At 70.4% G+C, this 55883-nt stretch carries 59 protein-coding genes and 1 tRNA gene (1 of these 60 running past the window's edge); 30 read left to right on the top strand and 30 right to left on the bottom strand.

Annotated features, from left to right (window positions below; all coding sequences use genetic code 11):
* Nucleotides 1-1198, bottom strand: partial view of a glycosyltransferase family 39 protein gene (locus R4I43_RS00300; protein WP_324263428.1) — the 5' portion only. The gene continues 308 nt to the left of window position 1, outside the view; only the first 1198 of its 1506 coding nucleotides appear in the window; it begins with the start codon at nucleotides 1196-1198; the stop codon falls past the left edge of the window.
* A gap of 194 nt (nucleotides 1199-1392) precedes the next feature.
* On the opposite strand from R4I43_RS00300, the gene R4I43_RS00295 reads away from it, so the two are divergent.
* The 4 genes from R4I43_RS00295 to R4I43_RS00280 all read left to right on the top strand — a co-directional run bounded on the left by R4I43_RS00295 (nucleotide 1393) and on the right by R4I43_RS00280 (nucleotide 5721).
* Nucleotides 1393-2640, top strand: a complete 1248-nt coding sequence (locus tag R4I43_RS00295; RefSeq protein ID WP_324263427.1) for a sensor histidine kinase — start codon at nucleotides 1393-1395, stop codon at nucleotides 2638-2640.
* Entirely contained in the window at nucleotides 2633-3292 is a 660-nt protein-coding gene (locus R4I43_RS00290) for a response regulator transcription factor (protein WP_324263426.1), read from the top strand. Before R4I43_RS00295 ends, R4I43_RS00290 begins: the two co-directional genes overlap by 8 nt.
* A gap of 548 nt (nucleotides 3293-3840) precedes the next feature.
* Nucleotides 3841-4629: a S1 family peptidase gene (locus R4I43_RS00285; protein WP_324263425.1), complete on the top strand. Its 789-nt coding sequence runs from the start codon at nucleotides 3841-3843 to the stop codon at nucleotides 4627-4629.
* 312 nt (nucleotides 4630-4941) lie between these two features.
* Nucleotides 4942-5721 carry an IclR family transcriptional regulator gene (locus R4I43_RS00280; RefSeq protein WP_324263424.1) on the top strand — a complete coding sequence of 260 codons (780 nt, stop codon included), beginning with the start codon at nucleotides 4942-4944 and terminating at the stop codon, nucleotides 5719-5721.
* A 135-nt stretch (nucleotides 5722-5856) separates the two neighbouring features.
* Here the strand turns inward: R4I43_RS00280 and R4I43_RS00275 are convergent, their stop codons facing one another.
* Nucleotides 5857-6624 carry a dioxygenase family protein gene (locus R4I43_RS00275; protein WP_324263423.1) on the bottom strand — a complete coding sequence of 256 codons (768 nt, stop codon included), beginning with the start codon at nucleotides 6622-6624 and terminating at the stop codon, nucleotides 5857-5859.
* 72 nt (nucleotides 6625-6696) lie between these two features.
* Here R4I43_RS00275 and R4I43_RS00270 point away from each other — a divergent pair, with 72 nt between their 5' ends.
* The 9 genes from R4I43_RS00270 (at nucleotide 6697) to R4I43_RS00230 (ending at nucleotide 15905) form a co-directional block, all read left to right on the top strand.
* On the top strand, nucleotides 6697-7155 hold the full coding sequence (locus R4I43_RS00270; RefSeq protein ID WP_324263422.1) for a MarR family winged helix-turn-helix transcriptional regulator: 459 nt from the start codon (nucleotides 6697-6699) through the stop codon (nucleotides 7153-7155).
* A 70-nt stretch (nucleotides 7156-7225) separates the two neighbouring features.
* Entirely contained in the window at nucleotides 7226-8089 is an 864-nt protein-coding gene (locus tag R4I43_RS00265) for a fumarylacetoacetate hydrolase family protein (RefSeq protein ID WP_324263421.1), read from the top strand.
* A gap of 103 nt (nucleotides 8090-8192) precedes the next feature.
* Nucleotides 8193-10979 carry a penicillin acylase family protein gene (locus R4I43_RS00260; RefSeq protein ID WP_324263420.1) on the top strand — a complete coding sequence of 929 codons (2787 nt, stop codon included), beginning with the start codon at nucleotides 8193-8195 and terminating at the stop codon, nucleotides 10977-10979.
* Nucleotides 10980-11086: 107 nt separating this feature from the next.
* Nucleotides 11087-11296 (top strand): hypothetical protein, encoded by a 210-nt coding sequence (locus tag R4I43_RS00255; RefSeq protein ID WP_324263419.1) that lies wholly within the window; start codon nucleotides 11087-11089, stop codon nucleotides 11294-11296.
* Between the two features lie 108 nt (nucleotides 11297-11404).
* The gene (locus R4I43_RS00250) at nucleotides 11405-12154 is read left to right on the top strand and encodes a hypothetical protein (RefSeq protein WP_324263418.1); all 750 of its coding nucleotides are present in this window, start codon (nucleotides 11405-11407) and stop codon (nucleotides 12152-12154) included.
* On the top strand, nucleotides 12082-13062 hold the full coding sequence (locus tag R4I43_RS00245; protein WP_324263417.1) for a hypothetical protein: 981 nt from the start codon (nucleotides 12082-12084) through the stop codon (nucleotides 13060-13062). Before R4I43_RS00250 ends, R4I43_RS00245 begins: the two co-directional genes overlap by 73 nt.
* Before the next feature lie 104 nt (nucleotides 13063-13166).
* Nucleotides 13167-13967, top strand: coding sequence for a type 1 periplasmic-binding domain-containing protein (locus R4I43_RS00240; protein ID WP_324263416.1), 801 nt, complete (start codon nucleotides 13167-13169; stop codon nucleotides 13965-13967).
* A gap of 23 nt (nucleotides 13968-13990) precedes the next feature.
* Entirely contained in the window at nucleotides 13991-14638 is a 648-nt protein-coding gene (locus tag R4I43_RS00235; RefSeq protein ID WP_324263415.1) for a type 1 periplasmic-binding domain-containing protein, read from the top strand.
* Nucleotides 14639-14660: 22 nt separating this feature from the next.
* Nucleotides 14661-15905, top strand: coding sequence for an amidohydrolase (locus R4I43_RS00230; protein ID WP_324263414.1), 1245 nt, complete (start codon nucleotides 14661-14663; stop codon nucleotides 15903-15905).
* A 136-nt stretch (nucleotides 15906-16041) separates the two neighbouring features.
* Here the strand turns inward: R4I43_RS00230 and R4I43_RS00225 are convergent, their stop codons facing one another.
* The 3 genes from R4I43_RS00225 to R4I43_RS00215 form a co-directional block, all read right to left on the bottom strand.
* A complete protein-coding gene (locus tag R4I43_RS00225) occupies nucleotides 16042-16938 on the bottom strand; it encodes a Vgb family protein (protein ID WP_324263413.1) in 897 nt (298 codons plus the stop codon).
* 130 nt (nucleotides 16939-17068) lie between these two features.
* Entirely contained in the window at nucleotides 17069-17428 is a 360-nt protein-coding gene (locus R4I43_RS00220) for an SbtR family transcriptional regulator (protein ID WP_324263845.1), read from the bottom strand.
* A gap of 16 nt (nucleotides 17429-17444) precedes the next feature.
* Nucleotides 17445-18011 carry a TetR/AcrR family transcriptional regulator gene (locus R4I43_RS00215; RefSeq protein WP_324263412.1) on the bottom strand — a complete coding sequence of 189 codons (567 nt, stop codon included), beginning with the start codon at nucleotides 18009-18011 and terminating at the stop codon, nucleotides 17445-17447.
* A 229-nt stretch (nucleotides 18012-18240) separates the two neighbouring features.
* On the opposite strand from R4I43_RS00215, the gene R4I43_RS00210 reads away from it, so the two are divergent.
* Genes R4I43_RS00210 through R4I43_RS00200 form a run of 3 tightly spaced genes read left to right on the top strand, consistent with a single transcriptional unit; the run spans nucleotide 18241 to nucleotide 21805 of the window.
* The gene (locus R4I43_RS00210) at nucleotides 18241-18684 is read left to right on the top strand and encodes a (2Fe-2S)-binding protein (protein ID WP_324263411.1); all 444 of its coding nucleotides are present in this window, start codon (nucleotides 18241-18243) and stop codon (nucleotides 18682-18684) included.
* Complete coding sequence (locus R4I43_RS00205) at nucleotides 18684-19646, top strand: FAD binding domain-containing protein (RefSeq protein ID WP_324263410.1); 963 nt, start codon at nucleotides 18684-18686, stop codon at nucleotides 19644-19646. The genes R4I43_RS00210 and R4I43_RS00205 overlap by 1 nt, the downstream gene beginning before the upstream one ends.
* Complete coding sequence (locus R4I43_RS00200) at nucleotides 19643-21805, top strand: xanthine dehydrogenase family protein molybdopterin-binding subunit (protein WP_324263409.1); 2163 nt, start codon at nucleotides 19643-19645, stop codon at nucleotides 21803-21805. Before R4I43_RS00205 ends, R4I43_RS00200 begins: the two co-directional genes overlap by 4 nt.
* A gap of 43 nt (nucleotides 21806-21848) precedes the next feature.
* On the opposite strand, the gene R4I43_RS00195 is transcribed toward R4I43_RS00200, so the two are convergent.
* Together R4I43_RS00195 and R4I43_RS00190 are read right to left on the bottom strand one after the other, a co-directional pair.
* Entirely contained in the window at nucleotides 21849-22310 is a 462-nt protein-coding gene (locus tag R4I43_RS00195) for a carboxymuconolactone decarboxylase family protein (RefSeq protein ID WP_324263408.1), read from the bottom strand.
* Nucleotides 22311-22386: 76 nt separating this feature from the next.
* Nucleotides 22387-22869, bottom strand: coding sequence for an RrF2 family transcriptional regulator (locus tag R4I43_RS00190; protein WP_324263407.1), 483 nt, complete (start codon nucleotides 22867-22869; stop codon nucleotides 22387-22389).
* Between the two features lie 42 nt (nucleotides 22870-22911).
* Between R4I43_RS00190 and R4I43_RS00185 the strand changes: the two genes are divergently transcribed.
* The 5 genes from R4I43_RS00185 (at nucleotide 22912) to R4I43_RS00165 (ending at nucleotide 27020) form a co-directional block, all read left to right on the top strand.
* Entirely contained in the window at nucleotides 22912-23529 is a 618-nt protein-coding gene (locus R4I43_RS00185; RefSeq protein ID WP_324263406.1) for an alpha-amylase family protein, read from the top strand.
* The gene (locus tag R4I43_RS00180; protein WP_324263405.1) at nucleotides 23448-24098 is read left to right on the top strand and encodes an alpha-amylase family glycosyl hydrolase; all 651 of its coding nucleotides are present in this window, start codon (nucleotides 23448-23450) and stop codon (nucleotides 24096-24098) included. The genes R4I43_RS00185 and R4I43_RS00180 overlap by 82 nt, the downstream gene beginning before the upstream one ends.
* Before the next feature lie 106 nt (nucleotides 24099-24204).
* Complete coding sequence (locus R4I43_RS00175; protein ID WP_324263404.1) at nucleotides 24205-25830, top strand: alpha-amylase family glycosyl hydrolase; 1626 nt, start codon at nucleotides 24205-24207, stop codon at nucleotides 25828-25830.
* A gap of 107 nt (nucleotides 25831-25937) precedes the next feature.
* Complete coding sequence (locus tag R4I43_RS00170; protein ID WP_324263403.1) at nucleotides 25938-26276, top strand: hypothetical protein; 339 nt, start codon at nucleotides 25938-25940, stop codon at nucleotides 26274-26276.
* A gap of 84 nt (nucleotides 26277-26360) precedes the next feature.
* Nucleotides 26361-27020 carry a poly-gamma-glutamate hydrolase family protein gene (locus R4I43_RS00165; RefSeq protein ID WP_324263402.1) on the top strand — a complete coding sequence of 220 codons (660 nt, stop codon included), beginning with the start codon at nucleotides 26361-26363 and terminating at the stop codon, nucleotides 27018-27020.
* A 3-nt stretch (nucleotides 27021-27023) separates the two neighbouring features.
* Here the strand turns inward: R4I43_RS00165 and R4I43_RS00160 are convergent, their stop codons facing one another.
* The 5 genes from R4I43_RS00160 to R4I43_RS00140 all read right to left on the bottom strand — a co-directional run bounded on the left by R4I43_RS00160 (nucleotide 27024) and on the right by R4I43_RS00140 (nucleotide 31721).
* Complete coding sequence (locus R4I43_RS00160) at nucleotides 27024-27596, bottom strand: dihydrofolate reductase family protein (protein ID WP_324263401.1); 573 nt, start codon at nucleotides 27594-27596, stop codon at nucleotides 27024-27026.
* 113 nt (nucleotides 27597-27709) lie between these two features.
* On the bottom strand, nucleotides 27710-28867 hold the full coding sequence (locus tag R4I43_RS00155) for a sensor histidine kinase (RefSeq protein WP_324263400.1): 1158 nt from the start codon (nucleotides 28865-28867) through the stop codon (nucleotides 27710-27712).
* Nucleotides 28868-28881: 14 nt separating this feature from the next.
* Complete coding sequence (locus R4I43_RS00150) at nucleotides 28882-29610, bottom strand: hypothetical protein (RefSeq protein ID WP_324263399.1); 729 nt, start codon at nucleotides 29608-29610, stop codon at nucleotides 28882-28884.
* The gene (locus R4I43_RS00145) at nucleotides 29607-30512 is read right to left on the bottom strand and encodes an ABC transporter ATP-binding protein (RefSeq protein ID WP_324263398.1); all 906 of its coding nucleotides are present in this window, start codon (nucleotides 30510-30512) and stop codon (nucleotides 29607-29609) included. The genes R4I43_RS00150 and R4I43_RS00145 overlap by 4 nt, the downstream gene beginning before the upstream one ends.
* A 105-nt stretch (nucleotides 30513-30617) precedes the next feature.
* A complete protein-coding gene (locus tag R4I43_RS00140) occupies nucleotides 30618-31721 on the bottom strand; it encodes a sensor histidine kinase (RefSeq protein WP_324263397.1) in 1104 nt (367 codons plus the stop codon).
* A gap of 164 nt (nucleotides 31722-31885) precedes the next feature.
* Between R4I43_RS00140 and R4I43_RS00135 the strand changes: the two genes are divergently transcribed.
* Nucleotides 31886-32137, top strand: coding sequence for a PLD nuclease N-terminal domain-containing protein (locus tag R4I43_RS00135; RefSeq protein WP_324263396.1), 252 nt, complete (start codon nucleotides 31886-31888; stop codon nucleotides 32135-32137).
* Between the two features lie 200 nt (nucleotides 32138-32337).
* Here R4I43_RS00135 and R4I43_RS00130 read toward each other — a convergent pair whose 3' ends face one another.
* From R4I43_RS00130 to R4I43_RS00110, 5 genes are all read right to left on the bottom strand, one after another.
* Entirely contained in the window at nucleotides 32338-32979 is a 642-nt protein-coding gene (locus R4I43_RS00130; RefSeq protein WP_324263395.1) for a response regulator transcription factor, read from the bottom strand.
* Between the two features lie 100 nt (nucleotides 32980-33079).
* Entirely contained in the window at nucleotides 33080-34252 is a 1173-nt protein-coding gene (locus R4I43_RS00125; RefSeq protein ID WP_324263394.1) for an acyl-CoA dehydrogenase family protein, read from the bottom strand.
* A 70-nt stretch (nucleotides 34253-34322) separates the two neighbouring features.
* Entirely contained in the window at nucleotides 34323-35051 is a 729-nt protein-coding gene (locus tag R4I43_RS00120) for a MerR family transcriptional regulator (protein ID WP_324263393.1), read from the bottom strand.
* A gap of 64 nt (nucleotides 35052-35115) precedes the next feature.
* Entirely contained in the window at nucleotides 35116-35634 is a 519-nt protein-coding gene (locus tag R4I43_RS00115) for a stage II sporulation protein M (protein WP_324263392.1), read from the bottom strand.
* 12 nt (nucleotides 35635-35646) lie between these two features.
* On the bottom strand, nucleotides 35647-35781 hold the full coding sequence (locus tag R4I43_RS00110; RefSeq protein WP_324263391.1) for a hypothetical protein: 135 nt from the start codon (nucleotides 35779-35781) through the stop codon (nucleotides 35647-35649).
* Between the two features lie 298 nt (nucleotides 35782-36079).
* Between R4I43_RS00110 and brnA the strand changes: the two genes are divergently transcribed.
* Entirely contained in the window at nucleotides 36080-36316 is a 237-nt protein-coding gene (gene brnA / locus R4I43_RS00105) for a type II toxin-antitoxin system BrnA family antitoxin (protein ID WP_324263390.1), read from the top strand.
* Nucleotides 36317-36456: 140 nt separating this feature from the next.
* Here the strand turns inward: brnA and R4I43_RS00100 are convergent.
* Nucleotides 36457-36533 (bottom strand) — tRNA-Leu (locus R4I43_RS00100).
* A gap of 143 nt (nucleotides 36534-36676) precedes the next feature.
* On the opposite strand from R4I43_RS00100, the gene R4I43_RS00095 reads away from it, so the two are divergent.
* Nucleotides 36677-36898 (top strand): DUF3618 domain-containing protein, encoded by a 222-nt coding sequence (locus R4I43_RS00095; RefSeq protein ID WP_324263389.1) that lies wholly within the window; start codon nucleotides 36677-36679, stop codon nucleotides 36896-36898.
* 52 nt (nucleotides 36899-36950) lie between these two features.
* Here R4I43_RS00095 and R4I43_RS00090 read toward each other — a convergent pair whose 3' ends face one another.
* The 10 genes from R4I43_RS00090 to R4I43_RS00045 form a co-directional block, all read right to left on the bottom strand.
* Complete coding sequence (locus R4I43_RS00090) at nucleotides 36951-37661, bottom strand: MOSC domain-containing protein (RefSeq protein WP_324263388.1); 711 nt, start codon at nucleotides 37659-37661, stop codon at nucleotides 36951-36953.
* A gap of 55 nt (nucleotides 37662-37716) precedes the next feature.
* Nucleotides 37717-38361: a TetR/AcrR family transcriptional regulator gene (locus R4I43_RS00085; RefSeq protein ID WP_324263387.1), complete on the bottom strand. Its 645-nt coding sequence runs from the start codon at nucleotides 38359-38361 to the stop codon at nucleotides 37717-37719.
* A gap of 94 nt (nucleotides 38362-38455) precedes the next feature.
* Nucleotides 38456-38758 (bottom strand): hypothetical protein, encoded by a 303-nt coding sequence (locus R4I43_RS00080; protein WP_324263386.1) that lies wholly within the window; start codon nucleotides 38756-38758, stop codon nucleotides 38456-38458.
* A 103-nt stretch (nucleotides 38759-38861) separates the two neighbouring features.
* Nucleotides 38862-39440 carry a nucleotidyltransferase family protein gene (locus R4I43_RS00075; RefSeq protein ID WP_324263385.1) on the bottom strand — a complete coding sequence of 193 codons (579 nt, stop codon included), beginning with the start codon at nucleotides 39438-39440 and terminating at the stop codon, nucleotides 38862-38864.
* A gap of 80 nt (nucleotides 39441-39520) precedes the next feature.
* Nucleotides 39521-40939 (bottom strand): NCS2 family permease, encoded by a 1419-nt coding sequence (locus tag R4I43_RS00070; protein WP_324263384.1) that lies wholly within the window; start codon nucleotides 40937-40939, stop codon nucleotides 39521-39523.
* Nucleotides 40940-41166: 227 nt separating this feature from the next.
* Nucleotides 41167-41652: a nucleoside deaminase gene (locus tag R4I43_RS00065; RefSeq protein ID WP_324263383.1), complete on the bottom strand. Its 486-nt coding sequence runs from the start codon at nucleotides 41650-41652 to the stop codon at nucleotides 41167-41169.
* 31 nt (nucleotides 41653-41683) lie between these two features.
* Nucleotides 41684-43990 (bottom strand): xanthine dehydrogenase subunit D, encoded by a 2307-nt coding sequence (gene pucD, locus R4I43_RS00060; RefSeq protein ID WP_324263382.1) that lies wholly within the window; start codon nucleotides 43988-43990, stop codon nucleotides 41684-41686.
* Nucleotides 43991-43992: 2 nt separating this feature from the next.
* Nucleotides 43993-45333: an 8-oxoguanine deaminase gene (locus R4I43_RS00055; protein WP_324263381.1), complete on the bottom strand. Its 1341-nt coding sequence runs from the start codon at nucleotides 45331-45333 to the stop codon at nucleotides 43993-43995.
* Nucleotides 45326-45796: a (2Fe-2S)-binding protein gene (locus R4I43_RS00050; RefSeq protein ID WP_324263380.1), complete on the bottom strand. Its 471-nt coding sequence runs from the start codon at nucleotides 45794-45796 to the stop codon at nucleotides 45326-45328. Before R4I43_RS00050 ends, R4I43_RS00055 begins: the two co-directional genes overlap by 8 nt.
* Nucleotides 45787-46650 (bottom strand): FAD binding domain-containing protein, encoded by an 864-nt coding sequence (locus tag R4I43_RS00045; protein WP_324263379.1) that lies wholly within the window; start codon nucleotides 46648-46650, stop codon nucleotides 45787-45789. The genes R4I43_RS00050 and R4I43_RS00045 overlap by 10 nt, the downstream gene beginning before the upstream one ends.
* Nucleotides 46651-46900: 250 nt before the next feature.
* Between R4I43_RS00045 and R4I43_RS00040 the strand changes: the two genes are divergently transcribed.
* The 4 genes from R4I43_RS00040 to R4I43_RS00025 all read left to right on the top strand — a co-directional run bounded on the left by R4I43_RS00040 (nucleotide 46901) and on the right by R4I43_RS00025 (nucleotide 51497).
* The gene (locus R4I43_RS00040) at nucleotides 46901-48400 is read left to right on the top strand and encodes a PucR family transcriptional regulator (protein WP_324263378.1); all 1500 of its coding nucleotides are present in this window, start codon (nucleotides 46901-46903) and stop codon (nucleotides 48398-48400) included.
* Nucleotides 48401-48619: 219 nt separating this feature from the next.
* The gene (locus R4I43_RS00035) at nucleotides 48620-49843 is read left to right on the top strand and encodes a type III PLP-dependent enzyme (RefSeq protein WP_324263377.1); all 1224 of its coding nucleotides are present in this window, start codon (nucleotides 48620-48622) and stop codon (nucleotides 49841-49843) included.
* Between the two features lie 78 nt (nucleotides 49844-49921).
* Nucleotides 49922-50314: an adenosylmethionine decarboxylase gene (speD, locus tag R4I43_RS00030; RefSeq protein ID WP_324263376.1), complete on the top strand. Its 393-nt coding sequence runs from the start codon at nucleotides 49922-49924 to the stop codon at nucleotides 50312-50314.
* Between the two features lie 310 nt (nucleotides 50315-50624).
* Nucleotides 50625-51497 (top strand): spermidine synthase, encoded by an 873-nt coding sequence (locus tag R4I43_RS00025; protein WP_324263375.1) that lies wholly within the window; start codon nucleotides 50625-50627, stop codon nucleotides 51495-51497.
* Between the two features lie 95 nt (nucleotides 51498-51592).
* Here the strand turns inward: R4I43_RS00025 and R4I43_RS00020 are convergent, their stop codons facing one another.
* Nucleotides 51593-52663 carry a hypothetical protein gene (locus tag R4I43_RS00020; protein WP_324263374.1) on the bottom strand — a complete coding sequence of 357 codons (1071 nt, stop codon included), beginning with the start codon at nucleotides 52661-52663 and terminating at the stop codon, nucleotides 51593-51595.
* Between the two features lie 102 nt (nucleotides 52664-52765).
* On the opposite strand from R4I43_RS00020, the gene rbsK reads away from it, so the two are divergent.
* Nucleotides 52766-53662, top strand: coding sequence for a ribokinase (gene rbsK / locus R4I43_RS00015; protein ID WP_324263373.1), 897 nt, complete (start codon nucleotides 52766-52768; stop codon nucleotides 53660-53662).
* Between the two features lie 121 nt (nucleotides 53663-53783).
* On the opposite strand, the gene R4I43_RS00010 is transcribed toward rbsK, so the two are convergent.
* Complete coding sequence (locus R4I43_RS00010) at nucleotides 53784-54128, bottom strand: histone-like nucleoid-structuring protein Lsr2 (RefSeq protein WP_324263372.1); 345 nt, start codon at nucleotides 54126-54128, stop codon at nucleotides 53784-53786.
* 360 nt (nucleotides 54129-54488) lie between these two features.
* Here R4I43_RS00010 and R4I43_RS00005 point away from each other — a divergent pair, with 360 nt between their 5' ends.
* Complete coding sequence (locus R4I43_RS00005; protein ID WP_324263371.1) at nucleotides 54489-54932, top strand: Lsr2 dimerization domain-containing protein; 444 nt, start codon at nucleotides 54489-54491, stop codon at nucleotides 54930-54932.
* The last annotated feature ends 951 nt before the right edge of the window (nucleotides 54933-55883 follow it).

Genomic DNA, 55883 nt, shown 5'->3' with positions numbered 1-55883 from the left:
CGGGCAGCGACAGGTACGCCGTCGAGACCTGCTGCGCGATGCGGTCGCTGATCCGTTCGGCGTCGATCTTGGTGATCGCCGTCGAGAACCCCTGGTTGATCGCCGCGCCCGAGTACACCAGCAGCCCGGCCGCGACGGCCGTGACCGCGTAGACGGGCCAAGCCGCCCACCCCCAGCGGGACGGCTTGGCCAGCCTGCGCCGCTGCAGGCCCACCGTCGCCGCCGCGATGGGCAGGCCGTACATCCCGATCAGGTAGTACGGGCGCCCGGCGGTGGCGACGAAGAAGACCCACAACAGGATCATGGCGACGGCGAACATCCGGTACGGGCGCAGCCACGACTTGCTCAGCAGCAGCCACAGTCCGGCGAGCACGAGCGCGGTGCCGAGCACTCCCGCGTAGAGCACCAGCTGCACGGCCGTTCCGCTGCGGCCACCGGACATTATCGGCGATTCCTCGGCCACGATCGACGACATCGCCAGCTGCGGCCACCCGTGCACCGCTTGCCAGATCAGCGTCGGCGAGGCGATCAGCAGCGCGATCCCGGCGCCGCCCCACAGCTTCGGCCTGGTCAGCACGGCCCGCGGCCCCACCGCCAGGGCGCTGACCAGCAGTGCCGCGCAGAGGAGCACGACCTGGAACTTCAGCTGCAGGTTGATGCCCAGCAGCACGCCGAACACCAGCAGCAACCGGTCGTCGGCCGCGCCCTGTGCGTGCTGCCGCAGCCACCGCACCAGCGGCAGCAGCAGGGCCGTCCACAGCAGCGGCTCGAAGGTGTAGGGCGCCACCCAGTGCCCGATCAGGTTGGTCCACAACCCGGTCGCCCCGGCGAAGGCCGCGATGGTCTGCGCCCGCCGGTCCGCCCCCAGCTCGCGGGCCAGCAGGGCGATCAGCACCACCGCGCCGCCGGTGGCCAGCGCGGCCGGGAGGCGGAGCGCGAACATCGAGTCCGGTGCGATGAGGTCCATCGCCGCTGCGATCAGCGGAGCCAGCGGTGGTTGGTCCACGTAACCCCAGTCCAGGTGGAACCGGCCCGCCGCGAGCATGTAGACCTCGTCGACCCAGTAGTCCCCGAACGCTCCCGCGATCGCGTGCACCGCGGTCAGGGCGCCGGCGATGGCCAGCACCGGCCACGTCGCGAGGTCGTGCTGCGGCCGGGCGGACGTCGTGGTGCGCGCCGTCGGCTGGTCGATGATCATGATTGTCCCCCAGGAATCTCCGTACGCGACCAGTCAACCCGGGACCCAGGGGCGATCACCACGGCGAGAGGTCGTGAACGAGCTGGACGAAAGTTGCGCCCCGCGCGGCCCGGTGCAACTTTCGTCCAGACCTGGACGTCGTGGTGTGGTGGTTCGCTACGCGACCGGGTGGGACGAGCCCTAACGTGGGCCGGGTGACACGACCGCTCTGGCGGCTGCTCTGGAACAACCCGCGAGAGGCCGTCTTCGACATCTGCCTGGTGATCGGGCTGCACGTGTTCGCGCGCGTGATGTCGAACTTCTACCCGACCGACGCGCCGCCCGGGACCTACGACTGGATCGGCGGCCTGTGGTTCAGCGATGTCGTCAACACCGCGCTGGGGGTGGGGCTGCTCGCGCGCCGCCGGTACCCGATGGTGCTGCTGTGGGCGATCACCCTGCTGTCGGTCGCCCAGGCCCTGCTGATCGAATTCGGCCCGGGACCGCTGATCCGGATCAACCTGTCCACCGACCCGTGGTCGCCGGGCGTCACCCCGTGGGTGCTCTACGCCGTGCTCGTCTACGGCCGCGGGCAGCGCTACCTCACCTGGGCGCTGATCGCCGTCGTGACCTTCGTCAGCCTCCGGGTGTGGACCGAACCGAGCAGCGACGCGCTGGTGACCGGAGCCTCCTGGACGATCTTCCCGGTCGTGCTCGGTCTCTACGCCGGTGCGCGCACCCGGCTGGTCGCCGCGCTGCGGGAACGCGCCGAGCGCGCCGAGCGGGAGCGCGAACTGCTGGCCGAGCAGGCCCGCGCCGACGAGCGCGCCCGGCTGGCCGCGGAGATGCACGACGTCGTCACCCACCGCGTCAACCTGATGGTGCTGCAGGCGGGGGCGCTGGGCGTGGTCAGCGACGACCCGGCCGTGCACCGGGCCGCCGAGGAACTGCGCGCCAGCGGCGGCGAAGCCCTCGCCGAGCTGCGCGACCTCGTCGGCGTGCTCCGCCGCAGCGAGGAGGAGCGGCGCGAACCCGGCGCGGGCCCGCCCACCGACATGCCCGACCTGCACGAGCTCATCGCCCAGTCCGAGGCGGTGGGCATGCGCGTGGAGTTCACAATGGACGGAGATCCGGGCCCGGTCACCCCGGCGGTCGGCAGGACCGCCTACCGCGTGGTGCAGGAGGGCCTGACCAACGCGCACAAGCACGCGCCCGGCGCCGACGTGCACCTCCGCGTGCTCTGCAGCGACGACCGGGTGCGCGTCAGCGTCCGCAACGGCGTTCCCTCGGGAGCGGCGCCGGAACTCGCTGGCAGCGGTGGGGGAGTCGGGCTGCTCGGGCTCCAGCAGCGCGTCGAACTCGTCGGTGGCACCTTTCGGTCCGGTGCCGTCGACGGCGGCGGGTTCGAAGTCGAGGCCATACTGCCCGGGTACGTGCCCACCGAGGAGAGCGCCGATGCCTGAGACGATCCGCGTGCTCGTCGTCGACGACGAGCCGATGGTCTGCGCCCACCTGCGCACCATCCTCGGTTCGGCACCGGACATCGAGGTCGTCGACGACGCCCAGGACGGTGCCGCCGCCGTCGAAGCCGTCGTCCGGCACCGGCCGCGCGTCGTGCTCATGGACCTGCGGATGCCCGGCGTGGACGGGCTCACCGCGACCGAGCGGATCTGCCGCATGCCCGATGCCCCCGCGGTGGTCGCGCTGACCACCTTCGACGCCGACAAGTACGTGCTGCGCGCGCTGCGGGCGGGTGCCGTCGGGTTCCTCGTCAAGTCCACCCCGCCGCAAGACCTGATCGGCCTGGTGCGGGTCGCCGCCGACGGGCACACCGTGCTCTCCGAGGACGCCAAGCGCCGGTTGCTGGCGGCCACCGGCGGTGAGCAGACCGCCCGCGAGCGCGCCGTCCGGCTGACCCGAGAGCTCACCGAGCGGGAGATCGAGGTGCTCACCTGCCTCGGGCGCGGCATGTCCAACGCGCAGATCGCTTCCGGCTTGCACCTGTCGGAAGCGACCGTGAAGTCCTACGTTTCCCGGATGTTGGTCAAGCTCGACTGCGAAAACCGGTTGCAGGCCGGTCTGCTCGCCTACGACGCCGGGCTCGTGCCCCGGTGAAGCGCGTCACCGGCGTTGTCGATAGGCCATACGAGTGGATTGGTCCGACAGGTTTAACGATCAATCGAGTGAGGTCCGCCGATTGGCTCTGGAATATTCCACTCAAGATCGGTACACCATAGATGACGCGTTCCAGACGGTTGTCGGGGCCGGGAACGCGTCAGCGCCGTCGGTTCGGGGATCGATGGTGCACCGGTCGGAGGGGTCCGGCCGAAACGAGGGTGCCCTCGGCGCAATCGGGGTGCGCCGAGGGCACCTTTCTTTTGCGGTCCCCGGCGGTGGTCACTTTGCCAGCGGGAAAACGGCTTCGCAGTTTGTCCGACGTTGGTTCTCGCGGTGAGCAATTGTCGCCTCGTTGTTGATTTTTTCATCATCTCTGCCCCCTGTGACCTGCGGCTTATCGGGGAAAAGCGGCAAAATCCTTCTCTTTCGCGGCTGTTCTCGAGTTGGTTAGTGTTCGATCAAGTTTGCTGCGGGGAGCCGGTTGGGGGAAGGCAGGCCTTCGGCTGGGGTTCTCGCGGCAAGACCTTCGGACAAGGAGATTCACGATGGTCGATGCCCCACGTCGCCTCGCCCGGTTCGCCGGTGTTGCCGCGATCGCCGTTGCCGCGCTGACCTCGGCTTCCGTCGCGCAGGCGGCTCCGGCCGACGTCAACCCGTACATCGTCGGCGGCCAGGACGCCGAGATCGCGGACCACCCGTTCACCGTCGCGCTGACCACTCCGGACGGCCAGCAGTTCTGCGGTGGCTCGCTGGTGTCCCCGACCAAGGTCCTCACCGCCGCGCACTGCACCACGGGTCAGCAGGCCGCCGACATCAAGATCGTCAGCGGTCGCACCACCATGAGCTCCACCGAGGGCACGGTTTCCGACGTCACCAACGTCTGGATCCACCCGGAGTACACCGACGCCACCAAGGGCTTCGACGTCTCCGTGCTGACCCTCGGCGCCCCGGTGCAGGAGAAGCCCATCGAGCTCGCCACCGCCGACGACCCGGGCTACGCCCCCGACACCCAGGCCACCATCCTGGGCTGGGGCAACACCTCGGAGGGCGGTCAGCAGGCCGACCACCTGCAGATGGCAAACGTGCCGGTGAACTCCGACGACACCTGCTCCAAGGCGTACCCCGAGTACAGCAACCAGTCGATGGTCTGCGCCGGTCTGCCGGAAGGCGGCGTCGACAGCTGTCAGGGTGACTCGGGCGGCCCGATGGTCGCCGGTGGCCGCCTGATCGGCGTCGTGTCCTGGGGCCAGGGTTGCGCGCAGCCCGGCTTCCCGGGCGTGTACGCCCGCGTCGGCGCCTACAACGACGTGATCACCGAGCAGATCAACTCCTGACGAGCGACCCGGCCGGGGGTGTCATCCCGCTGGCCCCGGCCGGGTCCGCTCCGCTGAGGGGGGAAGGGCGGGGGCGCGGGCGGGCCCGGGCGTCCGGCCAGGACGGCGGCGCCCGCACGCGGCCCGGCCGGGGGCCGCCCCGGTGGGGGGGGCGGGGGGGGGCCGCGCGCCCCCCCGCCCTTCCGTCATGTCCGGCTGCTCCCGATCTCGCCCGTCCCGGTGGAGCCGCGCGGTCGCCGCGCCTTCGCTGTACTGTTCGGTAGGTTCCGCCCGGGGTGGGGAGGGACGACGAGGAGCAGGAGGATTCGAGGGGTGACGGCTGAGGAAGCGGCCAGCTCGCACGGGCACAACCTGGTGAAGTCGGCGGACCGGGCACTGATCATCCTGGAGCTGCTCTCCAGGGGACGGCATCGGCTCAGCGACATCGCCGAGACGCTGCACCTCCCGCTGTCCAGCGTGCACGGCCTGCTCGGCACCCTCGTGCACCGCGGCTTCGCCGAGTTCGACCCGACCACCCGCACCTACGGTCTCGGGCTCAAGGCCTGGACGGTCGGGCAGGGCTACACCGGGCACCGCGACATCGTGGGGCTGGCGCTGCCGCTGATGGAGCGGCTCGCGCAGCAGACCGGCGAGACCGTGCAGCTGTCCCGGCTCGACGGCATCGAGAACGTCTACATCGCCATCGCCGAATCCCCGCAACCGATGAAGCTCGTCTCGGCCGTGGGCATGCGGTTGCCCGCCCACTCCGTCGCGCTCGGCAAGGCGCTGCTGGCCGGTCTGACCGACGACGAGGTCGCCGCCCGCTACGAGGACGTCAAGCTCGAACGCTTCACCGGCAACACGATCACCGAGCTGCCGGAACTGCTGACCCAGCTCGACCAGGTCCGCCGGGACGGCTACGCGACCGACGACGAGGAGTACATCATCGGCTGCCGATGCCTCGCGGTCCCGATCCGCGACCACGCGGGCGAGGTGGTCGCGGGCATGTCGGTCTCGGCTCCGACTCCCCGCTGCGGCCCCAACTGGACCGAGGAGACCAAGGTCCCGCTCGCCGAAGCCGCCGAGGCCATCCACCACCAGCTCCGCCACTGACGAGCCGGGGCCGATTCGAATTTCGCGCGAAGTTCGAGGGCGAAAGTTCGGGCTCCAACTTCGCGCGAAATTCGAATCCACCCAGCACGGAAGGGTGACGGGGCAGCTCGGGCTGGTGACTGGGTGGGGTTCGGGTCAGCCGAACTGGACGGAGCGCTTGGCGAGGCCCCACCAGAAGCCCTCGATCGGAACCCGCTGGTCGTCGAGGTCGTCGCCGGCGGCGCCGAGGGTGACGAACAGGGGCGCGAAGTGCTCGGTGCGGGGGTGGGCGAGGCGACCGGCCGGGGCCTTGTGCTCGAAGTCGAGCAGGGCGTCGACGTCGCCGGAGGACAGCGCCCGGCCGCCCCAGTCGTCGAACTCCACCGACCAGCTCGGCGTGCTGGCGGAGCGCAGCGCCGCGAGGTTGTGGGTGAAGAAGCCGCTGCCCACGATCAGCACGCCCTCGTCGCGCAACGGCTGCAACGACCGGCCGACGCGCATCAGCGCGGTGGGCTCCAGCGTGGGCATCGAGATCTGCAGCACCGGGATGTCGGCGTCGGGGTACATCTCCTTGAGCGGCACGTAGGCGCCGTGGTCGAGGCCGCGGTCCGGCACGTCGACCACCGGCGTCTCGGCGCCGCCGAGCAGCGCGCGCACCCGCTGGGCCAGGGCAGGGGCGCCCGGGGCCGGGTAGCGCACGTCGTAGTACCGGTCGGGGAAGCCCCAGAAGTCGTAGACCAGCGGAACCGTGCTGGTCGCCCCGATGGCCAGCGGCGCTTCCTCCCAGTGCGCGGAGATGATCAGGATCGCCGTGGGACGGGGCAGGTCGGCGGACCAGGCGGCGAGTTCGCCGGGCCAGAGCTCGTCGTCGGCCAGCGGCGGGGCGCCGTGGCTGAGGTAGAGGGCGGGCATGCGCGAGGCCATCGGAAACCTCCTCGTTCGAATTTGAACCAACTGTAGCTCGTAGTTCAAATTCAAACAAGATAGGATGGTGGTGTGACCGAACCGCGCTGGCTCGACGCCGAAGAGATGGCCGCCTGGAACGCCTTCGTGGAGGCGGGGAACCTGGTGAACCGCCGCGTCGAGCAACAGCTCCGCGAGCAGGCGGGCCTATCGCACCCGCAGTACGAGATCCTCGTCCGGCTCTCGGCAGCGCCCGGCGGCGAAGTCCGCATGTCCGAACTCGCCCAGCTCGTGGTGACCTCCAAGAGCGGCCTGACCTACCAGGTCACGCAGTTGGAGAAGGTCGGCCTGGTGAGCCGCCGGACCTGCGACACCGACGACCGGGGCGTGATCGCCTGCCTGACCGACGCCGGCCGCCGCAAGCTCGAGGAGACCGCGCCGGGTCACGTCGAGCTGGTCCGCGAGCACCTCATCGACGTGCTCGACCGCGACCAGCTGCGCGCGCTCACCGACGCGCTGGGCGTGGTCTCCCGGAAGCTGCGCGGGTCTTGACGCCGCCTGTCCGCGCTGATCGGATTTCGCTGGCTTGAACGGTCTTCAAATGGGCGAAGCGGAGTCGGTGATGAGGTTTCTGAGGCTGGGGTCGTTCTCCGAGGAGCGTCCGCACGTGCTCGACGATCAGGAGCGGCTGTTCGACCTGAGTCCGCTGACCGGCGACATCGACGCCGAGTTCCTCTCCGGTGACGGCGTCGCGCGCACCCGCGCGGCGCTCGCGGCCGGTGAGCTGCCCGCGGTCGACGACCCGGCCGACGGCACCGGGATGCGGGTTGGCGCGCCGATCGCGCGGCCGATGGCGGTGCTGTGCATCGGGCAGAACTACGCCGCCCACGCGGCTGAATCCGGTTCGAAGCCGCCGGAAGTGCCGATCCTGTTCTTCAAGCACCCCAACACGGTGGTCGGCCCGCACGACGACGTGCTGATCCCGCGCGGTGCCGAGCAGGTCGACTGGGAGGTCGAGCTCGGCGTGGTGATCGGGCAGCGCGCGAGCTGCCTCGACACCGCCGAGCAGGCCCTGTCGCACGTGGCCGGGTACGTGCTGGCCGACGACGTCTCCGAGCGCGCGTTCCAGAAGGAGCAGTCCGGCGGCCAGTGGTCGAAGGGCAAGTGCGCGCCGACGTTCAACCCGGTCGGCCCGTGGTTCGTGCCCGCCGACGAGATCGCCGACCCGCAGGGGCTGCGGCTGCGCAGCTGGGTCAACGGCGAGCCCCGGCAGGACTCCAGCACCGCGGACATGATCTTCAGCGTGGGCGAGATCGTCCGCCACCTCTCGCAGTACCTGACGCTGGAGCCCGGCGACCTGGTCATCACCGGCACCCCGGAGGGGGTGGCGATGTCCGGTCGCTTCCCGTTCCTGGCGCCGGGGGACGTGGTGGAGATGGAGATCGACGGCCTCGGGCGGCAGCGGAGCGGCGTGAAGTCCGCTTGAGGTTGGGCCGTTCGGATCAACCCCAACGTGAATATCTTTCTATTCCACGTCGGGGTGGCTAGCGTGCCGGTGCCGGAGCAGATCCGCATCGGAAAGGGCTGGCATGGCGCGACGTTCACTCGTCGTCACCCTGGTGGCGACCATCGCTGGAACCCTGTTGGTCGCGCCGGGCGCGAGTGCCCAGCCGCCGGAGGACTACTGCGGGCAGCAGTGCCACGACATCCTCCCGCCAGGTCAGAACGGCAACGCCACCTTCGCCGAGCTGGTCTCGCACATGCTGCTGGGCACCCGCCCGAAGCACTCCGACGACCAGCTCGGCCGGTACGACGCGCTGGCCGGCGGGTACCGGGAGCTGACCACCGGCACCATCCAGGACTTCTTCAACGACCACTCCTTCGGCGTGAAGCCCGAGGACGTCGAGCGGACCTACCGGCCGCGCGCCGACGTCACCGTCATCCGCGACAAGACCGCCGGGGTTCCGCACGTCTACGGCGACACCCGCTCGGGAACCACCTTCGGCGCGGGCTACACCACCGCCGAGGACAAGCTGTTCCTGATGGACGCGCTGCGCCACGCCGGTCGCGGCGAGGTGACCCCGTTCGCCGGCGGCGCCCCCGCCAACCGCGAGCTCGAGCAGAGCTTCTTCTCCGCCGCGCCCTACACCGACGACGAGCTGCAGGACCAGATCGACCGCGTCGCCGCCCAGGGCGAGCGCGGCCGGATCGCCTTGCAGGACGCCAAGTCCTACGTCGACGGCATCAACGCCTACATCCAGCAGGCCCACCAGGGCCGCTACTTCCCGGGCGAGTACGTCGCGACCGGCCACGTCGACCCGGTCACCAACGAGGGCCGCATCGAGCCGTTCGAGCTCACCGACCTGGTGGTGCTCGCCTCGCTGGTCGGTGCCCAGTTCGGCGGTGGCGGCGGGGGAGAGGTGCAGAACGCCGTCGCCCGGATGTCGCTGCACGAGCGGTTCGGGCCGGAGCGCGGTGAGCAGATCTGGCACTCCTTCCGCGCCGAGAACGACCCGGAAGCCATCAGCACCGTCCACGATGGACGAACGTTCCCGTACGGCGGCGCCCCGGCGAACCCGGAGGGCGTCGCCCTGCCGGACCCGGGTTCGGTCGAGGACCAGCAGCTCGTGTTCGACCCGACCGGTTCGGCGACCCAACCCGAGGAGGAGCCCTCGCGCCCGGTCGTGGACCCGCAGGACCCGCTGCGCGGCATGTTCGACGACGGCGTGCTGCCCGCCGACATGGCCGAGCGCCGGGGCATGTCGAACGCGCTGGTCGTTTCCGGCGCGCACACCGAGAGCGGCCACCCGGTGGCCGTGTTCGGGCCGCAGACCGGCTACTTCTCACCGCAGCTACTGACCCTGCAGGAGCTGCAGGGGCCGGGGATCTCCTCGAAGGGCGCCTCGTTCGCGGGCCTGAGCTTCTACACGCTGCTCGGCCGCGGCCAGGACTACTCGTGGAGCGCGACCACCGCCTCGCAGGACATGATCGACACCTACGCCGTCGAGCTGTGCTCGCCGGGAGGCGGCCCGGTCACCCTGGAGTCGAACTCCTACCGCTTCCACGGCCAATGCCTGCCGATGCAGACCGTCGAGCGCAAGAACGCCTGGAAGCCCAACCTCGGCGACGACACCCCCGAGGGCTCCTACAGGCTGGTGTCGTTCCGAACCCGCTACGGGCCGGTGACCCACCGGGCCACGGTGAACGGCAAGCCGGTCGCCTACACCACCGCGCGCTCGACCTTCCTGCACGAGGTGGACTCGATCATCGGCTTCCAGAAGTTCAACGACCCGTCGGCGGTGAAGTCTGCGGCGGACTTCCAGCGCGCCGCGCACGACATCAACTACACGTTCAACTGGTTCTACGCCGACTCCCGCGACACCGCCTACTTCAACTCCGGTGCGAACGTGGTGCGGCAACCCCACGTCGACCCGAGCATGCCGATCACCTCCGACCCGGCCCACGAGTGGCCGGGCTGGGACCCGGAAACAAACACCGCGACCTACCAGACCTTCGCCGAGCACCCGAATTCCACCAACCAGGACTACTACATCAGCTGGAACAACAAGCAGGCCCCGGGAACCGCCGGCGACCGGGCGGAGAAGAACGCGGTGCAGCGCGGCGACCTGCTCGACCGCCGGGTCCGCGAGCAGATCGCCTCGGGTGACCGGTTCAGCCGCGCCGAGCTCGTGCGGGTGATGGCCGACGCCGGCATCACCGACCTGCGCGCCGAACGCGTGCTGCCCGACCTGCTGCGGGTCGTCGGTGAACCCGACGAGCGCACGAAACCGCTGGTCGAGAAGTTGCGCGCGTGGCTGGCCGACGGCGGCAAGCGCACCGAGACCTCGCCGGGCAGCGAGCGCTACGCCCACGCCGAGGCGATCGAGCTGTTCGACGCGTGGTGGCCGCTTCTGGTCCGCGGCGAGTTCGAACCGGCCGTCGGTGCACCCGCCTACCGGGCGATGACGGCGATGATGCAGGTCAACGAGTCCCCGTCGGGCTGGCAGAACGGCGAGCCCGGTCTGCACGTCGGCCAGGGGCACCAGGGCTCGTCGTTCCAGTTCGGCTGGTTCGGCCAGGTGTCCAAGGACATCCGAGCCGTGCTCGGTGAGGACGTCCCCGGCGGCTTCGGCGCGCCGCTCTGCGGCGGCGGTGACCCGGCCGCGTGCCGCCAGGTGCTGCTCGACACCCTCGCGCAGGCCGCGGCGGTCCCGCCGGAGGAGACCTACCCGGGCGACGCCGACTGCGACCCGGGCGACCAGTGGTGCGCGGACTCGATCGTGCAGAACGAGGTCGGCGGGATCGGCCAGGACAAGATCTCCTGGCAGAACCGCCCCACCTACCAGCAGGTCATCGAGTTCCCGGCGCACCGCTGAGCCGTTTGCCGCAGGGCGTTCTCGGCGAAACGGCCCCGCGTGATCTCCCGGCGCCGTAGAATCGACGGCCAATTCGGGCAGCGGTGCCCGAGGCTGAGGGGATGCGGATGACGGAACCCGTGCGGTTAACCGACAGCGCCATGCTCGCCCGACGGCTCCTGTGGAACCGAGCGGTCGACGAACCTTCCAGCGCACATCCCATCATGGTGCTGCTCGGCCCGACGGGCTCGGGCAAAACCCGCGCGTTGCAGTCCATCTCGCAGGACTGCGGGAACGGCGTGGTGCACGCCCAGCCGTTCGACTTCGCCCGCGAGTAGCCGGCCACCACGGTCGAAGCGCTGGCCACGATCTCCGACGACCTCTCCCGGCGCTGGCCCGCCCGGCGCACCGCGAAGTTCACCCGGTTCGCGCTCGGTCTGGTCGCCGTGCAGACCAGCCTCGACCCCTACGACCGGGTCAAGTCCCGGGCCGCGATGAGCGCCGCGCTGCGCGAGTTCGCCGAAAGCCCCCGCGCCAACAACATCGCGGGCCAGGTGGATTCCACCGCCGACGCGGCCGAACCGGTGTTGGACCCGATGCTGGTCGCCGCCGCGAAACTGGTGCTGCCGCGGCTGATCCGCACGATCGGCCGGAGATCGCTGGGCAGCGCCAAGCGCTGGCACGCCGACATCCCGGAGGCGGAGGGCGCCGAGCCGCTGGACGCGCTGATCCAGCTCAGCCGCCGCGCCCGCAACGAGCCGGAGGCCATGACGGCCTGGCTGACCTCGGCCTTCCTGGCCGACGTGCGGGAGAGCCACCCGATCATGGCCCGCCCCGAACTGGGCAGCCCGTGCGCCTGCGAGAACGAGGCGGGCAAGACCCACTCGCACAACTGGGTGGTGCTGCTGGACAACCTCGACAACGCAGGCGGGTACGAGTTCCTCCACGACATCATCGCCGCGCGCGAACGACATCTGCGCCAGCACAACGAGCACGACCCGCTGCTGTTCATCGGCACCAGCGGCCGGTGGAACCCCGAGTGGGAAACGCACTGGCACGCACCGTGGAAGTCCGCTGCCACCAGGTCCGACGAGGTCCTGGCCACTGGCGCAGCAACTCCGAAGTGGACAGACCGCAGGCGGCCGTGCACCCGGTCCTGCTGGAACGACTGGAGATCGAGGAGACCGCGAGCCTGATCGGCCGCAGCCCGTACTTCAGCGAGGCGAAGCTGGCGCAGCGCGCCACCGACGGGCTGCCGAAGGCCGTCGAGGCGGTCGCCGAGATGCTGCCCACCGCCCAGTTGCGGGAGGGCAGGCGCGACATCCTCGAACCGGCCGAGTCGACTCCCGAAGCGTGGCAGCGGCGCCTGACCGACCTGCGCGTCTCCGAGCAGCTGCAGGACGTCGACCTCGCGGAATTCGTCGACGCCGCCCCGTTCGCGACCGCGCCGTGGCTGGTCCCGGCCGAGTCGACCAGCCTCGTCTCGCTGCCGCAGGCAGGTCGCATCCTCACCGAGCCGCGCAGCGCGCTGTGGGTGATCGCCCCGGACCGCGACGGCGGAACCGAGGACCAGTCGCTGCTGCACCCCTGGATCGCCCGCACGCTGCTGTTCGCCCTCAACGCGCGCGGCCAGCAGCACGGCGGCTCCTACGAGACGCAGTTCAAGGCGCTGCTCGAAGACCCGCACACGCAGCGCTCCCTCGCGCGCACCTCCTACTGCCTGCTCGCGCTGGGCCGGTTCGGCGAGGTCGTCGACACCCTGCGCGAGCGCTTCGACGAGATGCCGCACCAGAAGTGGGTCGACCTGTTGACCCTGGTCACCAGCGCCCCGGACGACAAACCGCTGCACCGCGACAACGCCGAGCTCTACGCCGAACTCGTCGAGCAGGACCGGCGGGACGGTCCCGTCGCGCGGGACCAGGCGCGCAACGTGCTCGCCCGGTTGATCGCCGCGCACTGGCTGATCGCGAATCCGCTGGCCGGTCCCGACCGGGAGCGCAAGAACATCGTCGTGCAGAGCTTCCACGAACTCGCCCCGCTGTCACACCGCCCGGACGTCGCGGCCCTCTACGAAGCCGCGCGCCGTGCTGACCAGCTGTTCTGACCCTTCGGATTGGACCGGTCATGCCCCTGCTCCACCGCTCCACCTCGTCCGCTCCGGTGCAGCCCCGATCCTGGCTGCGCCGCCACAAGTTCATCGCCGCCGCAGTGGTCGTCGTGGTGGTCGCCGCCGGGCTCGCGGTGTGGCAGCCCTGGAAACCGTGCGGCAACGGGATGACGACGATCGAACCGTCGCCCCACTGCGTCGGGATCGACGTCGACAACACGTCCTTCGGCGACAGCGATGCCACGCGTGATCTGCGGAAACACATCAACGATCACAACGCGACGGTGGCCGCGCCGGACTTCGTCACGGTAGTGGTGCTGGACAACATGACCCCGAACGCGCGATTCGACAGCATCAGCGCGGACAACGTGAAGCACGGTGTGGCGGGCGCGCTCACCGCCGCCTCGCGGGCCAACAACGAGCCGGTCGCGAAGGCCACATCGCCCCAGGTGAAGCTGAAGTTGGCCAACTACGGCGCCACGAATGACGAGGCGGTGGCCGCCGCACGAGCGATCATCGACGCTCGGGAGCGCGAGCGCATCGTCGCGGTCGTGGGGCTGGGGCAGAGCATGGACCACACCCGGTTGGCAGCGAGCATGTTGTCCGAGGCGGGGCTCGCGGTGGTCAGCGGGATGGCGAGCGCCGACAACATGAATCGGAGCTTCAACGGCAACCCGGCCTACATCGAGCACTTCTACCGGATCACGCCGACCAACATCGACGCGGCCAAGGCCGCTGTGGGCTTCCTGGAAACGCGGCCGGTGGGAAAGCTCCTGCTGGTCCACGACACGAATCAGAGCGACATCTATTCGGGCACGCTCGCTGACGCGTTCAGGGGCGCCTACCGCGAGAAGTTCAACAGGGCCCCCGGCGAGCAGCCCTTCGACTCCCGACCGATCTGAACACGGTCACGCGCGAGAAGTACATGGAGGAGATGTTCGCCGACGTCTTCTCCAGGATCTGTGCCGAGCAACCCGACCAGGTCTACTTCGCCGGCCGAGGGGCCGTCCTGGAGGTGTTCCTGCGGACCATCGCGGCGAACGGCATCTGCGTCAACGATCTCAACCTGGACATCATCACCAGCGATGACGCCAGCAGCCTCCTGAACCGGCCACTGCCCGTGTTCGCACCGAAGCAGGTCAGGGTCTTCTACACCAGCGTCGCCACCAAGGACCAGTGGGACCGCGCCGTCCCGCCCCAGCCGGACAACCAGGCCGAGTACCAGAAGTTCGAGGATGCGTTCAAGCAGTGGGAGCTGGGGGAGGACGCCCTGGTCGACGGCTACGCGATGTCGATGCACGACGCGGTGCTGGTCGCCACCGCTGCCGCACGCGGGTTCGAGACCGCTGCGGAGAACTACCAGCTGGTGGCGGACTGGATCAAGAAGTTCGACTGCGGAGGTGCGTTCTCCGGTGCTACGGGCAAAATCGCCTACAAGACCGATCCCGCGGTCCAGGGCAACCCCGTGGACAAGGCGATGCCGATCTTGCGGCTGGAGCCAGACGGTCGGCCGGTCCAGGAGAGCCTGGTCTGGCCTTCCGGGCAGCCGTTCGGGCCGCAATCATGCGGGTAGGCAGTGAACACCGGAGGGCGCAGTGGACGACGTTTTCAAGCGGCTGGACGACATCCGCGATGACCTGACCGCGCTGTACGAGGACCTCCACGCGCATCCGGAGCTGTCGTTCCAGGAGCATCGGACAGCGGCGGAGGTCGCGCGGCGGCTCGGCGAGCTCGGGTTGGAGGTCACCACCGGCGTCGGCGGCACCGGCGTGGTGGGGGTGCTGCGCAACGGGGACGGGCCGACGGTGCTGCTGCGGGCGGACTTCGACGCGCTGCCGGTGCAGGAGCAGACCGGGCTGGACTACGCCAGCACGCAGCGCGCCACCGCCTCCGACGGCTCGGACGTCCCGGTGATGCACGCCTGCGGGCACGACATGCACGTCACCTGCCTGCTGGGGGCGCTGGACCTGCTGGTCACCGCGCGTTCTCGCTGGTCGGGGACGGTGGTGGCGGTGTTCCAGCCCGCTGAGGAGATCGGGGCCGGGGCTCGGGCGATGCTCGACGACGGGCTGCTGGAGCGCTTCCCGCGACCGGACGTGTGCCTGGGGCAGCACGTGTTCCCGTTCCAGAGCGGGTTCGTGGGCATGATGAGCGGGCCGAGCATGTCGGCCGCCGACGGCCTGAAGATCACCATGTTCGGCCGCGGCGGCCACGGTTCGCAGCCGCAGAACGCCGTGGACCCGGTGGTGATGGCTTCGGCGACGGTGCTGCGGCTGCAGACCGTGGTCTCCCGGGAGGTCGCCGGCGACGACACGGCGGTGGTCACGGTCGGCTCGATCCGGGCGGGCACGAAGGAGAACATCATCCCGGACCAGGCGGAGCTGCTGGTCAACATCCGCTCCTTCGACGAACGCGTCCGCGAGCGGGTCCTCGCCGCCGTCCACCGCATCGTCCGCGCCGAGGCCGTGGCCTCGGGTGCCGAGCGGGAGCCCGAGTTCGAGCAGCTCACCAGCTTCCCGATGCTGGTCAACGATCCGGGAGCGACCACGCGCACCGCCGGTGCCCTGCGCGCCGCGCTGGGGGACGACGCGGTCGTCGACCTCCCGCCCGCGATGGCCAGCGAGGACGTCGGGCTCTTCGGCGCCGAGGCAGGGGTGCCCACCTGCTACTGGTTCTTCGGCGGCACCGATCCCGCCGCCTTCCAGTCCGCCCAGGCGGCGGACGAGGTCGCCCAGCGGATCCCCGCCAACCACTCGCCCCACTTCGCACCGGAGCGCGAACCCACCCTCACCACCGGGGTCAAAGCCCTCACCGCGGCGACCCTCGAATGGCTGGGCTGATCCCGGCGGGCTCGGGTGTCGACGTCCTGTTGAGGGGACGGTTCTTCCCAGGATTGCCCGCGATCAACGTTCATTGTGTCCGGTCGCGGTAGAACGGCCCTCGGCTGAGGCTCGACCGAGCTGCGGCGGTCGCGGACTAGATCTTTGCCCAGGCCAGCGAGCCGGATTCCAGCGCGGTCCAGAGGATTCCGTCCGGGGTGACGGTGAGGCCGTGGGGTTCGGAGTTCCGATGGGGCAGGGCGCAGGTGCTGATGGTCCCGTCCGGGGTGATGCGCCCGACGCGGCCCGCGGCCCACTCGGTGAAGTAGCAGGAGCCGTCGGGCGCCGCGGTGATCGCGTGCGGCCGGGCTGAGCGGTCCGGCAGCGGGTGCTCGACGATGTCCCCCTCCGGGGTGATGCGGCCTATCTGACCTGCACCGATCTCGACGAACCAGAGGGAGTCGGCGTCGGCGGTGATCCCGACCGGTGCCGCGTTCGCCGTGGGGAGCGGGAAGGTGCGCACGGTGCCCCGGGGAGTGATCCGGCCGATCGCGTTGGCCTGGTTGAGCGTGAACCACAGCGCGCCGTCCGGTCCGGTGGTGATCATCGACGGGAACCCGCCCGGCGTCGGGAGGTCGAACTCGGTGATCGTGCCGTCCGCGGTGATCCGCCCGACCCGGTCGGTGTTCATCGCGGTGAACCACAGCGCCGAATCCGGGCCGACCGCGAGCCCGTACGGGTTGGCGCCCGGCACGCCGAACCCGCGCACCGATCCGTCGAAACCGATTCGTCCGATGCGATTTCCCTGGTAGAGGCTGAACCACATCGCCTCGTCGGGCCCGGCGACGATCACGGTCGGCCGCGAGTCGACCGGTCCGACCTGAAAACCCAGGTAATCGCCGTCGGGCCCCAAGCGCCCGACCCGGCCCTGGTGCACCTCCGTGCACCACACCTCGCCGTCCACCCCGGCTGCGACCCCGTAAGGCCCGCACCCGGGCTCCCCGACCGGCACCTCGGCGAACTCCACCCCGGCAGCGTCCCCCTCGAACCCCACCCCAGCAACCGATTTTCCGAGTGCTACGGGACCCGTGCGCAGGGTGACTCGAATTTCGCGCGAAATTCGAGTCACGCGAGGCCGGGTCGAATTTCGCGCGAAATTCGAAAAGGCTCACTCGGTGGGGTGGTCAGGGGCGGAGGGCGTCCAGCATGAGGTCGAGGAGGCGGGTGGTTTGTTCGGGCTGGTCGGGGCTCGTGGCGAGGAAGATGCCGACGATGCCGGTCACGACGTCCTCGGGGAGGACGTCGGAGCGCAGCGAACCCTCGGCGGCGCCGGCCTCGATGACGGCTCGAGCCGCCTCGCCGAGTTCGGCGCGCTTCTCCGACAGCGAGATCGACGACATGACCGCGCGCAGCGCTTCGGCCATCTCGCGCTTGGTGGCGACGTACTCGCAGAACCGGTCCAAGTCCGAACTGGACGCGCTCGCCGGGTGATCGGACGCGCACGCCCTGCCGGTGGGGTCGTTGGCCTCGGTCTTCTTCGGCAGCGCCGGCCGGCTCCGGTCAGGCGCGCATGCCTCGCCAGAGGAGGTCGAGGAGGTCGCTGGTTTCGGTTCGCCAGTCGCGCTTGGGGTCGAGGTAGAGCAGGCCGCCGAGGCCGCGCAGAACAGTTTCCGGGTTGAGGTCCGGGCGGAGGTTGCCCGCTTCGGCGTTGGCGCGCAGCAGCGCGCTCAGCGCCTCGACCAGGGTTTCGTGCGCGTTGACCGGGAGTTCGGCGGGGGAGGACGTCGCGGCGGCCAGCGCCTTGGCCAGGCCGCGCTTGGTCATCATGTAGTGCGCGAGGTGGTCGGTGACCCAGGTGCGGAAGGCCTGTTCGGGCTCGTGCCGCTCCAGCAGCTCCGGGACGACGTCGCCGAGGTGCTCGAGTTCGCGCCGGTAGACGGCGATGATCAGCGATTCCGGGGTCGGGAAGTGCCGGTACACCGTGCCCACGCCGACGCCTGCCTGCTTGGCGATGTGGTTGAACGAGACGCGTTCGGAGCAGGCCAGCGACTGCGCGGCGACCCCGAGGATGGCCTCGTGGTTGCGCCGGGTGTCCGCGCGGCGTGGGTTCACCGAGCCGGTCGTCATCGCGTCCCTCCCCGGTCGGCAACCTGGTCTTCACCCGGAATGTAGTGCACCGCTCGCCGACCCTGGGCAGTCTTGAGGGTGAGAACACTCGTTGCGAAGCGGATAAGAATCCGGTAGCTTCGGTTCCACCTGAACCGGATGAGTATCCGTTCCAGGTTTTTGAGTCTAGCTCCCACCACCACGAGCATTCCGCCCTCCGCCCCTGACGGAAGGGCGGGGAAGAGATTCTGTGGACCTCTCACTGGAAATCAACGGCAGGACGGAAGAGCTCAGCGTCGACCCCGGCGTGACCCTGCTCGACGCGCTCCGCGAGAAGCTCGGCATCACCGGCCCCAAGAAGGGCTGCGACCGGGGTCAGTGCGGCGCCTGCACGGTGCACGTCGACGGCCGGCCCGTCCTGTCCTGCCTCACGCTGGCGGCCACCGTGCAGCAGCCGGTGATCACCGTCGAAGGGCTCGCCGACGGCGAGTCGCTGCACCCGGTGCAGCGGGCGTTCCTCGACCAGGACGCGCTGCAGTGCGGTTTCTGCACGTCCGGCCAGGTCATGTCGGCCGTCGCGGCCGTCGAGCAGGACGTCGAGGACGTCCGCGAGTTCATGTCCGGCAACATCTGCCGCTGCTCGGCCTACCCGAACATCGTCGCGGCAGTGCAACAGGCGAGGCAGGCGGGCTGATGCGCTCCTTCGAACTGACCGCACCCACCACGATCGACGAAGCGGTCGGCGGCACCGGCACGTTCCTGGCCGGCGGCACCACGCTCGTCGACCTGATGAAGCTCGACGTGCTCACCCCGCAGCGGGTGCAGAACATCAACGGCCTGCCGCTGCGCGGGATCGACACCTCCGACGGGCTGCGCATCGGCGCGCTGGAGCGGATGAGCGACGTGGCCGCGAATCCCGGTGTCTACCCGGCGATCTCGCGCGCGCTGCTGCAGAGCGCTTCGCAGCAGCTGCGGAACATGGCCAGCATCGGCGGCAACCTCGTGCAGCGCACGCGTTGCGGGTACTTCCGCGACGTCGACTCGCCCTGCAACCGGCGGGATCCGGGCAGCGGTTGCCCGGCGGTCGAGGGCGCCAACCGGATGCACGCGATCCTCGGCACCAGCGACGCGTGCGTGGCCACCCACGCCAGCGACCTCGCGGTCGCGCTGGTCGCCCTGGACGCCGAGCTCCGGCTGGTCAGCGCCGCCGGTGAGCGCACCGTCAAGCTCGCCGACTTCTACCTGCAGCCGGGCCAGACCCCGGAGGCCGAGCACGACCTGCGCGAGGGCGAGCTGATCGGCGAGGTCGTCGTGCCGAAGCTGGACTGGGCGACCAACTCCACCTACGTCAAGGTCCGCGACCGGCAGTCCTACGAGTTCGCGCTGACCTCGGCCGCCGTGGCGCTCGACGTCCACGACGGCGTGATCGCCGACGCCCGCGTCGCGGTCGGCGGCGTGGCCACGGTGCCGTGGCGGCTCGGCGTCGTCGAGGACGTGCTGAGCGGCAAGCGCGCCACCCAGGAGACCTTCGAAGCCGCCGCGGCGCTCGCCGCTGAAGGCGCGAAGCCGTTGTCCGGCAACGCGTTCAAGGTGTCCCTGCTGAAGCGGACGATCGTCCGCGCCCTGCTCGAAACCACCGGAGGGATGCAGCTGTGACCGCTCGGCTGGACGGCCCGCTGAAAGTCACCGGCCAGGCCAAGTACGGGGCCGACAACAACCTCCCCGGCATGGTCCACGGCTACCTCGTGCTCAGCACGATCGCGCGCGGCGAGATCGAGAGCATGGACGTCACCGCGGCCAAGAGCGCGCCCGGTGTGCTCGGCGTCTACACGCCGTTCGACAACCTGGAACTGGCCACGCCGAGCTCGATGCTGGGCGAGACGTGGGTTCCGCTGCAGAACCGCGAGGTCGCCTACTACGGCCAGCCGATCGGTTTCGTCATCGCCGAGACCTTCGAGCAGGCGCGCGACGCCGCCACCCTGGTGGAGACCGGCTACCGGACCGAACCCGCCAAGACCTCGTTCGAGGACAGCCTGGCCGAGGCGGAGAGGGCGCCGGACCGCGAAGACCTGGAGATCCTCGACGAGGACTCCGGCGTGACCTCCATCGCGGAGGCCTTCGAGGCCAGCCCGGTCGTCGTCGACCAGACCTACTCGACGGCGACCCAGAACCACGCCGCGATGGAGCCGCACTCGGCGGTCGCGGTGTGGGAGGGCGGCGAGCTCACGCTCTACACGCCGAACCAGGGCTCGCACATGGTCGCCGCCGACATGGCCACCGCACTGGGCGTCGACGTCGCGCAGGTCCACGTCGTGAACCCGTACGTGGGCGGCGCTTTCGGCGGCAAGGGCAAGACCTCCACGCCGGCGTTCCTGGCGGCGGCGGCGAGCCGCGCCCTCGGGCGCCCGGTCAAGGCCACCCTGACCCGTGAGCAGGTGTTCACGGTGACCGCCGGCCGCGCCGCCACGCGGCAGCGGGTGGCGCTGGGCGCCGACCGCGACGGCCGGCTGATCGCGGTCCGGCACGACTCGTGGTGCACCACCGACGCGGCCCGCTCGTTTGTAGAGCCGACCTCGCACGGCACCTCGCTGGAGTGGTACGCGACGCCGAACCTCGCGGTGTCGCAGCGGATCGTGCCGCTGAACGTCCCGCCGACGACGTTCATGCGCGCTCCCGGTGAGGCGCCGGGTTCGTTCGCGCTGGAGAGCGCGATCGACGAGCTGGCGGTCGAGCTGGGCATGGACCCGATCGAACTGCGCAAGCGCAACAACTCGACGGCGCCGCCCGGCAAGGACCTGCAGTGGTCGAGCAAGCACCTCGACGAGTGCTTCGACGTCGGCGCGCAGCGCTTCGGCTGGGCCAACCGCAGCCCGCAGGGCCGCACCGAGGGCGATTGGCAGGTCGGCATGGGCGTGGCGGTGGCCATGTTCCCGGCGCTGCGGTTCCCGGCCACGGTCGGCATCGAGCTGCGGGCCGACGAGACCGCGGTCGTCTCCACCAGCGGCGCCGACCCGGGAACCGGTCTGCTGACGGTGATGTCGCACATCGGCGCGGAGTCGCTGGACCTGCCCGAGGAGCGGATCACGCCGCAGCTGGGCGATTCGGCGCTGCCGCCGGGCGGGTTGTCGGGCGGTTCGACCGCGACGGCCAGCGTCGGCACCGCGATCCAGCTCGCGGCCACCGCCGCGGTCGACGAGCTCACCGCGCTGGCTTCCGGGCCGGGAGCGCCGTTCGCGGGCAAGGAGGTCACCTACGCGCACGGCGAGCTGTTCGCCGGCGACGAGTCGATCACCTTCGGCGAGCTGCTGCGGGCGCTGGGGCGCGAGTCGGTGTCGGTGAGCGGGACCTCGGCGCCGGGCGAGGAGCTGACCAAGCACTCCTTCAGCTCGTTCGGCGCGCAGTTCGTCGAGGTCAAGGTGCACAAGTGGACGCGCGAGACCCGGGTGTCGCGGATGCTCGGCGTGTTCGACTGCGGCCGGATCATCAACGAGAAGCTGGCCACCAGCCAGCTGCAGGGCGGCATGATCTGGGGCGTCTCGGCGGCGCTGCACGAGGCGATGGAGGTCGAGGGCAGCGGCCGGCTCGCCAACGGCGACTTCGCGAGCTACCTGCTGCCGGTCAACGCCGACATCCCCGAGGTCGACGTGGAGTTCGTGAAGTACCCGGACACCCTGCACAACTCGGTGGGCGCCAAGGGCCTGGGCGAGATCGGCACGGTCGGCGTGGCCGCCGCGGTCGCCAACGCGGTCAGCAACGCCACCGGGATCCGGGTCCGCCACATCCCGATCACCATCGAGGACATGCTGGTGGACTGAGGTCGTCGCCGGGCGGCCGCGTGGGAGGCCGCCCGGCGATCCCTCATCGGGGCGTGTGGGTACCGGGCACCGTCCGGTTGATCACGCTGATCCGGTTCCAGGCGTTGATGGCCGCGATGAGCATGATCAGCGCGGTCAGCGTCGGCTCGTCGAACTCGGCGCGCGCCCGCTCGTAGACCTCGTCGGGCACGCCGTGCGGGTTGTCGGCCAGCCGGGTGCCCGCTTCGGCCAGGTCGAGGGCCGCCCGCTCGGCGCTGGTGAAGTGCGGCGACTCGCGCCAGGCCGCGACCCCGAACAGCCGCTCGTCGGTCTCGCCCTCCTGCCTGGCGTGCTTGCTGTGCATGTCGACGCAGAAGGCGCAGCCGTTGATCTGGCTCACCCGCAGCTTGACCAGGTGCTGCAATCCGCTCGGGACCCCGCTGCCTGCGAGGTAGATCTCCAGCGATCGCATCGCCTTGTACCCGTCGCCCGCCTTGGCGGGGAGGTCGTCGATCCGTCCCTGCATCGTCATCTCCTCATCTCGGACATTTTCCATCCAGAATTGATTGCTGCGAGAACCCCTGCCGGAGGAGGGGTTTCGATCAGGTGCGGGTGTCGCCGAACCAGCGGCGAACCCGCTCGGGCGCGGCCGGGGAGTGGTCCTCCACCGTGGACGCGATGCCGGCGATGGTCTGCGACGCCAGCTCCCGGCGCCAGGCGAGCTCGGCCTTGCGCATGGAGGTGTGGATCGCGCACGGCGGGCCGTTGCGCTCGCCGCTGTCGGAGCCGCCCCGGCGCCGGATCTCGGTGCAGCGGAAGGCCTCCTCCTCGCCCTCGATCGCGGCGACCACGTCCATCAGCGTGATCTTCTCCGGCGGCCGGGCGAGCCGGAAACCGCCGCGCGGGCCGGACGTCGAGGCGACGATCCCGGCGCGGGCCAGCGCCTGGAGCTGCTTGTTCAGGTACGCGGCGGGCAGTTCGTAGAACGCGGCCAGCTTGGCCGCCGGCACGGCGCGCTCCTCGCCCAGCCACGCGAGGTTCAGGCAGCTGTGCACCGCCCACTCCACACCCTCGCTCATCCGCATAACCCGGATATTAGATGTCCAGGATAAAACCGGCAACCGTGAATGGTCTGGTCCAGTCGGTTCGTCTGGGTGCCACCGGAGCAGTTCCCCGGCGGTGAGCTGCCGGAGAACTTCGTCGCCTCGCCCGGGCCTCGCCCCGGCGCGTTCCTGAAGAACTTCTACGACACCCAACCGGCGATCAACTACGGCTACGCGCGGATGAACCCGGACGAGCCGTGGCGTCAGCCGGTCGATGCCGAAGGGCCCAAGCGCAACCGCGAAGCGATGCGCGAGGTGATGGACCACTGGCTGCAGCTGGGGATCTCGGGCTTCCGCTGCGACATGGCGGCCAGCCTGATCAAGGACGACCCGGACCTCGTCGAGACCGGCAAGCTCTGGGGCGAGATGGCGGCCTGCCTCGACGAGAACCACCCCGACGCCGTGCTGGTCTCCGAGTGGGGTGATCCGAAGGTCGCGGTTCCGGCCGGGTTCGACGGCGACTTCTTCTTCCAGACCGGCGAGGCCTGGAAGTCGTTGTGGCAGGACAACCCGTACTTCGGCGCCGACGGAACCGGCACCGCGAAGATCTTCATCGACGCGTGGAACGAGGCCGAGGAGGCCATCGGCAGGCCCGGGGGAGTGATCCTGCCCTCGGCCAACCACGAACCGCGCTGCGGCTGAACAACGGCGTCCGCAAGCCGGAGGAGATCCCGGCTGCCTACGCGTTCTGGCTGGCCTGGCCGATCGTCCCGCTGATCTACTACGGCGAGGAAATCGGCATGCGCCTGATCGACGGACTGCCGGACGTGGAAGGCAGCAACGGGCGCCAGAACAACCGCACGCCGATGCAGTGGAACACCGGTCCCAACGCCGGTTTCTCCACCCCGCCCGCCGAGGAGCTCTACCTGCCGCAGGATCCCGACCCGAACCGGCCGAACGTCGAGTCGCAGCACGGTGATCCGGGATCGCTGCTGAACCTGGTGCAACGCCTCATCGCGCTGCGCCAGTCGAATCCCGAGCTCGGAACCGCCGTCGACGTGCAGGTCTTCCACGACGGTTATCCGCTGACCTACCTGCGCGGCAACCGCTTCCTGGTCACCGTCAACCCCAGCCGGAACCAGGTGAGCGTCTCGGTGCCCGACGAGCGGGCGCCCAGCGGCACTCCGGTCGAGGACAGCGGTGTCACCGTGGACGGCCAGAACCTCACCGTCCCCGCCTTCGGCTACGCGGTGATCGACCTCGGGGCGTGATCGCGCAGGCGTCTTCCCCGATCGACTCGGATGACGTAGATTCGGCGCCGCGCATGAATACGTATTCAGACGGGAGCTGGGTGCAGTGGTGTCGAGGCGGTCGTTCATGGTCGGTACGGGCGCGGTGCTCGCGGGAGCCGCCGCGCTGCCGATCGCTCGGGTGAGTCCCGCGGCGGCGTCCGGTCAGCCCTCGTGGCTGGCCGACGCCGTGCTCTACCAGGTGTACCCGCAGAGCTTCGCCGACACCGACGGGACCGGGATCGGCGACCTGCGGGGCATCACCGAGCACCTCGACCACCTGGCGTGGCTCGGTGTGACGGCGATCTGGGTGAACCCGGTGTACCCGTCGCCGTTCACCGACGCCGGGTACGACATCACCGACTACGTCGGCGTGCACCCGCGCTACGGGACCGAGGACGACGTGGCCACCCTGGTCGAGGCGGCGAAGGCGCGCGGCATCCGAGTGCTGTTCGACCTGGTCGCGGGGCACACGTCGGAGGAGCACCCGTGGTTCCTGAACTCGCTGAACGACCCCGCCGACAGCCGCTACGTGTGGGCGACGCCCGACCAGCTGCCGCCCGACGGCAGCCTGCCGGAGGACTTCGTCGCCTCGCCCGGCCCGCGCGAAGGCGCGTTCCTGAAGAACTACTACGACACCCAGCCCGCCATCAACTACGGCTACGCGCGCATGCATCCGGATGAACCGTGGCGTCAGCCGGTCGACGCCGAAGGCCCCCGGCGCAACCGCGAAGCGATGCGCGAAGTGATGGACCACTGGCTCCGGCTGGGCATCTCGGGCTTCCGCTGCGACCTGGCCGCGACGCTGGTCAAGGACGACCCGGGCTGGGTCGAAACCGGCGAGCTGTGGGGCGAGATGCGCGCGTGGCTCGGCGAGGAGCACCCCGACGCGGTGATGATCGCCGAGTGGGGCGACCCGGCGACCTCGGTCCCAGCGGGCTTCGACGGCGACTTCTTCCTGCCCGTCAACGGGCCCGGCGACGGCGCGCCGTGGAAGTCGTTGTGGCAGGACAACCCCTACTTCGGAGCGGACGGGACCGGCACCGCCAAGACCTTCGTCGACGCCTGGCAGCAGACCGAGCAGACCATCGGACGCCCCGGGCACGTGCTGCTGCCCTCGGCGAACCACGACGGCGCGACCCGGCTGAACAACGGCGTCCGCAAGCCCGAGGAGATCCCGGCCGCGTTCGCGTTCTGGCTGACCTGGCCGACGATTCCGACGTTGTACTACGGAGAGGAGATCGGGATGCGGCTGATCGAAGGCCTGCCCGACGTCGAGGGGAGCGCCGGGCGGCAGCGCAACCGCACGCCGATGCAGTGGAACGACGGGCCCAACGCGGGGTTCTCCACCGCTCCGACCGACAAGCTCTACATCCCGCAGGACCCCGACCCGAACCGGCCGACCGTCCAAGGCCAGCTCGCCGACCCGGGCTCGCTGCTGAACCTCGTGCAGCGGGTCATCGCGCTGCGCAAGCGCCACCCCGAGCTCGGCAGCGCCGGTTCGGCGCGGGTCTTCCACGACGGCTACCCGCTGACCTACCTGCGCGGCGACCGCTTCCTGGTCACGATCAACCCGAGCCGCAACCCGGTTTCGGTCGACGTGCCCGACGACCGCCTCGCGCACGCGACCCCCGTCGAGAACAGCGGTGTCCGCATCAGCGGTCGCACGCTGGCGGTTCCCGGCTTCGGCTACGCCATCCTCGACCTCGGCTAGGCGCGAATCCGGGGCCCCTCGGGGGAAATCTCCGGGAGGCCCCGGAACCCGCCGGTCCTCCGCAGCGCGATGCTGGTCCGCACGACCACATCACCTTGGGGGAACGGATGAACCACGCCCGCGTCTACGAGATCCGAGTCGACGGATTCGCGAGCCTCGCCGAGGCGATCGCGGCGCAGGACCCGATCGCGCGCCTGCTGTGCCCCGACGAGTGGCATCGCGGCCCGTGCGAGATCCCGTGGAGCCTCGGCGTCGCCGACGACCCGTCCGACCCGGAGCGGGCCGCCCTGGTGATCGGGGTGCTCACCACCCGCCTGAAGGCGCTGGAACTGCTGCGGCCCATCGGTGAAGTGACGGGGTGCTCAGCGGAACTGGTCGAGGCGGACCCCTCGGACCACGAGGAGCTCGTCGAGCAGCACCGGATCGAGGCGCTCCTGGCCGACTGAGGAGTTCCCGCCATTCACCTGCTTCAGCGCACTTCGCCGCATATCATCCGTCCCGTTCACTCTTCGGGGCTGAGGGGGAAGCCGATGATGATCAGGACCGCGTCCGCGACCGCTGCGGCGCTCCTCGCGCTCGCCGTCGCTCCGGTGGCCGAGGCGGAGGACACCTACGCCGACTACGCCGAGCTCGCCGCCCACGAGACCGAAGGCGTCGACTACCGCCGCGAGGTGCGCGGCGGGGAGACCGACCTCGTCCACATCGCCATCCACGGCGGCGGGATCGAGCGCCCCACCACCGAACTCGCCGACCGCGCGGCCACCTCGGGCGGCCACGGCTTCGGCACGTTCGAGGGGATCAAGCCGTCGGGCAACAGCGTCCTGCACATCACCTCCACGAACTTCGACGAGCCCATGATCAGCGACCTCGTCTCCGGTTCCCGCTACACCGTGTCCTGGCACGGGGCCGCCGGTGACACCGCCACCACCTACGTCGGCGGCCTCGCCGCCGAGCTGCGCGACGCCGTCCGCGCCGAGCTCCGCGCGGCGGGCTTCGACGCGCCGGACACCGTCCCCGACGAGCTCGCCGGTGACAGCCCCGACAACATCGGCAACCGCAACGCCCGCGGGCAGGGCGTCCAGCTGGAGCTCACCAGAGCTCAGCGCGACGCCCTGGTGAAGGACGGCGTGCCCACCGCCGAGTTCGACGACTACGTCGCCGCGGTCGAACGAGCCGTCAGCCGGCGCTGACGGTCAGGCGCCGGGTGGGCCGTCGAGGACCGTGGGGGCGTACTCCAGCAGCTGGAGCCGGTCGTCGAAGGTGCGGCTGCGGATCAGGTCGAGCTTGATGTCGGGGTAGCCGTCGAAGATGCGCTCCCGCCCGGTCTTGCCGGTGATGACCGGGAAGATGACCAGCCGGAACCGGTCCACCACGCCGGCCTCCAGCAGCGAGCGGCTCAGGGCGAGGCTGCCGATGGTGCGCAGCGGCCGGGTCTCGCGCTGCTTCAGCTCCCGGACGGCCTCGACCGCGTCACCCGTGACGAGCTCGCTGTTCTCCCAGGTCAACGGAGCTGTCAGGGTGGACGAGAAGACGACCTTGGGCATCGCCGTCAACTCGGCCAGGCCCGGTTCGGCAGGGGCCTCGACGGCGAATCCCGACATCAGCCGGTAGGTCGTCGCGCCCATGAGCGAGACGTGCTCCTTCTCGTCGCTGCTCGCGATCCAGTCGAGGTACTCCGGCCCCTCCATCCCCCAGAACCCGGGCCAGCCCTCCGCTGCCGCGTACCCGTCGAGCGACACGATGAAGTCCACCATCAGATCCGACATGGTTCCGTCCTTTCTCCACACGTCTCCCGTGCAGACCAGGACCACCCCGAGAACTCATCGCTCGAGGACCGGGAAACCGGGCCGGTTCTCGCCAGAACCGCCCCCTGGTGCGGTCACTCGGGAGAGGCGGGCTCCTCGTCGAGGGGGAAGGTGGCGTGCACCCGGTACCCGCCTTCGCCGGTGCGCCCGGTCTGCAGCTTCCCCCCGGTGAGCGCGACCCGCTCGCGCATCCCGACCAGGCCGAACCCGGACGTGGGCAGCGCGACGTCGTGACCGCGCGGGCTGCGGCGGTTGGTCACCGTCACCGCCAGCTCGTCGTCGTCGGACCGCACCGTGACCTGCACGGCCGCGTGCGGGGCGTGCTTGGCGGCGTTGGTGAGCGCTTCCTGCACCACGCGGTACGCGGCGCGCCCCACCTCGGGCGGGACCTCAGGGGCGGGCTCGGGCATGTCGAGCCGCACGTTCGCCCCCGCCTCGGCGGCGCCGGAGACGAGGTCGACGATGCCGGTCGTGCTCGCCGAGGCCGGTTCCGGTTCGGTGTCGTCGCGCAGCGCGCGCAGCATCTCGCGCAGCTCGGACATCGCGGTGGCGCTGGTGGACCGGATGATCTCGGCGAGCTCGGCGCTGCGCTCGTCGGTGGCGTTGGCCGCCAGCACGTCGGCGTGCCGGGACACCACGCCGATGCGGTGCGCGACGACGTCGTGCATCTCGCGGGCGATCTCGCGCCGCTGCGCCTCCACGGCGCGCTCGGCCAGCAACTTCCGCTCGCGCTCGACCTGCTCGGCCTTCTCCTGGTAGTCGATCAGCACGCCCCGGCGCCCGAACACCCACAGCCCGATCAGCACCGGCACGACGACGTGGCCCACCACGATGGTCGTCGTCGGCCCGAGATGGAGCTCGCCCCACCGCGCCACGGTCGGCACGAGGGCCAGCAGGTGAACGCCGACGGCCACCCACGTCGCCGGGCGCGACCCGCACCGGCTCGCCACCGTGTACAGCGCGACCTCCACCGGCCCGATGACGGTATTGGCGGGCAGCGACGCCACGGCCATCACCAGGGCGACGGCGAACGGGAAGCGCCGCCGCACCACCAGCGCGAGGAATCCGGTGGTCAGCGCGGCGATCGCCAGGGGAGAGGTGTCGCTGAGGCGCCCGCCGTGCGCGTAGAACTCGCCCGCGACCGGGGCTCCCGCGACGGCGAGGTCGAACAGCAGCGACCGCAGCGAACCGTCCCACCACGACAACCACGAGCGCTTCCGTTCGACCGGCACGTCCGTCACCGTACTCACACGTCGCGGCGGTTCAGGACGATGCCCGCGGCACCGAGCAGCACCGCCGCCAGCCCCAGCATCGGCAGCGCCCCCGGCCACTCGGGCGACTCGCTGATCAACCGGCGGGCCGAGTAGCACGGCTGCAGCACGGCGTGCAGCCACTCCGGCAGGTCCAGCCGGTTGATCAGGAACATCTCGATCTCCGGCCACACCACCAGCACCGCGATCGGCAGCACCGATCCGTGCAGCAGCACGGCCAGCGCGAGCCCGATCAGCGTCATCAGCGCGGCGTAGACGAGGACCCCCGTGCCCGACAGCAGCGAGGTCGACACGGTCGGCGCCGCTCCGAGGACCGCGAGCAGCAGCCAGGACGCCGAGAGCACCACCACTTCGGTCACCACGGCGGCAGCGGTGGCCACGATCGCCTTGGCCAGCAGCACGCGTCCACGCAACCGCGCGGTGAGCACGGTCGTGGTGATCGTCCGGTACCGGTACTCGGTCCCGAAAGCGTTCACGCCCAGCGCCGCCACGAGCGCGACGAACAGCCACCCGACCGAGAGCACCTTGGCGAAGGTGATGTCGCCGTGGTCGCGGGAGTCGTGCGCGACGAACGTGAGCAGGAGCTGCACGACCAGCGCGGACCCCATCAACACCCAGTTGGACCGCAAGGTCCGGAACGCGGCCCACTCGTACCCCAGAGCGCGCCGGACACCGCGATCGGTCGACACCTCGGTCGTCGTCATGCTGCTTCTCCCCGGTAGCTGGTGGCGTTGGCGGTGGCGTTGAAGAACGCGTCTTCGAGGCTGCTGCGACGCGTGTGGAGCTCGCGGACCGGAACGCCGGCCTGCCGCGCCGCGGCGCTGACCGCGTCCACGTCGCCGGTGTCCACCACGAGGGCGTCGGCGTCCTCCGGCTGGACCTGGAACCCGGCCTGGCGCAGCCACTCCCGGAACCGGTCGGCCTCCGGGGTGCGCACGACGACGTGGGTGCGGGTGTGCGCGGTGATGAAGTCGCGCACCGGTTCGGCGGCGATCAACCGGCCTTCGCCGATGACCACGAGATCGTCGGCGAGCTGCGCGATCTCGGACAGCAGGTGCGACGAGACGAACACGGTCCGGCCTTCGTCGGCGAGGTTGCGCAGCAGCGACCGGATCCAGCGCACGCCCTCGGGGTCGAGGCCGTTGGTCGGCTCGTCGAGGATCACGTGCTCGGGATCGCCCAGCAGAGCCGAGGCGATGCCCAGCCGCTGCTGCATGCCGAGGCTGAACCCGCCGACGCGGCGGGACCGCACCTCGTCGAGCCCGACGGCGGCCAGCACCTCGCGGACCCGCTGCTCGGGGATCCCGGCGCCGGCGGCGATCATCCGCAGGTGCTGGTGCGCCGAGCGGCCCGGGTGCACGGCCCGCGCGTCGAGCAGCGCCCCGACCGCGCGCGCCGGGTTCGGCAGGTCGCGGTAGCGGCGGCCGTTGAAGAGGACTTCGCCCTCGCCGCGGTCGAGCCCGAGCATGAGCCGCATCGTGGTGGACTTGCCGGCCCCGTTCGGGCCGAGGAAGCCGGTCACCACGCCCGGCCGGATCGTGCAGGTGAGGTCGTGCACGGCGAGCTTGTCGCCGTAGCGCTTGGTCAGTTGCCGGATGGTGATCAACCCTGCTCCTCGAAGTCGGATCGGATGTCCCGCACGGCAACGAGAATCGCGGATCCGAGAGGGCCGGGCGTCTGACTTCCAGCTACGAGCGGATACGACTTTCGGTCACCGCGGAAGCACGGCCGCCACCCGGAAGCCCCCGTCCGCGGTCGGCCCCACCTCCAGCGATCCGCCCGCGAGCGCAACGCGCTCCCGCATCCCGAGCAGCCCGTACCCGGGTCCGGCTGTCGGCGGCTGCTCACCGGGGCCGTTGGTGACGGTGACGCGGAGCTCGTCGTCGGCCTCGACGACGACGGACACCGGCGCGCCGGGTGCGTGCTGCGCCGCGTTCGTCAGGGCTTCCTGCACCACCCGGTAGGCCGCGCGCCCGGTGCTCCCGGAGGTCTGCGGGAGGTCGCCGGGCATGCTCAACCGCACCCCGGACCCGGTTTCGCGCACCAGCTCGGCGATGTCGGCCAAGGCCGGCGCCTCGGAGAGGTCGGACGGGCCTTCCCGCAGCACCCGCAGCATGCTGCGCAGCTCGGTGAGGGCTTTCGCGCTGTTGTCGCGGATGATCTCCGCGGTCTGGGCGGTGCCCTCGTCCTTCGCGTGCAGGGTGAGCGCGCCCGCCTGCAGCGACATGACGCTGGCCCGGTGGGCGATCACGTCGTGCAGCTCGCGCGCGATCCGCCGCCGCTCCTCGGTGACGGCCCGCCCGGTGAGCAGCGCGCGTTCCCGCTCGGCGCGTTCGACGCGCTCCCGGGCGGCGGTCAGCAGCGCCTGCCGCTGGTGCAGCCACAACCCGAGCATCGCGGGCACGGTGTAGAGCGCCGAGTTCACGCCGAAGCTCAGCAGCGTCGGGAACCCCATGCCGCCGGGGTAGCGGACCATGTTCGCCGCCACCCCGGTCGCGATGATCACCACGCCCACGACCCAGGTCGACGGAGCGGAACCGTGGCGGCGCGCGTAGGAGTACAGCGCGACCCACGACGGCGGCAGGTAGGCGGTGAACGCGATCACCGCGACCGACACCCCGGCGGTCACCAGCGGGAACCGCCTGCGCACGAGCAGCGCGGCTCCGGCGGCCACGTGGAGGGAGAACTCCCACGGCGTGGCCTCGGTGTTGAGCACCCCGCCGAACATCACGGCGACGGCGAGGTCGATCAGCAGGCGGTGCACCTTGCCGTCCCACCAGGACAGCAGGCGCTCTCGGTCGAGGACGTCACGCACCGGGCCGACTCTAGCTGCGCGGATTCCCCGGCACGTTCGCCGACCGGCCGAGGCGCGTACGACTTTCGGGCAAGTTCGGACGAGCGGGTAGGAGGACGTCGCGGCGGCCCCGGATCCCTAGCGTTGGTGATCGAACGACGACGAACGTCATGGGAGGAAACGCAATGGACCTGGGCAAGCTCTTCAGCGACCCGGAGCAGCTGTTCGCGGTGGGCAGCATGGGGCTGATCGCGCTGCTGCTGATCGGTTGGCTGGCGCTGTTCGTCTGCGCCGTGGTCAGCATCATCGGTTCGCCGCTGTCCTTCGGCATGACCCTGGTCTGGCTGGTCATCGCCTTCGCCGCCCCGTTCCTCGGCGTCCTGGCCTGGTTCGTGATCGGACGCGGCGACGCCTACAGGCGACGCGCGACCTGCTAGAAGGAACTGATGGAGTCACTTTGCTCAGCGGTGCGGGTAGCGGAACCTGAGCGGCTCCGTGGACTCCGCGCGCCGCTCCGTGTGCATGTCCAATACACGGCGTCACGGCGTGCTCGCCACGAAGCCGCTCAGAACCCGCGGCGGTGCCGGTTGCTGGGGTGGTGACGGAGAATGCGGCTCCGCCGCATGGTTGACCAGTCCTAGGCCAATCCGGCGTCGTGGGTGATGATCGCGACCTGGGTCCGGTTGACGGCGTCCAGCTTGTGCATGATCCGTCCGATGTGGACCTTCACGGTGGAGTGGCTCATGTAGAGGTCGGCGGCGATCTCGGCGTTGCTCGAACCCTGCGCGACGGCCACGGCGACTTCGCGCTCCCGCGCGGTCAGCTTGTCCATCTTGGACTTCGCCGACTGCGCGGCGCCGCCGCCGGAGGAGAAAGTCGTCAGCAGCTTGCGGGTGATCCGCGGCGACAGCATCGCCTCGCCACCGGCGAGGGTGTGCACGGCGGCGACCAGTTCGTGCGGCCGGGTGTCCTTGAGCAGGAATCCGGCCGCCCCGTTCTGCAGCGCCTCGTGCACGTACTCGTCCACGTCGAAGGTGGTCAGCACGCCGACCGCGGGCGGATGGGGCAGCGAGGTGATCCGCCGCGTCACCTCGAGCCCGCCGACCTCCGGCATCTGGATGTCGGTGAGCACCACGTCCGGCGAGTGCTTCGCCACGAGGTCCACGACCCCGGCCCCGTTCGGGGCCTCGGCCACCACCTGGATCTCAGGATCGGACTCCAGGATCATCCGAATCCCGGACCGCACCAGGTCCTCGTCATCCAGCAGAACGACCTTCACGCTCGCCACCCACGACCTCCAGCCCGCGAAACCACCACGCCCACCACGGTATACCGCCCCGTCACCCACGACGAACGAGCGGATGCCCGGACGCCCGAGATCACGGGACCAGGTCGAGGAATTGCCAGCGCGCTCGGGGTTGTGCTCCGCTGAGCCACTTCCCGCAGTTCTGCAGGACCACCTGGCCGGAGGTGATGTGCTGGGAGCCGGTGCCGAGATCGCGGAGGTAGCGGTCGATGGGTCCCCGGCGGATCGCCGCCGTTCCGGCCCAGCGGTGCACTGCGCGGCCGACTTCCTGCGCGGTTCTGGTGGCGTTGCCGAGGGCGAGCCGGATCATCGTGTCCTGCTCGGTGGACTGCGGTTCGCCCGCGTCCAAGGTGCTCTCGACCTCCTGCCACACCTGCACCGCCCACGCCCGGGCCGAGCGCAGCGCGGCTTCGGCGGTCGCGTACTCGGCGTGGAACTGCGCGGTGTCCACCGCCGCACCGGCAGTGCCGAACTTGGGCGCAGCGGCGGACCTCAGCTCGTCGAGCAGCCGGCGTCCGACGCCGAGCGCCCAACCGGTGTGCCCGATCGCGGCCATGTTGACCAGGCCGACGCGGTACACCGCGCCGCCGTTGACGGGCGCGGTCGTCGTCGCCGAGTAGGTGAACTCCGCCGGGACGAACACGTCGGTGCAGTGGTAGTCGATGCTGTTCGTGGCGCGCAGCCCGAGCACGTCCCAGTTGTCGACCAGCGTCACCTGCGACTTCGGCATCGCCAGCACGCGAGGTTCACCGCTGCCCTCGATGAGGATCAAGCTGTGGACGTGGCTGGCCAGCGCCATGCCGGAGGCGAACTGCCAGCTGCCGCTCACCAGGTAGCCGCCGTCCACCGGGACCGCCCGGCCCGGTCTGGTGCCGTGCCCGGCCAGCAGCGCGTGGTCCCCGCGCTCGACGTCGGGGAACAGGGCCTCCGCGGCGGCGGAGTCGAGGTAGGCGGCGGTGGTGCCGGTGATGTGCTGCAACGCCATCATCGTCCAGCCGGCCGCGGCGTCGTGGTAGCTGATCATCTCGATCATCTCGATCAGCTGGCGCGGCGCGAACTCGTGACCACCGAGGCTCGCGGGCAGCGAAGCGCGAACAGCTCCCGCCGCCAGCAGGCCCTGCGCGGCGTCCTCGCTGAGGTTCCCGCGTCGCTCGGCGGCATCGGCGCTGCTGTCGAGCACCTCGCCGAGACCGTCGATTCGCCGGAGAACAGACGGGAATTCCGGGCTCACGTGCAGAGCCGTCATGGGCACAACCCCCTCGATCAGTGCCGACGCCGCCGAACGGTACCTGCGGGCCGGTCGCGGGGAGCCGGTTTCAGCTGAAGCCGTCGGCGTCCTGCTGCAGGAGGACGTTCGCGCGTTGCAGCGCGCGGATCTGCGCGGAGTTGTAGAACTCCGCGACTGCGTGCGCCATCGCGTTCGTGGCCAGCTTCTGGCCGTGCGGTGAGTTCGCCAGCAGGTTCTCCAGTTGCGGGTGCTCCTCGCGGCCGCGGCGGACCACCGGGGCCAAGCGCTGGGCGAGTTGCTCGATCGCGTCGTCGTTGGCGTCCGCGGGCAGCGCCTCGAACTCCTCCTCGACGGCGTCCCGCTCGCCCAGGAGCCTGCCGAACTCCGCCAGGTCCTCGTCGCTGAAGACCGTCGAGTAGACCGTCAGCAGGGCCTTCTGGGTGTCGGAGAGGCGGTCGGCGAGCGGCGCGAACCCGGGTGGCACCTCGGGCGACGCGCGATGGCGCAGGATCACGGCCAGTTCGGCGCGGATCCGGGTCAGCCGCTGGATCGTCGCCTCGAGTTCGGCGTCCAGGACGGAGATCGCCTCGGTCGGGTCCTCACCGGCGTTGCCCATCGCCGCGATCTGCGACAGCGGCAGCCCCAGATCGCTCAACCTCTTGATCTGCACCAGCCGGATCAGGTGCGAGACCCCGTACTTCTTGTACCCGTTCGACGCGCGTTCGGGCACGTCCAGCAACCCGATCTCGTGGTAGTGCCGGACGGCCTTCACCGTCGTGCCGGCGAGGTCGGCGAGCTGTCGAGTGCTCCACGCCATCGTTCGTCCCCCATCTCGGCGCGCGATTTGCGAAACCAGTCCACACCCTGCCCCGAGGGCACGGTCAAGACAGCAGCAGCGGAACCAGGTGGAGGATCTCGATCGCCTCGTAGATCGCGCCGACGACCAGCAGCGCGAGCGCGGGCAGGCTCAGCCAGCCGACCTGCCGCAACCCGCGGAGGTAGCCCTGGCGGCGGTTGCGGGCTCCGACGGTCCGGGGACGCAGCCACGACATCCCCAGCCGGTAGGCGCCGAGCAGCACCAGGACGTACGCCTGGAACTCGATGAGGACCGTCAGCGAGTGCGGGATCATGGTCAACGCCGCTACGTCGTTGACCGGCGCCAACGTCACCCCGGTGTCGAAGGCCCAGTAGGCGAAGAGGGCGATGCCCGCGAACGGGACGATCGCCGAGGGCAGCAGGAGGTTCACCAGGCTCATCCCGCCCGCGTTGACCACGAGGATGGTCAGGCTGAACAGCCAGGTGCTCGACATCGCCCAGGTGGCCAGCTCCAGCGTCCCGTCCTGCTGGAGCGATGCGATGTTCGCGCCGACGAGATCGGGCCGCAGCAGGCCCACACCCATCCCGACCAGGAACTACCCGTAGGCCATCGCGTTCAGCGCCAGGTAGGCGCCCAGATTCGCCCGGATGATCTGGAACGGCCTGCGGAACCACCGCGAGCCCCCACCCCGCTGCTCGATCCGGTTCTCGATCTCCGCTGCGCTGGTCATCGTCTGCTCCTCGTCCGGTGGTGGTTGCGACTCACCACCACTCCAGACCGTGCCCTCGGGACAAGGTCAAGCCCGGTCCGAGCAAGGCTTCACGCGCGGTGATCCCGGCGCCCGAACGCGCCGAGTCCGAGCGAGCGGCCTGGTGAAGGGGCTGTTCGTGTGGAGGAATGGCGCGGCCCGTCGCCGAGCACGCCCACCGCTCACCGCCTGCATCCGCAAGTGACTCCGCCGCACTACCGGGGCGAGCGAACGAGGATCATTTCGGTGCGCCGAGCGCGGGATGAGGAGGTGGCGATCTATGAAGGCTGAGGAATTCGACGAGCGCTTCGACCGCGGTGAGGACGTCACGTCCGAGCTTGACATGACGACCGTCCAACGGCCGAATGTTGAACAGCGGCGAGTCAACGTGGACTTTCCGGAGTGGATGATCGAGTCGCTCGACAGTGAGGCCAAGCGCCTCGGTGAGACTCGGCAAGCGATCATCAAGGTCTGGATCGCGGATCGAACTGAACACCGGGACAACCGGGCCGCGTAGCGGGGCCGGACTGATGTGAGAGCGAAAGCGCCTTCGACTGCCCTGCAGCGAGGGCGCTTTCGCCACCTGCCCGTGCCGCGGGCGAAATCGGTGGGGCCTCGGGGTGAGAGCCGGGACGCTGGCTTCGATCAGCGAGTTGGTGGTGGGGCCGGAGGGACTCGAACCCTCACTGTCTAGGACCTAAACCTAGTGCCTCTGCCAATTGGGCTACGGCCCCTCGGTGTGCATAGCGTAGCGCGTGTGTCGATCATGTTTTCCGGCGCGGGGGAGACCCGAGCAGGGGACATGGGCGCGGCTGGTGCGGCGTCTGATCCACCGTGAACTACGGTGTGGGCAGCCAGGTGAACGTGAGGAGGACACGTGGCCCGTGATCAAGATGCCATCGAGCGTGACATCGAGCAGGCGCGTGACGCGCTGGCCGACACGCTGGACAGGCTGAGCGTGCAGGCGAACCCGCAGCGGTTCGTCGACGCCGGCAAAGCCAGCGTCATGGAGAAGCTGAACGACCCCAAGGTGCGCTACGCGCTGATCGGGGTCGGCGCGCTGGTCACCGCGGTGGTCGTGCGCAAGCTGTTCAAGTGAGGTGCCGGTCGTTCTGGGGTCTCGGACCTGGCCCCAGAACACCGGAACCGGATCAACCCGCCTCGACCGCGTCGCCCACGCCGACCGTGCCCGGTCGAGTCACCCGCATGATCACGCCGAACTTGTTCTCGTGGTGCTGGATCAGGTGAGCCTGCAGTTCCCGCCAGCGCTCGCGGCCCGCCGCGTCCCAGCTCGGGACCGCGCAGCGGATGCACGGACCGGCGTGATCCCCGGTCACGGTCAGCTCCACCTCTCCGGCGGTGATCGTCGCGCCCGGTTCCCAGTCCTGCTCGGCGAACGGCGGCAGGTCCGCGTCGACGTGCAGGTTCGTGCGGAAGCGCCGCAGGTCGACCTCCGCGCCCAGCTCCTCGCCCAGGCCGCGCCGCGATGATTCGAAGGTGACCAGCACCGTCGGCCCGCGGTCCTGCTGGCCGTCGGCCGGGTTCAACCGCACCGGGACCGCCAGCGACTCCGCCAGCACGTCCGCCAGCTTCGGGTCGTCCCAGGACAGCCGCTGGTCATCAGGGCCGCTCAGGGTCGGCGGCTCGACCGGGTCCGGCAGGTCGCCGTAGCTCGCCGACCAGGACAGCAGCGTCTGGTTCTGCCGGACCGTGAGCACGTTGCCCGCGCGGTTCGGCCGCTCGTCGAGCAGCGCGTAGGCGCGGTCGCCGGCCATGCCGCGCTCGTCGAAGCGGGCGGCCGTCACCTGCTCACCGCGCAGCGACTTCACCGGCCAACGGCTGAGCTCGAGGACCTGGGACACGACCGACCTCCGTTCGGGCTTGGGCGGACGCCACCCTAACTCGCCGAACGAGCGGTCAGCGCCTGAGCAGCGGCAGCAGGGCCTCGTTGAGCAGGCGGTCCACGAAGCCCGTGTCCAGCGGCTCGTCCGCCAGCATCAGCCGGTAGATCAGGCCCGCACCCGCCAGCTCGCCGACCGTGTCGATCGGGGCGTCCGGGCTGATCTCGCCGCGCCGAACACCGCGCTCCATGATCCGGCGCAGCACGTCGCGCTGCGGCAGCAGGAACGACTCGCGGAACTTCAGCGCCAGCTCGGGCTCGTGCGGCAGCTCACCGACCAGAGCCTGCGCGGCCTTGCCGACCGGACCGGTCAGCAGCGTGGCGAACGCGCGCAGGAACTCGCCGAGATCGGCGGCCACCGAACCCAGATCGGGTTCCGGGATGCGGCGCTGGACCAGTTCGTTGCAGGTGTCGATGACCAGGTCGAGCTTGGAGTCCCAGCGCCGGTAGATCGTGGCCTTGCCGGCGCGGGCCTGGGCCGCCACGGCGTCCATCGTCAACGCGCGGTAGCCGACCTGGGCCAGCACCTCCATCGCCGCCTGGCGCAGCGCAGCATCGCGGGAGGCGTCCCGCGGGCGTCCCCGGCCGGCGGGCGGCCTGCTCGGTTCGAGGCTGGCCACCGCTGCTTCCTCCTGGGGTGCACTACTGGTCGGCGCGTTCACGGACGCCATCCTAAGGTCCCGCCCCGTTCATCCACTGTGCACGTGATCGGTGGGTCGCGAAGAGTCACCGAGCAGGGGGTCGCCCGGGCAGGAGCTACTGCGCAGCAGGGGCGTTGGCGGCGGCGGCGCGGGCCGCTCGCTGGGTCGCCTCGTCCGACAAGCCGTGCCGGGCCTGCAGGTAGGCGGTGGTGAAGGCGAAACCGTCTCCGTCGAGCAGGTGGATCACCACGCGCCCGGACTTGCCGGACGAGAGCTGCTCGATGAGCTGATCCGCTTGGTCCCGGGCGGCGATCAGGCCGGGCGCACGCGCGGTCTTCTTGTCGTCACCATCCGTGACGGTGATCTGCCAGTCATCGCCCTGGGGTACGTAGTTCGCGGTGATATGACCGCCAGCCATGAATGCCTCCGCTCTCCACTTTGCTCGGGCGTTCGAGCTCTTGACCGGAAGACAATGCTAGGCGCACTGGCTCTCAGCAGCGCATCTCGGTCGACATGGGACTCTACGTGGCCGGTCGGTCCAGATCTTCAGGCCGGTCGACATCGAAGCCTTCCGATATGTCGTCACACGACACCATCGTCACTGCGCGTTGTTTGAGGTAGTCGCGAGCGCCCGCGTCACCTGTCGCCGAGGCGGCTGCACCGGTCCAGTGCTCCCGTCCCAGCAACACGGGGTGACTGCGGCGTCCGCCGTGCGAGGCGGCGGCGAGCGCGTCGGGGGCGGTGAGCTGGGCAACTCGGCGGACGGCCTCCGCGCCGATGCCGGGCATGTCGACCGGCAGGACCAGCGCGGCCGGGGCGTCGGAGCCCCGCAGCGCCTCCAGCGCGGTGCGCAGCGACGACCCCATGCCGGTGGGCCAGTCGGGGTTGAACACCGTCGTCGCGCCGGCGAGCTCGGCGCGCTCGCGGACCTCGTCGGCGGCGGCGCCGAGCACGACCAGCACCGGGTCGCAGCCGGCGTCGGCCAGGACCTTCGCAGCGCGGTCGACGAAGAGGGCTCCGCGGTGCTCGACCAGGGCTTTCGGCATTCCGAAGCGGCGTCCCGCGCCTGCGGCGAGCACGACTCCTGCTGGCGGCTTCACAGCACGACCGTAGCCCCCGGGGCGACAACCGCGGTCCTCGCGCTGACGAGCACCGCAGTTCTCGCCCCGGGGTGGGCGGCTCAGACCCCGGTGAGCCCGGAGACGAGGAAGTAGACCGCGAAGACGATCGCCAGCGAGCCGACGAGCCAGCCGATCTCCCGCACCTTCCCGCGAGCCAGCTTGATCACGGCGAAGGCGATCAGGCCGGCCCCGATGCCGTTGGTGATCATGTAGGTGAACGGGATGACCGCCAGCGTCAGGAACGCCGGGATCACGTATTCCGGGTCGTCCCAGGGGATGAAGCGGACCTGCGACATCATCACCCCGCCGACGATCACCAGAGCCGGTGCGGCGGCCTGCGCGGGCACGACCGACGCCAGCGGGGTCACCAGCAGCGTCAGGCAGAACAGCAGCCCGGTGAACACGCTGGCCAGCCCGGTGCGGGCGCCTTCGGCGACACCGGCGGCCGACTCCAGGAACACCGTGTTCGGCGCGGCCCCGGTGAACCCGCCCGCCGCGGCGGCGACGCCGTCCACGGCCAGGATCCGGCCCATGCCCTGCACCTTGCCGTCCTTGGCGAGCCCGGCCTGCGAGGAAACGCTGGTGATCGTGCCCATCGCGTCGAAGAACCCGGACAGCACCAGGGTGAACAGGAACACCGTCGCGGCCACGCCACCGGCCGCCGCGAACCCGCCGAAGAGGTCGACCTGCCCGAACAACCCGAAATCAGGTGTGCCGACCAGCTGGGCGGGCAGCTCGGGGACCACGGTTCCCCACTCGTCGGGTGCGATGTCCAGCGCCGCGTTGGCCAGCAGCGCCAGCACCGTTCCGACCACGATGCCCAGCAGGATCGCCCCGGGCGTGCGGCGGGCGAGCAGGCCCATCATCACCAGCAGCGTCACGCAGAACACCACGATCGGGATCCCGGCCAGGTGCCCGTCGGTGCCCATCTGCACCGGCACGGTCGTCTCCGCAGAGTCCGGCACGCGCGTCACGAAACCGGCGCTGACCAGGCCGATCAGTGCGATGTAGAGGCCGATTCCCACGGTGAGCGCGATCTTCAGCGGCTCCGGGATGGCGTTCATGATCTTCTCGCGGACGCCGCTGACCGCCAGCGCCACGATCACGACGCCTTCGAGCACCACGAGTCCGAAGGCCTCGGCCCAGGTCATGGTGGGGGCGATGGTGAACGCGACGACCGCGTTCACGCCCAGACCGGTGGCCAGGGCCAGCGGGGCGTTGCCGACCAGGCCCATCACGATGGTCATCACCCCGGCCGTGGCGGCGGTGGCGGTGGTGAGCTGCTCGGGGGAGAGCTTCGCGCCGGTGGCGTCGGTCCCGGAGCCGAGGATCAGCGGGTTGAGCATCACGATGTAGGCCATCGCGACGAAGGTGGTCAGGCCGCCGCGCAGTTCGCGGGCGAGCGTGGAACCGCGTTCGGTTATCCGGAACACGCGGTCCAGACCGCTGTCGGGTCTGGTGGTCAATTGCTGGGTCATTGCGTCCTCCCATGCCGGTGGGCGCCCCTGGACGTCGGTTTTCCGGGCAGGGTTGAGCCCGGCGAGAATTCGCCGAAAGCCTTGGTGCGGGGCGTTTAGCAGGTGAAGCCGCTGATGAGCGGCCCTACAGCGGTGGCGACCCGGTCATCGCCGTGAATTGCGCGGGATCTTCCGCCTCGAGTCGTGCTCACGAGTGGCGGAGCTGTTCCTCCAGAACCAGAGGATCCTCAGTAGTCGACGCGGTCCGCCTTGTTCCGCCAGGCGTCGAACGCTTCGTTCCTGTTGTGGATCTCGATCCGCACGACGGCGGTCGGGTTCTTGGCGGGGTCGACCATCGCGTCGTAGAAGGCGCGGTCGTCGAAGCCCGCCGCCGCCGCGTCATCGCGGTCAGCGGCGAACAGGACCCGGTCGACCCGGGCCCACATCGCCGAGGCCAGGCACATCGGGCACGGTTCGCACGAGGTCACCAGCACGCAGCCGGCCAGCGAGAACGTGCCGAGCTCGCGGCAGGCGTTGCGGATCGCGACGACCTCGGCGTGCGCGGTGGGGTCCAGGTCCGGCGTGACGCGGTTGGCGCCGGTGGCCACGACCTGCCCGTCGCGGACGATCACGGCGCCGAACGGGCCGCCGCCGGTGTCCACGTTGGCGGTGGCCAGCTCGATCGCGCGGGCCATCCAGGTCTGCTCTTGCTCGGTTGCGACGTCCACGGACATCGTTTCACTCCAAGGGTTTTCGGCGGTGCTTTTAGATGATGTGCTCGGGAGCGACCGGTGTGTGCGGGAGGTCCTTGCCGGTGGCGGCGCGGATCGCCGCGACGACCGCCGGCGTGGTCGAGATGGTCGGCGGCTCGCCGACGCCGCGAACCCCGTAGGGCGCGTTGTCGTCGCCGCGCTCGATGACGTCGATCTCCATCGGCGGCATGTCCAGGATCGTGGGGATCAGGTAGTCGGTGAACGAGGGGTTGCGGATCTTGCCGTTGCTGACCTGGATCTCCTCCATCACCGCCAGGCCGAGGCCCTGCGCCGAACCGCCCTGGATCTGACCGACGACGGCCTCCGGGTTGACGGCCTTGCCGACGTCCTGCGCGCAGGCCAGCTGCACGACCTTGACCAGCCCCAGCTCGGTGTCGACGTCGACCACGGCGCGGTGCGCGGAGAACGCGTGCTGCACCTGCACCAGGTCGCTGCGGCCGTCGGCGTCCATCGGGAAGGTCTGCCGGTGGTGGAACTCGCGGGTCTCCTCGATGACGTCGTCGCCCAGCACCTCGGCCAGGTCGGCGACGACACCGTCGGCGGCGACGACCTTGCCGCCCTGCAGCGACAGCCCCACCGACGTCCCGAACCGCTCGACGACCCGGTCGAACAGCGCCTCGCGCACGGCCTGGCAGGCGGCCTGCACGGCACCACCGGTGACGTAGGTCTGGCGCGAGGCGGAGCTGGAACCGGCCGGGCCGACCGAGGTGTCGTTGGGGTGGATGGTCACCCGCTCCACGCCCAGCTCGGTGCGCGCGATCTGCTGCTGCACGGTCACCAGGCCCTGGCCGACCTCGGCCGCCGCGGTGTGCACCATCGCGGCCGGTTCACCGCCGATGAGCTGCAACCGGACGCGGGCCGTGGAGAAGTCGTCGGCGCCCTCGGAGTAGCAGATGTTCTTGATCGTCACCCCGTAGCCGACGCCGCGCACCACGCCCTCGCCGTGCGTGGTGTTGGACGCGCCGCCGGGCAGCTCGCGGATGTCGGTGGTGTCGCGCTCCTCGGGCATCGGCAGCGCGCGAACCCGTTCCAGCAGCTCGGCGACCGGCGCGGGGGAGTCCACCACCTGGCCGGTGGGGATGGTGCCGCCCTGGGCGATGGCGTTGCGCACGCGCAGCTCCACCGGGTCCATGCCGAGCTCGGCGGCGAGCTTGTCCATCTGCGACTCGTAGGCGAAAGTCGGCTGCACGGCGCCCAATCCGCGCATCGCCCCGCACGGCGGGTTGTTCGTGTAGAGGCCCCAGCCGTCGATGAGCACGTTCGGCACCACGTACGGCCCGACGCCCAGCGTGGTCGCGTTCCCCACCACCACGGGGGTTTTCGACGCGTACGCGCCGCCGTCGAAGTACTGGGTGGCCTTGACGTAGACCAGCTTCCCGTCGCGGGTCGCGCCGTGCTCGTAGTACATCTTCGCCGGGTGCCGGTGCACGTGGCCGTAGAACGACTCCTCGCGGCTGTAGTACATCTTCACCGGCTTTCCCACGTGCATGGCGAGCATGCACACGTGCACCTGGATCGACAGGTCCTCCCGGCCGCCGAACGCGCCGCCGACGCCGGACATCGTCATCCGCACCTTCTCCGGCGGCAGCCCCAGAGCGCGGGCGGTCTGCCTGAGGTCGGAGTGCAGGTCCTGGGTGGCGAGGTAGAGGTCGACGCCGCCGTCCTCGGCGGGGATCGCCAGCCCGGACTCCGGGCCGAGGAACGCCTGGTCCTGCATGCCGACGGTGTAGACGCCGGAGACCACGACCTCGGCGGCGGCGTCCGGATCGCCCTTGACGATCCGCTGGTGGCGCACCACGTTGCCGTCCGGGTGGAGCTTCGGCAGGTCCTCGTCGTGCGCGGCCCGCTCGGCGTCGAGCACCGGGGGCAGCACCTCGTAGTCGACGACGATGCGCTCCAGGGCGCGCCGCGCGGTCTCCGGGTGGTCGGCGGCGACCAAGGCCACCGCCTCGCCGACGTAGCGCACCACGTCGGAGGCCAGCACCGGCTGGTCGATGGTCTTGAGCCCGTAGATGTTGTCGCCCGGCACGTCCTCGGCGGTCAGCACGGTGTGCACGCCGGCCATCGCCATCGCGGGACCGATGTCGATGGAGCGGATGCGCGCGTGCGGGTGGGGGCTGCGCAGCGTCGCACCCCACAGCATGTCCTCGGCCCACAGGTCCGAGGCGTAGGCGAACTCGCCGCGCACCTTCAGCGCGCCGTCGGGGCGCAGCGGCGATTCGCCGATGCCGCCGTCGATGGCGTCGTCGAGCCGCTGCGGCGTCCGCGTCGGTGCCTGGGCACTCGGTCGTTGGGTCATGGTCACGACACCTCCACCAGACGCATCCGGGCGCTCGCCCGGTCCAGCTCTTCGACGACGTTCTCTTCGGTGATGACGTCGACCCCGCCGCACAGCAGCGTGTCGACCTGCGGCAACCGGCCCAGCACCAGAGCGGCGACCGGGTCCTGGATGCCGGTGTGGTCCAGCCCGCCGAGCCGCCACACGGCGATGTCGGCGAGCTTGCCCGGCTCCAGCGAGCCGATCTCGTCCTCGCGCCCGATGCAGCGGGCGCCACCCCGGGTGGCCAGCCACAGCGCCTCGCGCACCGACATCGCGCGCGGCCCGCCGACGCCTCGGGCCAGCAGCAGCGCCTGGCGCATCTCCTCGCCGAGCCCGCCGGACTCGTTGGAGGCGACCCCGTCGACCCCCAGCCCGACGGGGGCACCGGCGTCGAGCAGCCCCCGCACCGGCGCGATCCCGGCGCCGAGCCGACCGTTGGAGCTGGGGCAGTGCGCGGCCCCGGTGCCCGTCTCGCCGAGCCTGCGGACCGCGGACGGCGACAGGTGCACGGCGTGCGCGAGCCACACGTCCTCGCCGAGCCAGCCCAGGTCCTCGGCGTACTCCACCGGGGTGCGGCCGAACTCGGCCCGGCACTGCTCCTCCTCGTCGGTGGTCTCGGCGAGGTGGGTGTGCAGCCGAACCCCGTTGCGGCGGGCCAGCTCCGCGGCCTCGCGCATCAGCCCGGTGCTCACCGTGAACGGCGAGCACGGCCCCACCGCCACCCGGATGCGGGCGCCCGGCGCGGGGTCGTGGAAGGCGTCAATGGCCTGCTGCGTCCCGGCCAGGGCCGCGTCGCGGTCCTCGACGGCGGAGTCCGGCGGCAGGCCTCCCCGGGAGCGGCCCCGGTCCATCGAGCCGCGAACCGCGTGCAGCCGCAGTCCGATCCGCTCGGCGGCGGCCACCACCGCGCCGAACACGTCACCGCCGTCGCGCGGGAAGACGTAGTGGTGGTCGGCGGCTGTGGTGCAGCCGGAGCGGGCGAGCTGCGCGAGTCCGGCCGAGGCCGCCGCGTGGACGGTTTCGACGTCCATCCGCGCCCACAGCGGGTAGAGCTCGGTCAACCACTCGAACAGCGTCGAGTCGGCCGCGTAACCGCGCGTCGCCCACTGGTAGAGGTGGTGGTGGGTGTTGATCAGCCCGGGGGTGACCAGGCATCCGGTGGCGTCGATGCGGCGGACCGGGACGTCCTGCGGCGGGGCCGAGCCCGGTCCGACCGAGACGATCCGGTCGCCCTCGACGACCACGTGGCCCTCGGCGAACTCGGTCCCGGCGTCATCGACCGCCACGACCGACCCGCCTTCGACGACGATCCGCTCACCCATCGCTCCTCCGCTGCGCGGCGAGCCGGACGGCGTCCATGATCTTCTCGTAACCGGTGCAGCGGCACAGGTTCCCGGCCAGCGATTCGCGGATCTCGGCGTCCGAGGGCTTCGGCGTTCGCTCCAGCAGGTCGTGGGTCTGCACCAGCAGGCCCGGGGTGCAGAACCCGCACTGCACGGCGCCGGTCTCCACGAACGCCTGCTGGACCGGGTCCAGCTGCTCCTCGTCGGCCAGCCCTTCCACGGTGCGCACCTCGCGGCCCTCGGCCTGACCGGCCGCGACCAGGCAGGAGCAAGCCGGCACGCCGTCGAGGTAGACGGTGCACGAACCGCACTCGCCCTGCTCGCAGGCGTTCTTCGAGCCGGGCAGGCCCAGCCGCTCGCGCAGCACGTACAGCAGGGACTCGCCCTCCCAGACGTCGTCGGCCTCCTGCCGGCGCCCGTTGACGGTGAACTTCAGGCGCATTCCTGCCTCCCGGAACGGTGCTCGTGCCAGGCCCAGCTCAGGGTCCGGCGGGCCAGCACGCCCAAGGCGTGCTTGCGGTAGTTCGCGCTGCCGCGCACGTCGTCGATCGGCGACGCGGCCTGCGCGACCAGTTCGCCGAACCTGCGGGCCACCGAGTCCTCCAGCGGCCCGTCCCAGTCGAGTTCGGCGGTCAGGAAGTCCTCGGCCTCCCGCGCCCGGATCGGGGTGGGCGCGGCCGAGCCGATCCCGGTGCCGACCGACTTGGCGGCCGGGTCCAGCGACACCGCGAAGGTGCACACGGCGATGACCATCGCGTTGCGGATGCCGACTTTGGAGAACTGCTGCGGGCCCGCGGCCGGCGCGATGCGGGTGGCGGCGATCAGCTCGTCGGGCGCCAGCGCGTTGCGCTTCGGGCCGGTGAAGAACTCGTCCGCGGGGATCACCCGCGATCCGCGCACGGACTCGACCTCGACGCCCGCCCCGGCCGCCAGCAGCGGTGGGTGGGCGTCTCCGGCAGGAGAGGCCGAGCCGAGGTTGCCCGCGACGGTGCCGCGGTTGCGGATCTGCGGGGACCCCACGGTCCGGCTGGCCATCGCCAGACCGGGCACTCGGGAGCCCAGCTCCTCGATGAGCCGCGCGTAGGGGACGCCCGCGCCGATGCGCAGCACGTCACCGTCCGGCGCCCACTCGGCGAGCTCGGGCACGGTGGTGAGGTCGAGCAGGACCTCGGGCCGGTGCCGGTCGAAGTTCAGCTCGACCATCACGTCGGTCCCGCCCGCGATCGGTGTGGCGTCCGGATGCGCGGCCTTGGCTTCGAGCGCTTCCCGCCAGGTGGCGGGGCGGAGGAATTCCACGTCGTACTCCTTCTCGACCGGCCGGTGCGCTGATGTGGCCCAGTACACATTCGTCGAGCAGCCCCTGACTAGCGGGCGATGCCCCGAAAAAGACTCGCCCACCGGAGGGCGCGGTTGTATGTTCCTACGAACGATGCGGAACCACCCGACGTGGCGCACCACCCCCACGGGCTCCCGCCACCGCACCAGGGGCGAGAACTGCGGTGTTCGACCTCCGGGGCACCGCTTCGGGTGACGGAACGGAGAGTGAGTGCGGCTCAGGGATCTGCTCGCCGACGACGAGCTCGGGCTGGTGCTGCTCAACGACGCCGATGCGCTGGAGCGGCCGGTGCGCGGCGTCTACATCACCGACCTCATCGATCCCCGCCGCTACCTCACCGGCGGCGAGCTGGTGCTCAGCGGCCTGGTCTGGCACGGCGGCCCGGAGGACTCCCAGCAGTTCGTCCGGGCCCTCGTCGACGCCGGCGTGGCAGGTCTGGCCGCCGGAACCGCGCGGCTCGGCCACGCCCCGCCGGACCTGGTGGCGGCTTGTCGCGAACACGGGCTGCCCGCGTTCGAGGTCCCCATCTCGGTCAGCTTCAACGCCCTCGCCGAACGCATCCAGTGGCGGGCCGCCCCGCGCCGCGAGCTGATCTCGGCGGTCGCCGCCGGCGCCGACCTCGACCGGGTGCTGCGGATGGCCGCCGACGACCTCGGCGCCGACTGCTGGGTCGTGTCGGCCACCGGCTGGGTCGTCGGCGGCACCGCCGAACTGCCCGAGCAGACCCGCAGGGGAGCGCTCGCCGAGTTCACCCGGGGCCGCCTGCCGCGCACCTGGCGCGCCGGCGACCCGCACGTGCTCTGGCCCGTCGAATCCGGCGCCGAACCGACGGCGGCCCAGTGGTTCGCGCTGGTCAGCGGCGACCTCGTCGAGTGGGACGAGCACCGCGAAGCCGTCGCCGCCGACCTCGGCACGGTCGTCGCACTGGTGCGCGCCCGCGTCGACGAGGCCCGCCGCATCGCCGGGCGCTCCGTCGAAGCCGCGCTGCGGAGGCTCCTCGAAGGCAGCTCCTCGCCGACCGAGGTCGCCGCCCGGCTCGAAACCGCAGGACTGCCTGCCGACGAACCGCTGCGCGCGGTGGCGATGGGCATCGGCGACCCCGCCGAATCCACCACCCTGCTCCGCGAGATCGCAGCCGCCACCGGCATGGCCTCGGTCACCGCGCCCCTCGGCGACGGCGCCGCCGCCCTGTTCGTCGACGACCGCGAACACCTCGCCGACCTGGACCAGCAGCTGCGGCGGATCGTCGCCGACGCCGAAGCCGGACTGGGGGAGCGGCGGCTGGCGATGGGCATCAGCGACATCACCGCCGCCACCGCCCTGCGCGGGGCCCTCGACGAGGCCGCCTACGCGCGCAGGCTCGCCGAGCAGCGCCGCGGCCGCGCCGAGGTCGCCGCCGCGGCCGAACTCGCCTCGCACGAGGTGCTGCTGGCGTCCGCGCCCGACGAACTGCGCCGCTCCTACCGGGATCGGCTGCTCGCCGACCTCGTCGCCTACGACACCGCGCACGGCTCCGAACTCCTCCGCACCCTGCGCGTCTTCCTCGACGACAACGGGTCCTGGTCGCGCTGCGCCCAGCTGCTGCACGTGCACGTCAACACGCTGCGCTACCGCATCCAGCGGGTCGAGGAGCTCACCGGACGCGACCTCTCCGATTTCGGCACGCGGGTGGACTTCTACCTCGCGCTCCGCCTCGACACCGACGGGTAGGGCCGTGACGCGGCGGAGCCGCTCAGGTTCCGCCGAGCGAACGGACCACCTCGACAGTTGCACTGGTCAGTGCGTGTCCTCACAAAGTTGGGTGTGGTTCGAAATCTGACGTTGAGGGCGGTACCGTGCTTGGTCGCAGTTGCGGTCGCCGAGCGCCCGGTGAAGGGCGGCGAAGAAGCGGCGAGAACCCACCCACACCCCGAGACGGAGGTAACGGGATTGACCGATCTGTCCGCCACCACCGGCGTGACGGACCGCCCGAGCGGCACCGCGCAGGAACCCGGGCGGGGCAACGGGAATCCGGATCCCATCCGGCGATTCCTGGATCAGCAGAACCCCGAAACCCCTTGCCTGGTCATGGATCTGGCGCAGGTGCGAGACCGCTACCGGCAACTGCGCACCGCGCTGCCGGACGCGCGCATCTGCTACGCGGTCAAGGCCAATCCCACTCCCCAGGTCGTCGGTGAGCTGATCGCGGAGGGCGCCTCGTTCGACGTCGCCAGCCCCGGCGAGATCGAGTTGTGCCTGGCCAAGGGCGCGGCACCGGAGTCGATCTCCTACGGAAACACGATCAAGAAGCGCCGCGACATCGCCCGCGCCCACGAGCAGGGCGTGCGGCTGTTCGCCACCGACAGCGACGCCGACCTGACCAACATCGCCGAGGTCGCACCCGGTTCGCAGGTGTTCTGCCGCGTCCTGGTCGACAACACCGGCTCGAAGACGCCGTTCGGCCGCAAGTTCGGCTGCACCCCGCAGCAGGCCGCGAACCTGCTGGTCCGCGCCGCCGAACTGGGGCTGGACCCCTACGGCGTGTCGTTCCACATTGGATCGCAGCAGCTGGACCCGGCCGCCTACCGGCACGGCATCGACGCCGCCGCCCGGGTGTTCGCCGACTGCGCCGAGCGCGGGGTGCGACCGCGCATGGTCAACCTCGGCGGGGGACTGCCCGCCGGGTACACCGAGACCGCGCCGCCGCTGGCCGACTACGTCACGGCCATCGAGCAGGCGCTGGAGCACGCGTTCGGCCCGCAGCGGCCGGAACTGCTCATCGAGCCCGGGCGCTTCCTCGTCGGCGACGCCGGCGTGCTGCGCAGCGAGGTCGTGCTGGTCACCGACTCCTGCGACGGGCAGCGGCGCTGGGTGTACCTCGACATCGGGCGCTACAACGGCCTCGCCGAGACCGAGGGCGAGGCGATCACCTACCGGCTGCGCACCGCGCGCGACGGTGATCCGGGAGGTCCGGTCGTCCTGGCCGGACCGACCTGCGACGGTGATGACGTGCTCTACCAGCGGACCCACTACGAGCTGCCGCGCACCCTGCGCGGCGGCGACTGGGTGGACCTGCTGTCGGCGGGCGCGTACACCGCCAGCTATTCATCGGTGGGTTTCAACGGGTTTACCCCGCTGCCCACTTATTGCGTCGACGGCGATCAGCGGCCGTGATCTGCTGCGGCGGCACGTCCGCCCGCAGCCGACCTGGAGCAAGACGTGGCAAATCTGCGAAACGATGGGAGGGGATAGATGTCCGTTGACACCGGAGCACAGGTAGGTCTGTTCACCGGCAGGCACGTCCTGGCAGAGCTGGAGGGCGTTGAACCGGGGCTGCTCGACGACGAGCAGTACCTGCGGGAAGTCCTGCACAACGCGCTGAGCGAATCGGACGCCACGGTGTGCCAGATGATCGCCAAGCGGTTCGACCCGCAGGGCGTCACGGTGTTGGCGCTGCTGTCGGAGTCCCACGCTTCGCTGCACACCTACCCGGAGGACGGCTCGATCTTCATCGACGTGTTCACCTGCGGCCACACCGCCAAGCCCGAACTCGCGGTGCAACTGCTCGCCGAGGCGCTCAAGCCCACGTCGCAGAACGTGCAGACCATCCAGCGAGGCCACGACTACGCCGAACTGGTCTGCTGAACGCTTCTGACAGGTTCGACTCGTGCTGCGCAGCGGTGCGGGTGGCAGAACCTGAGCGGCTCGGTCGACTCCGGGCGCCACTCCTCGTGCATGCCCACGGCGTCGCGGCGTCCTCGCCACGACGCCGCTCAGAACCTGCGGCGGTGCCGGTCGTTCAGGTGGGGCGAGGAGGAAGCGGCTTCGCCGCTCGCCAGGTGTTCGCAGTTGGACGTGAGCCGGGAACGGTCTACTTTCGCGTGTCGGCGCGCCCGCCACGGGAGCCGGCGGGATGCTGGGCACACATCATTGGGGATATTCAGGAGGAACACCGTTGATCGAACTCGACGGGCACCGGTGGATCAAGGAGCCGATGGGCGCCGACCTGCAGCGCCTGTGGCGGGTGGACGACGTGCTGTGGGAGGGCGACACCCCGTACCAGCACGTGGTGATCGCGCGGACCGCGCAGGGCGTCTCGCTGTTCTGCGACGATGACCGCCAGAGCACCGAGTTCTCGCAGCTGGTCTACCACGAGGCGATGATGGTGCCGGCGTTCCTGCTGGCCGCGCAGGTGGAGCGGGTGCTGATCATCGGGTCGAGCGAGGGAGTGGCCAGCCAGATGGCGGTGGCCGCCGGCGCGACCCGGGTCGACCACGTCGACATCGACGAGCTGTGCGTGCGCAAGTGCGCCGAGCACCTGCCCTACGGCTACACGCCGGACGAGCTCGCCGCGGCCGAGAAGGGCGAGGGCCCGGTCACGATCCACTTCGCCGACGGCTGGAGCTTCCTGGACACGGCCCCGCCGGAGGGCTACGACATCGTCGTGGTCGACCTGCCCGACGAGCGCGCCGACGACGCCGACGGCCAGCACAACCGGCTCTACGGCCTGGAGTTCATCCAGCGCTGCCAGTCGGTGCTCTCGGCCGGTGGCGTGGTCGCGTTCCAGGGCGGCTGCCCGACGGTGTGGCGCAACGAGACGCTGATCCGCGCCTACAACCGGTTCCAGTCGGCGTTCGAGACGGTCGCCTACTTCGGCTCCGACGAGCACGAGTGGGCGTTCCTGTTCGGCCGCGTGGAGCCGATCGACGACCCGATCAACCTGATGCTCGAAGCGCTCCCCAACAGCGCCTACGAGCCGGAGACGATCGACGACGCCTCCCTCATCGGCGCCACGGTCCCGCCGCACTCGGTGCGGAACCAGTCCTGACCACACCGCCCCTCGGCGTCCGTCGCCGAGGGGCGGTTCCGGTCAAAACCGACCGGGCACGACGGGCGAGGACTGCCGTAGCGCGGAGCCCCGGATCACGGGGAGTCGAGGTACGGGTGGAAGGTGCCGCCGTCGGTGGGCAGGAACCACTGGTCGAAGGCCAGGCCCTGGTTGTGCAGCTCGGCCTCCACCTTCGCGGCCTGCTCGACGACCTCCGGCTCGGCCTCGCCCGCCAGCGGGACGTCGATCTCGTAGAGCTCGGCGTGCTCCACGCCGCCGAAGGCCCTCGCGGCGAACGCCTCGAACACCGGCTCGCTGTCGCCCCAGCTCATGAGCTCGGCGGCTTCGAGGACCACCCGCGCCTCGTTGATCACCAGCCGCAGCGCCAGCGCCTCGGCGACGCTGCGCGGCGGCGTCCACACCGGCTCGGTGAGCCGGACCGCCACAGCCGCTGAGGCCAGCACGAACGCCCGGGCGAAGAACGCGTCGTAGCGGTGGTCGTAGCAGGGCGGCAGCTCCTCGAGCACCAGCAGCCCGACGGCGTCGGCGACGGTCGCGTTGTTGACCGCCAGCGCGAGCTCGTCGTAGAAGATCTCGTCGGTCACCACCCGAACCGCGTGCACCAGGGCGCCGGCGGCCAGCGAGGCCTGCTCGCCCTCCACGCCGAAAGCGCCGGTCTCGAAGGCGCGCAGCCGCGGCGCGAGCTCGGCTAGCCTGTGCTTCCAGTGCTCGGCGTCCATCGCGGGCTCGCCGGAGGTCTCCAGCGCCTCCTCGATGGCAGCTTGCAGCGCGTCGTCGGTGTCGACGTCGTCGGCGGCGGCCAGCCGCTCGTTGAACTCGTCCTCGGTGATGCGGACCGCGGACTCGGCGACGGTCCAGCCGATCAGCAGCTCGGTCTCCACGATGAGCTCGTCGAGCACCGATGCCGCGCCCTCCTCGGCGGCCTGCAGCGAGGGTGCGTCCAGCGCGAGCAGCACGCTCACGCCCGCCTGGTGCACGGTGATGCGGTAGTCGAGCACGTCGATCTCGGACTCCTCCGGACCGCTGACCCCCTCGACCATCGCGAGGTGGCGGTCCAGCACGGCCGCGACCCCTTCCTGCTGCAGCGGGTCGAGCTCCACCACCTCGGCAGGTGGTGCGAGTTCCGCCGTCACCGCGTAGTCCACCGCGTATCGCCCTCTCCTCGACTGCTGGTCGGCATGGTACGACGTCGCCCTGGGCGTGACCCGTCCAGCGGGCGGGGTGTCGGGGTCGGCGATGATGGTCCGGTGACGACGAACGTGGTGGTCTTCGGCAGCTGCAACATGGACCTGGTGGCCTACGTGCCGGTCGCGCCCTCGAGGGGTGAGACGGTCACCGGCCGAGAGTTCCGCACGGTCCCCGGCGGCAAGGGCGCCAACCAGGCGATCGCCGCGGCCAAGGCCGGTGCGGACACGCGCATGATCGGCGCGATCGGCGCCGACGAGTTCGGCGCGGAGATCCGCCGGGTCTTCCAGGAATCCACTGTGGACACCCAGGGCCTGCGGACGGTGCCCGGGCGCAGCGGAACGGCGCACATCGTGGTCGACGACTCGGGGGACAACTCGATCATCGTGGTCCCGGCCGCCAACGGGACCGTCGACGCGCTCGCCGACGGTGACGAGGAGATCATCGCGAGTTCGGACAGCCTGCTGCTGCAGCTGGAGATCCCGCAGCCGGGAGTGGCGGCGGCAGCCGCCGCGGGGAAGCGCAACGGCGTGCGGGTCGTGCTCACGCCGGCCCCGGCGGTCCCGCTGCCCGACGAACTGCTCCGCGACGTGGACCTGCTGGTGCCCAACGAGCACGAAGCAGCCGTGCTGACCGGCCACGACGACCCCGAGCGCGCCTTGGCCGCGCTGCTGGAGCTGGTGCCCGAGGTGGTCATCACGCTCGGTGCTCGCGGTTGCGTCTACGGCGACCGCGACGGAGTCCGCCACCAGGTGCCCGCGTTCCCGGTCCAGGCGGTGGACACCACGGCGGCCGGCGACACGTTCGTCGGCGTGCTCAGCGCCGCGCTCGGCGAGGGCGAGGAGGTCCCGGAGGCATTGCGCCGGGCGGCGGCCGGTTCGGCACTCTCCGTGCAGCGCAATGGGGCTACCAGCGCAATGCCCACTCGGGATGAAATCGTCCGCTTCTTGGCGAACTGATAGCCGAAAACTCCAATTGCCGGCGCCGACCGCCATCGGCGGTCATTGCCGGGCAATTGGTCCGCAAACGGGGCGGGCCGGAAATGTCCGAAGCCAAATCCGGCCGCCCGTGCCCGGCCGTTCACCGAGCGTTGTCGTAAGCCTCGACGATCTCAGCCGGAATGCGGCCCCGGTCGGAAACCTGCATGCCCTGTTCCCGGGCCCATTCCCGAATGGCCTGGTTGCGTTCCCGGTCGGCCTGGGTCGGCGCACCGGACGGCTTTCCAGGCTTGTTGCCAGACCGCTTGCGGCCACCGGTCTTACGTGCGTTGGCCACGAAAGACGCCAGTGAGTCCCGCAGTTTCGCGGCGTTGTCGGCGGACAGGTCGATTTGGTAGTTCACCCCGTCCAGGGCGAACTCGACGGTGCTGTCGGCTTGCGAGCCGTCGACATCGTCGACCAGCTGCACGGTGACTTTCTGCGCCACGGTTAAACCTCGATTCCGGCTCGAATCCAGTCTCTGCGCGCACGTGCCCGCGCGACGAAGAGCGAGCGAACAATAAACGATGCTCGGAAGAATGCTCCACCCGGTATCGAAATTTGGTGGCGTCGTGGATTACCTTGGGTTCAAAACGGCCGCCTTCGGTTACCGTCCGTTAGTTGGCGGGATGCCGGGGCGACACGAGACGTCCGGCGTGCCGAGCGGTTTTCGGCCGATCGGACCGGGTGCTCTATGGTTGAGTGCGGGACATCTGCTAAGCGTCGTGCTACAACGTGGTCAGGACTAGCAGTAGTCTTACCTGGAAGTCGCGGATCGAGACGGGGCGCGTTCCCGAGACAGGTGATCATGGCCGAGCGGATTCAGGTTGATCTCGTCGATGACATCGACGGGTCGCCAGCCAAGCACACCGTCACCTTCGCGCTTGACGGCGTGAGCTACGAAATCGACCTGAACGACGGCAACGCCAAAGCGCTTCGTTCGGTGCTCGACCGCTACATCAAGGCCGCTCGCGCGCCCAAACCGGCGGCCGCTGGCGGGACGAAGCGGCAGGAGCGCGAAGAAGAGCAGGCGCGTCAGGCCAACAAGCAGCTCACCGAGCAGATCCGCGGCGCGGCGCAGCGCACTCGCGAAGCGCTGAAGAAGCCGGGGTCGGACGAAACGGCCGAAGCTCCCGCGAAGGAAGCCGAGCCCGAGCTCGTTCCCGTCGAGGACGCCGAACCGGCTCGGACCGAGACGACTGCAGAAGCTCCTGCGGTCTCGCTGCCGCTGTTCTCCTCCGCCGTGGACTGAAGCGCCGGCTTCCAGTTGTATTGACGCGATTCCGTTCCGCCGGCCGTCGTGCCGGTGGACGTGTCGCAGCAAAAACCGCACCGGAGCGCGGAGCTGAATCCGGTGCGGTTCGAGATCTGGGATGTTTCAGTCCGCGGCGCGGTGTCTCCGCGCGCGGGAGCGCGTGCCGCTCGAGCGCGATTCCTTCGCAGGTGCCGAGTCCGCTCCGTCCGCGAGCGCGGTCGCGAACTCCGGCGGGGCGCTCGGGCCCCAGTCGCGGTCCTCCGGATCGGCCAGAGTGTTGCGCAGCTCGGTGTATATCGGAGTCGAGTCCACTGCTACCCCCGTTCTGACAAGTCGTCGGCAGGCTACCCGCGAAATCTAGGAGCACCCGCTCCGCGGACCAACTACCACCCGAAGGTGGATCGCCCGCTCAGTCGGCCGGGCGTGGGGCATTGCCGGTTGGATTGGCGTTCATCCGCTGCCTGACCTGGGGTTTCACCCTTAAAGGGGGGTGGTGTTCACCGGGTTTTTCGGGGTGCGTAAAGTATTCCAGGTCAGCGCGACACGGACCGGGAAAAACCGGGCCGGGCCTGACGGGGCCCCGAGAACCTCGCTTAAGCCTCCGGGTGTTAGCGTGGACGGGTCCCGGAAAACGGGTAAGACATTTTGATAATGTGAATACCGATTGAGCGGTTGTTTTCGCTTGATGTCGCCGAGTGCGGGACTTGCTTGCAGGTCACGGAATGGTGACGGACGAGAATGAGACCCCCCGGTTTGACCGAGGAAATCAGGATGGTCTAAAGTGGGAAACACCGCGAGAGCGGGAATCACCGAGGAAATGACTCCCCGGATCGTGCGGCTCTGAAATGGGTCGTGGGTGATGGTGTGGGTGTGTTCTTTGAGAACTCAACAGTGGACTGTTTTGGTTAGTGTTCTTTATATGCCCCTAACCAACTCATCGCGGGATCT

Source organism: Saccharopolyspora mangrovi (genome assembly GCF_035320975.1).
GTDB lineage: Bacteria > Actinomycetota > Actinomycetes > Mycobacteriales > Pseudonocardiaceae > Saccharopolyspora > Saccharopolyspora mangrovi.
This window is presented reverse-complemented; position numbering and strand designations above follow the sequence as displayed.

Excerpts from the sequence above, each read along its gene's own strand:
- R4I43_RS00290 (WP_324263426.1), top strand. The coding sequence starts at position 2,633 with ATGCCTGAGACGATCCGCGTGCTCGTCGTCGACGACGAGCCGATGGTC.
- R4I43_RS00285 (WP_324263425.1), top strand. The coding sequence starts at position 3,841 with ATGGTCGATGCCCCACGTCGCCTCGCCCGGTTCGCCGGTGTTGCCGCG.
- R4I43_RS00275 (WP_324263423.1), bottom strand. The coding sequence starts at position 6,624 with ATGGCCTCGCGCATGCCCGCCCTCTACCTCAGCCACGGCGCCCCGCCG.
- R4I43_RS00265 (WP_324263421.1), top strand. The coding sequence starts at position 7,226 with ATGAGGTTTCTGAGGCTGGGGTCGTTCTCCGAGGAGCGTCCGCACGTG.
- R4I43_RS00260 (WP_324263420.1), top strand. The coding sequence starts at position 8,193 with ATGGCGCGACGTTCACTCGTCGTCACCCTGGTGGCGACCATCGCTGGA.
- R4I43_RS00255 (WP_324263419.1), top strand. The coding sequence starts at position 11,087 with ATGACGGAACCCGTGCGGTTAACCGACAGCGCCATGCTCGCCCGACGG.
- R4I43_RS00235 (WP_324263415.1), top strand. The coding sequence starts at position 13,991 with ATGGAGGAGATGTTCGCCGACGTCTTCTCCAGGATCTGTGCCGAGCAA.
- R4I43_RS00215 (WP_324263412.1), bottom strand. The coding sequence starts at position 18,011 with ATGACGACCGGCTCGGTGAACCCACGCCGCGCGGACACCCGGCGCAAC.
- R4I43_RS00205 (WP_324263410.1), top strand. The coding sequence starts at position 18,684 with ATGCGCTCCTTCGAACTGACCGCACCCACCACGATCGACGAAGCGGTC.
- R4I43_RS00195 (WP_324263408.1), bottom strand. The coding sequence starts at position 22,310 with ATGCAGGGACGGATCGACGACCTCCCCGCCAAGGCGGGCGACGGGTAC.
- R4I43_RS00190 (WP_324263407.1), bottom strand. The coding sequence starts at position 22,869 with ATGCGGATGAGCGAGGGTGTGGAGTGGGCGGTGCACAGCTGCCTGAAC.
- R4I43_RS00185 (WP_324263406.1), top strand. The coding sequence starts at position 22,912 with ATGGTCTGGTCCAGTCGGTTCGTCTGGGTGCCACCGGAGCAGTTCCCC.
- R4I43_RS00175 (WP_324263404.1), top strand. The coding sequence starts at position 24,205 with ATGGTCGGTACGGGCGCGGTGCTCGCGGGAGCCGCCGCGCTGCCGATC.
- R4I43_RS00170 (WP_324263403.1), top strand. The coding sequence starts at position 25,938 with ATGAACCACGCCCGCGTCTACGAGATCCGAGTCGACGGATTCGCGAGC.
- R4I43_RS00165 (WP_324263402.1), top strand. The coding sequence starts at position 26,361 with ATGATGATCAGGACCGCGTCCGCGACCGCTGCGGCGCTCCTCGCGCTC.
- R4I43_RS00160 (WP_324263401.1), bottom strand. The coding sequence starts at position 27,596 with ATGTCGGATCTGATGGTGGACTTCATCGTGTCGCTCGACGGGTACGCG.
- R4I43_RS00150 (WP_324263399.1), bottom strand. The coding sequence starts at position 29,610 with ATGACGACGACCGAGGTGTCGACCGATCGCGGTGTCCGGCGCGCTCTG.
- R4I43_RS00135 (WP_324263396.1), top strand. The coding sequence starts at position 31,886 with ATGGACCTGGGCAAGCTCTTCAGCGACCCGGAGCAGCTGTTCGCGGTG.
- R4I43_RS00125 (WP_324263394.1), bottom strand. The coding sequence starts at position 34,252 with ATGACGGCTCTGCACGTGAGCCCGGAATTCCCGTCTGTTCTCCGGCGA.
- R4I43_RS00120 (WP_324263393.1), bottom strand. The coding sequence starts at position 35,051 with ATGGCGTGGAGCACTCGACAGCTCGCCGACCTCGCCGGCACGACGGTG.
- R4I43_RS00115 (WP_324263392.1), bottom strand. The coding sequence starts at position 35,634 with ATGGGTGTGGGCCTGCTGCGGCCCGATCTCGTCGGCGCGAACATCGCA.
- R4I43_RS00110 (WP_324263391.1), bottom strand. The coding sequence starts at position 35,781 with ATGACCAGCGCAGCGGAGATCGAGAACCGGATCGAGCAGCGGGGTGGG.
- brnA (WP_324263390.1), top strand. The coding sequence starts at position 36,080 with ATGAAGGCTGAGGAATTCGACGAGCGCTTCGACCGCGGTGAGGACGTC.
- R4I43_RS00080 (WP_324263386.1), bottom strand. The coding sequence starts at position 38,758 with ATGGCTGGCGGTCATATCACCGCGAACTACGTACCCCAGGGCGATGAC.
- R4I43_RS00070 (WP_324263384.1), bottom strand. The coding sequence starts at position 40,939 with ATGACCCAGCAATTGACCACCAGACCCGACAGCGGTCTGGACCGCGTG.
- R4I43_RS00065 (WP_324263383.1), bottom strand. The coding sequence starts at position 41,652 with ATGTCCGTGGACGTCGCAACCGAGCAAGAGCAGACCTGGATGGCCCGC.
- pucD (WP_324263382.1), bottom strand. The coding sequence starts at position 43,990 with ATGACCCAACGACCGAGTGCCCAGGCACCGACGCGGACGCCGCAGCGG.
- R4I43_RS00055 (WP_324263381.1), bottom strand. The coding sequence starts at position 45,333 with ATGGGTGAGCGGATCGTCGTCGAAGGCGGGTCGGTCGTGGCGGTCGAT.
- R4I43_RS00050 (WP_324263380.1), bottom strand. The coding sequence starts at position 45,796 with ATGCGCCTGAAGTTCACCGTCAACGGGCGCCGGCAGGAGGCCGACGAC.
- speD (WP_324263376.1), top strand. The coding sequence starts at position 49,922 with ATGTCCGTTGACACCGGAGCACAGGTAGGTCTGTTCACCGGCAGGCAC.
- R4I43_RS00005 (WP_324263371.1), top strand. The coding sequence starts at position 54,489 with ATGGCCGAGCGGATTCAGGTTGATCTCGTCGATGACATCGACGGGTCG.